We start from the raw sequence: 56,103 nt of genomic DNA, 5'->3' as shown, positions 1-56,103 counted from the left end.
GAGCCGGGCGAGCAGCAGCAGGTCCTCGACGAGGCCGGTCATCCGCGTCGACTGGGCGGAGATCCGGCGCCACACCACGTGCGGTTCGACCTGCGCGGCGCCGCGGCCCATCAGCTCGGCGTACCCGGCGATGGAGGCGAGGGGGGTGCGCAGTTCGTGGCTGGCGTCGGCGAGGAAGCGGCGCATGCGGTCCTCGCTGCGCTGGCGCTCGGACAGGGAGGACTCGACGCGGTCGATGAGGTGGTTGAGCGCGGCACCCACGCGTCCGGCCTCGGTACGGCTGTCGGTGTCCGCGGCGGCGACACGGGTGAGCTGCGTGATCTCGCCGCGGCTGAGCGGGGCGCGGGCGACCTCGACGGCGGTGGCGGCGACCCGGCCGAGCGGGCGCAGCTGGCGGCGTATGCCCACCGCGCAGACGCAGGCCGCGCCGGCCAGTCCGGCGGAGGCGATCACCGCCTCGGTGACGACGAGGGAGTTCAGCGTGTCCTGGACGCCGTCCATGGGGAGTCCGGCCACCAGGGAGGCCGTTTCGCCGCTGACGGCGATCAACCGGTAGGCGCCGAGGCCCGGGATCGTGCGGGTGTGCGGCGAGCCGTCGGCGGTCAGCCCGGCCAGGGCGGCGCGCTGCGCGGCGGTCAGGGCCGTGCGGCGGCCGTCCGGGGTCACCACCTCGGCGGCGGTGACCTCGCCGTCGGCCACCCGGGCCGCCACGGTGCCGGTGCGGTGGCCGCGCTCGTTGAGGAAGCCGAGGTCGGAGGCGTCTCCCCCGCCGTGCTGGACCCAGCCCTGCATGCGCGCCACCGTCTCGTGCACGCGCGCGTCCATGTCCCCGACGAGCCGGTGGCGCTGGACCAGTGCCGTGGCCACCGCCATGGCGGTGCACACGACCACCAGGGTCGAGGTGGTGAACAGCACCAGGCGGGCCCGCAGCGACAGCCCGCGCAGTCCGGCGGCGACGGGCAGGCCACGCTTCCGGCGCAGCCTCACGCGCCGTCCCCCGCCGCCCTGATGACGTAGCCGGCGCCGCGCACGGTGTGGATCATCGGGGCCCGCCCCTTGTCGATCTTCCCGCGCAGACCGTAGACGTAGACCTCGACGAGGTTGCCCTCCTTGTCGAAGGAGCTGTTCCAGACGTGGTCGAGGATCTGGGCCTTGCTGAGGACCTGGCGCGGGTGGCTCATCAGGAAGCGGAGCAGGTCGAACTCCTTGGCGGTCAGCGTCAGGGGTGTCCCGCCGCGCTGCACCTGGCGGGTCTTCTCGGCGAGCACGAGATCGCCGAGCACCCGCACCGGCTCGTCCGCCGCCGTCTCCTCCACACCGGAGCGGCGCAGCAGCCCGCGCAGCCGCAGCATGACCTCCTCCAGGGAGAAGGGTTTGGTCACGTAGTCGTCGGCGCCCGCGGACAGCGCGTCGATACGGTGTTCCAGGGCGTCGCGGGCGGTGAGCATGAGCACGGGCAGCCGCGCGTCCTCGTACCGCAGGCGCCGCAGCACCTGCACGCCGTCGAGGTCGGGCAGCATCCAGTCGAGGACGACGGCGTGCGGGGCGCAGCCGCGCGCGAGGGTCAGTGCGCTGTGTCCGTCCTCCGCGCGGAAGGGCCGCCAGCCCGCTTCGGTGACCGCCCAGGAGAGCAACTCGGTGAGTTCGGGCTCGTCGTCGACGATGAGGACACGGACCGCGTCCTCGCGGGCCCCGCAGACAGCAGACATGTGCCGATCATGGCGGGACCCGCTGGGAGACGCCTGTGCGCGGCCTGGGCCCGGGCCATGAGCGCGGGGCCCGGGCGCGCGCGGCGGCGGACGGCCGGTCAGACGTCGGCCGTGTAGTCCAGGCCGTGTCCGAAGGGGTAGAGGGGGTCGGCGCCGCCCCGGGGCGCGTCCGGGTGTCCGGCCTCGACCTCGGCCATCGACCGGGGCAGGGCGAACGGCAGCCGGCCCTCCGGTGCGGTCCGTCCGAACAGGACGTCGAGCAGGGCGTGGTCGCCGGTGCCGTAGACGCCGAGCAGGGCCGCGCAGCGGTCGGCGATCTCCGGGACGACGGCCGGGCGCTCCAGGTGCACCGCCACGACGGTGGGCACGGTGTCCAGCAGGGTGAGGATCTCCTTGAGCCGGTCGGCCGGGAAGTCGAGGCGCCCGGCGTGGAAGAAGGACTCGAACAGGCCGGGACGCGGCTCGTACGGCGTGCTCAGGCGCAGCACCGCGAGGTCGGCGGCCGCGGGGTCGGTGACGACGTCGGCGTAGGCGGCGGCCGTCGCCGCGTCCACGCCTTCCACGTACAGCCGGGGCCGGCCCGACAGGGGCAGCGGGCCGTTCTTCAGCGGGCCGTTCTTCAGCAGGGTGACCGAGCGGCGCTGGGCGACCTCGCCGGCGGCCCGGAAGTCGGCGCGGCCGACGACCTCCTCGGCGGTGTCCGCGTCGACGTAGCGGCGGTCGTCGAACAGGCCGAGGCGGAACTTCTCGGCGAGGATCCGCGCCACGGAGGCGTCGAGCCGCGACTCCTCCAGGCGGCCGGTGCGCACGAGGTCCACGAGCAGGTCGGTGCAGGACTCGCCGCCGATCTGGTCGGCGCCCGCGTGCAGGGCCTTCAGCAGGCGGTCGGCCGGGGTGAGGTGTTCCACGCCCCAGGCGCGTGCGGGATGCGGCTCGCCCATGACCAGCTGGTCGGTGATCAGGCCCCAGTCGGTGCACACGATGCCGTCGAAGCCGAGCTTCTCGCGCAGCAGCCCGGTGATGATCCCGTGGTTGAAGCCGAAGCCGACCTCCTCGTGCTCGGTCCCGACGGGCATGCCGTAGTAGGGCATGACCTGGGTGGCGCCGGCCGCGAGGGCGGCCTCGAAGGGCTTGAGGTGGTAGTCGAAGAAGCCGCCGGGGTAGACCTGTTCGCGGCCGTAGGCGAAGTGGGGGTCCTCGCCGTCCTTCTGCGGGCCGCCGCCGGGGAAGTGCTTCACCATCGCGGCGACGCTGTCGGGGCCGAGGCCGTCGCCGGGGCCGCGCAGCCCCTCGATGTACGCGGCGACCAGGCGCGAGGTCAGGTCGGCGTCCTCGCCGAAGGTGCCGGGGATCCGGGCCCACCTCGGCTCGGTGGCGAGGTCGATCTGCGGGTGCAGGGCGACGCGCAGTCCGACGGCCACGTACTCGCGGCGGACGGTGTCCGCGAACTCCCGCACCAGGTCCGCGTCGCCGACGGCGGCGAGGCCGAGGGACTCCGGCCACTGGGAGAACGGTCCGGCGAGCATGGCCGTGCCGGGGTTGTCCGTGAAGGCGTGCCGGGGGTCGGTGGACAGGGTGACCGGGATGCCGAGCCGGGTGTCGGCGGCGGCCCGCTGGAGGTCGTTGTGGAGCTGGACCATCTCGCGCGGGCTGCCCGCGCCGAGCAGGTTGAAGTGCGACATCAGGTGGTCGGACATCATCTGCTCGGCGGTCAGTCCGGCGGGCGCGTCGCGCTCGCCGATGCCGATGACGTGGTGGAAGAGGAGTCCCGCCTTCTCCTCGACGGTCATCCGGGGCAGCAGGTCGGCCACGCGCCGCGCGACGGCGTGCCGGGGGTCCTGGTAGGGGAGGGTCACCGCTGCTCCTCGGAGGCGTGCGTCGTGGGGGAAGGGGTGGGGCGGTCCGCTCGCTCCGGCGCGGCCGGCAGGGGGCAGTGGAAGGTGTGCCGGCCGGGCCCGGCCTCGACGGGTTCCGCACCGGGCAGGTCGACCAGGGCGGTGACGGCCGGCGGTACGAGCACGTCCACCAGCAGCCGCCCGCCCTCGACGCGCCAGCTGGTCTCGGCCCGCCCGTGCGGCGTGTCGTACTCGGCGCGGGCCCAGGTGAGGCCGCCGCCGGGGCGGGGCCGCACCAGGAGACGGCGGTAGCCCGGCCCGGCGGGGGCCAGGCCGGCGACGGTGCGGTGCATCCAGTCGGCGACCGCGCCGAGCGCGTAGTGGTTGAAGGAGGTCATCTCGCCGGGGTTGACGCCGCCGTCGGGAAGCATGCTGTCCCAGCGTTCCCAGACGGTGGTGGCGCCCATGTCGACCTGGTACAGCCACGACGGGCACGACCGCTGCGTCAGCAGCCGGTAGGCGGTGTCGACGTGTCCGGTGTCGGTCAGCGCGTCGCACACCAGGGGCGTGCCGAGGAAGCCGGTGCCGACGCGGTGGTCGCGGCCGGCCACCAGGCCGGCGAGGCGGCGTCCGGCCTCGGCGCGCTCGGCGTCGTCCTCCAGGAGGCGGAAGCAGAGCGCGAGGGCGTAGGCGGTCTGCGTCTCCTCGGTCAGGCGTCCGCCGCCGGTGTGGAAGCGGTCGCGGAAGGCGTCGCGGACCGCGTCGGCCAGGGCGTGGTAGTGCTCGGAGGTGTCCTTGTCGTCCAGCACCTCGGCGGTGCGGGCCAGCAGCCGCGCCGAGTGGGCGAAGTACGCCGTGGCGACCAGCTCGGACGAGGTCATCGCCCGGCCGGGGTCGTCGGCGGGCGCGGTCGGGTCCAGCCAGTCGCCGAACTGGAAGCCCTCGCCCCAGACGTGGCCGGGCCCGGCGATGCGGTCGACGGCGTCGACCCACGCCCGCATGGACGGGTACTGGGTGCGCAGCACCTCGGTGTCGGCGTAGCGCTCGTACAGCACCCAGGGGACGATGACGGCCGCGTCGCACCAGCCGGCCATCGGCGGGTTGCCGGGCGGGATCGGCACGGGGGTGATCACCGGGATGTCGGGGCTGAACACCGGGGGGACGCGCCGTTCGTCGGCGCCCTGGTCGGCGGCCAGGTCGCGCAGCCAGGAGCGCAGGAAGTCGCGGACGTCGTAGAGGAAGGACGCGGTGGGGGCGAAGACCTGGACGTCGCCGGTCCAGCCGAGCCGCTCGTCGCGCTGCGGGCAGTCGGTGGGCACGTCGACGAAGTTGCCGCGCATCCCCCACACGACGTTCTCGTGCAGCCGGTTCAGGGAGTCGTCGGAGCAGGAGAACCAGCCCGTGCGGCGCAGGTCGCTGTGGAGGACGACGGCGGTGACGTCGGCGGGGTCGAGATCGCCGGGCCAGCCCTCGACGTCGGCGTAGCGGAAGCCGTGGAAGGTGAAGCGGGGCTCCCACTCCTCGCCGTCCGGGGCGCCGCGCAGGGTGTAGCGGTCGGTGGCGGTGGCGTGCCGCAGCGGACGGACGCACAGGTCGCCGTCCTGGAGCACCTCGGCGTGCCGGAGGGTGATCGTGCGGCCGGCCTCGCCGCGGACGCGGATGCGGAGCCGGCCGACGAGGTTCTGGCCGAAGTCGAGGATCGTGCGGCCGGTCGGCGAGGTGGTGACGGCGACGGGGGTGACGTACTCGGTGCGGCGCACCGGCGGGCTGTCGGCCGGGAAGAGCACGGAGGTGTCGAAGTCGAGGACCTCGACGGGCTCCCAGGCCGGGTCGTCGAAGCCGGGTTCGGCGAATCCAGCCCGCTCGTGGCGGGCGTCGTGCTCCTCGCCCTCGTACAGTCCGGCGGCGAGGACGGGGCCGGGGGCCCAGCTCCAGTCCTCCCCGGTGGTGACGGTCTCGGTGGTGCCGTCGGCGTACTCGATGCGCAGTTCGGCCAGGAGGCCGGTGCGGTCGCCGTAGATGTCCCGGGTGCCGCCGTTGAAGCCGAGCAGGCCCCGGTACCAGCCGTCGGCCAGGTGGGCGCCCCAGGCGTTGCGGCCGTCGCGGAGCAGGGCGGTGACGTCGAAGGACTGGTAGCGGTGGCGGTGGCGGTAGCTCGTCCAGCCGGGGGCGAGGACGTGGTCGCCGACGACGGCTCCGTTGATCTGCATCTCGTACACGCCGAGAGCCGTGACCAGGAGCCGTGCCGACCGTACGGCTGCGCGCGCGGTGAACTCCCCGCGCAGCAGGGCGGCCGGGCGGGCCGCCGTCGCGGAGGGGGTGCCGGTCGGGCGGGGGCTGACGACCCGGGCGGTCCAGTGGTGGTGCATGACGGCCTTTCTCAGCGCCTGGATGAGCAGCCTCGATCATGCGGCCAAAACCTAGTGAAAACTAGGTGTTCACGGCCGTGAGGTGTGTCACACACCCTCCACGCGCGGCAATCATGCCCATGACAAACACGGGGCGGGGGCACGGAGCGGCACGCGCACCCGTGCGGCGGACCACGGGCGCGCGGAGCCCTCTTCTACATCCCCCGCCCGTCGGAGGAGATGGAGCGCATGAGGCGGTCGAGGTGGTCGCGCATGACGGCGATGAGGTCGAAGGAACGCCCGCCGGCCAGCCACTGCTGCTGGAGACCCGCGTCCAGGGCCGCGCACTCGCGGGCGATGCCCTCGTGGTCCAGGTCGGCCCGCAGTTCACCGCTGCGGCTGCCGGCCCGCAGCCGGTCGGCGAGTTCCCTGACCCCCTTCTCCTGCCAGCGGGTGAAGTGCTCGTGGGCCGGATGGTCGGGCGCGGTGGCCTCGGCGCCGATCACGACGGCGAGTTCGACCATGCCGGGCATGGCGAGCGTCTCGGCGGTGTCCTCCAGATGGCAGCGGAACGCGTCGCGGACGGAGTCCGAGACCCGCTCCCACCGCACGTCCGCGCGCTCGTGCCAGTACTCGACGACCGCCAGCAGGAGCTGCTGCTTGTCGCGGAAGTGGTGCAGCAGCCCGGCGTCGGTGATCTCGGCGTCCCGGGCGACGCGCGCGAGGGAGGTCTTGCGGTAGCCGTCCTGCCCGAAGCGCAGCAACGCCGCCTCCAGGATCTGCGTGCGCCGCGCCCGGCCCGTCGTGTAGCCGCCGCGCGGTCCCCTGGGTGTCGCCATGGGAGAACGGTACCGGCGGCGGGAGCGGCGGCGGCCGGCGCCCGACCACCTGTCACGCCCCTATGTGACGTGGGTCATAACCCGGATACCTAGCGAGCACTAGGTGTTCGGGTCATCATCGACGTCACGCGACGACGTATTGCCACGCTGTCACCTCCCTGTAAGCGACGTGTAAACAGCAGGCCACTCTTCCGCGTCACCCCCCACCGCGCCTCCCACTCCCTTCGGCACCTCCGTGAAAGGAGGGCTGGCATGACGCCGACGTCATCAAGCCCGCAACCCGACCTCGCGCCCGGCGCCCCGGCGGACGGGCGGTGGACCCCCCGTCTCGTCCTGCTGCTCATCGCACTCGCCTGGCCGACCCAGTTGCTGGCCGCGGGCGGGATCCTCGGTGCCAACGCCATGGCGGGGGTCGCGCAGACCTTCCACACCACCCAGGTGGCGTGGTTCGGACTGACGCTGACCCTGGTGTCCACCCTGCTCACGCCTTTCGCGATCAAGCTGGGCGACCTGTACGGCAAGCGGCGCGTCATGCTCGCCATGATGGCGCTGGGCGCCCTCGGTGAGGCCCTCGCCGCCCTGGCCGGAAGCTTCTGGCTGGTGCTGGCGGGCCGGGCGATCGCCGGCTTCTACGGGCCCTTCGGCGCGCTGTCGTTCGCCGCGGTGCGGGACGTCTTCCCGCCCCGGCTGGTCAAGTCGGCCAGCGGCATCATGGGAAGCAGCGTCGGCCTGGTGGCCCTCGTCTCGCCGTTCCTGGCGGGCTGGCTGGTCGACAACTGGGGGTACCGCGGTGCCCTGTGGTTCCTCGCGGCCGCCACCGCCGTCGCCTTCGCGCTGGTCGCGCTGCTGGTCCCGGAGACGCCGCGGCACGCCTTCGACTCCGGCTTCGACTGGCTGGGCGGCCTTGTCCTCGGCGGCGGCCTGACCGCGGTGGTCTACGCCACCGGTCAGGGGCAGAGCTGGGGCTGGTCGGACGCGCGGACCCTGGGCTGGCTCGGCGCGGGTGTCGTCGCCCTGGTCGTCTTCCTGTTCATCGAGCGGTCCAGCGCCCACCCCATCCTCGACCTGCGGGTCCTGCGCCGCCGCCCGGTGGCCCTGGCGCTCACCGCGGGCGGCCTCGCCCAGACGGTCGCCTTCACGATGCCCGGCCTCGCCATCCTGCTCGCCCTCTACCCCCACATCCCCGGTGTCTCCGCGGGCCTGGGCTGGACGGCCCAGCACAACGCCGTCGTCAGCGTGAGCTGGAACCTGGTGATGTTCGGCACCGGTCTGCTCGTCAGCCGCTACCTGCGCTTCTTCGACACCCGCAAGGTGTGGTGCGCCGGCCTGGTCGTGATGGCCGTCGGCTACACGCTCGTCGGCTTCTACCACGGCAACGAACTCGAACTCATCCTCACCTCCTGCGTCGCCAACCTCGGCGCCGGCGTGGTCGTCGCGGGGGCACCCGCCCTCGTGGTCGGCGTGGTCTCGCGTGACGAGCAAGGCCTGGGCAGCGGCATGCTCAACATGCTCATCAGCCTCTTCGGCGCCATCGTCACCGCCGGCGCGTACGCCGCCCTCGCCGCCGACAGCACCGTCGTCGACGGCACGGCCTTCTACCACGACACCGGGTACTCCTGGGTGTTCTGGCTCGGCGCCCTGGTCACGGTGGTGGCCCTGCTGCTCTCCCTGTTCATTCCGCCCCTGAAGGAGGCGGCCGAGGGCGACACCGGCCGGGCCGGGACGGAGGCGCCCCAGCCCGCCTGAGCCGGGCGGGCCCCGGCCCCGGCGACCTGACAGCGCCGGGGCCGGGGCAGCCTTGGAGGAACCGGCCCCCACTCCGCCCTCGACGCCCCCTCCCCCGCCCTCCTCCACGCACCGTCGCCGTATCGCCGTGGAGGAGGGCGTACGCGTCCGCGGCCTCCCGGCCGCGGGCCGTCGGGAGACCGGGGTGCGGTCCGTCCGCGTCCCTCCTCCAGGATGACGGACCGTCAGGGGACGACGGTCCGTCATGCCGGGTCGTGCACCCCGCCGGTCGGGCGTGGGCGCGCCGGGCCTCAGTCCTCGAACAGCGCCTTCGGGTCGTCCGCGCCGCTGTAGGTGAACGACCGGAACAGCATGTCGCCCTCGGAGCACACCAGGCCGATCATCCGGCCCGTCATCCCCGCGGCGACCTCGGTCGACAGGTACCGGCCGTCGACCCGGCCGAGTTCGCGGAAGCCGTCCGGGCCGGACACTCCGGCCACGAGTTCGTCGGGCCCCATGGCGACTCCGAAGGGAGAGGGCGCGCTGTGCGGCTCGGCGCGCAGTTCCAGCACCGTCTCCGGCGTGGCGGCGGTCTCGCCCAGGAGGACGCTCGCCCCGCCGATCACGGCGAGCGCGCGCACACGCGAGCCCCGTACCTCGATGCGGACGGCGTGCCGGGAGTCGATGCGCAGTTCCAGTCCGCCGGCCCCTGTCGCCTCCTCCTCCGGTCGCTGCGGGGGCGGGGCGACCACGGCCCGCGCCCGCATGTGGAGGTGCTCCTGGCGGCGGCCCACGAAGGCGGGCCCGTCCGCCGCGGTGAGCCGCCAGCCCCGGTCGGTCCAGCTGAGCAGCGCGTCCGGGAAGGCGCCGGGTGCCACCCACGCCGGCGGCAGCGTCGCCTCCGGCAGGTCCTCGACCGCCTCGGCGGGCGCGTCCGGCTCGATCGGCCCCGCCACGGCGGGCCAGCCGTCGCTCCAGCTCACCTCCGCCGCGAAGGTCTCCCGTCCCAGGACGTGCCACTCGGGGCTGCTGCCTCGCGGCCGCGTGCCGAGGTAGACCATCGCCCAGGTGCCGTCGGGCCGCTGGACGAGATCGGCGTGACCGGTGCTCTGGACGGGAGCGCCGGTCCCGCGCGCGGTGAGGAGGGGGTTGTGCGGGCACGCCTCGAAGGGCCCGGCCGGTGAGGGCGCGCGGGCGATGGTGACGGCGTGTCCGCGTTCGGTGCCTCCCTCGGCGAGCAGCAGGTACCAGTACGCGCCGACGCGGTGGAGGTGGGGGCCCTCGGGGAACTTCCCGCCCGTCCCCTGCCACAGCCGGCGGGGCTCGTCGAGCAGTTCGCCGGTCCGCGGATCGAGTGCGGCCTGCACGATCCCCTCGCCGAAGCGGGTCCAGGTGAGCAGGCAGGTCCCGTCGTCGTCCCAGGCGAGGTCGGGGTCGATGCCCCGGGCCTCGGGGATCCACACCGGTTCCGACCAGGGGCCGGCCGGATCGTCGGCGGTGACCAGGAAGACCCGCGGGCCGCCGGACAGCAGGGTGGTCACCATCCAGTAGCGGCCCGCGTGGTGGCGCAGGGTCGGCGCCAGGATGCCGGCCGAGGGCTCCACCCCCTCCAGCGGCAACTGCGCGGGCCGGGCGAGCGCATGGCCGATCCGGCGCCACGTCCGCAGATCGGTCGAGTGGTGGATCGGGACGCCCGGGGCGTACTCGAAGCTGGAGCAGGCCAGGTAGTAGTCGTCTCCCACACGGCAGACGCTGGGATCCGGATGGAAGCCGGGGACGACCGGCTGCACGGGAAGTTTCACGGGGGTCTCTCGGCTTCTCGACCGGGGCGCCGCACTGGGCGCGCGACGACGGCGGGTGTCGATGATGCCCCCCAATACCTAGTGTTCGCTAGGCATCTACGGTATGGCCCACGTCACAGATGATCACCGACGTTGGGCCGGCCTCGCCCGGCACGAAGCACGGGGGCGATCAGGACCGCGCCGAGGATCGGCAGGCAGCTGCCGGCCATCAGCAGCACGGCGGGCAGCCGGCTCCGGACGGTCGGAGAGTCACCCCGGTCGGGGGCGGGCGGGGCGGCGGATGCGGGCATGGCAGCACTCCAGGGCGCGGTGCGGGAGAGTGGCGCGGCGCGGCGACCGGGGCCGGAGGGAGCGACGCTCCTTCGGACCTCGGCGTACGGGCGCGGTGACGTGCCACGACTATGCGGGCGCGGACGCGGCCTGCCCACCCCTCGCGTGATCCGAGTTGCCGATGCCGTCGATCCAGCGGGTGGATGGGGCCGTGGCGCCGTGACCGGGCGCGCCGACGATGCCCGCCCCGCTCAGCCGTCCCCCTCCCGAGGCAGCCGCGCGCCGACCCGCGCGGCCGTCTCGCGCAGCCAGATGTGGGCCGCGTCGTGCGTGTGGACCGGGTGCCACCACAGGGCCTCCCGCAGCGGGACCGCCTCGTAGGGCGGCTCCACGGCGCGGACGGCGGCGACCGGCGCCAGCAGCCGGGCCAGGCGCGCCTGCACCAGGGCGATCCGCCGGGTGCCGACGACCAGCAGGGGCAGCAGCTGGAAGCTGTCGACGGAGACCTCCACGCGCGGCTCGATGCCGAGCATGCCGAGCTGGCGCACGGCGGGGGCGTCGTAGGTGCGCTGGTAGGTGACCCACGGCAGCCGCGCCAGGTCCTGCCGGGTGAGCCGGTCGTCGACGCTGGGATGGTCGTCCGCGACGAGGAAGACCCAGCGGTCGTCGTAGAGGTCGGTGGCCGGGAAGTCGCTGACGACGCCGTGCGGCATCAGCAGGCCGTCGGAGGCGCTGAGCAGGGTGGCGGTGTCGTCGACGACGGTCGGCGGGGTGTGGGTGAAGCGGAGCCGGATGCCCGGGGCCTCCTCGTGCACGACGCGGGCGAGTTCGGTCCCGAAGACGGCGACGGCGTAGTCCGACGCGAGCAGCTTGAACTCGCGTCGCTCGCTGGCCGGGTCGAACTCGGCCTGGCTGGCGAAGAGGCGTTCCAGCACGTCGTAGGCGGTGGAGGTGCGGTCCAGGAGGACCTGGCCGAGGGCGGTGAGTTCGTAGTGGCCGCCGACGCGGGCGAGCAGGTCGTCGTCGAAGTGACGGCGCAGGCGGGCGAGGGCGGCGCTCATGGCGGGCTGGCTGAGGCCGACGCGCTGTCCGGCACGGGTGACGTTGCGCTCCTCCAACAGGGCGCGCAGGGCGACGACGAGGTTGAGGTCCAGACGGGCCAGGTTCACGGGACTCCCCTTGCGGTACGGCGCCGACCGAGAGGAATAAACGCGGTGAATGCCGATCATCCACACAATCTATTTCCCCGATTGCGGGTGCGGGGTCCAGATTAGTCACACCGCAATCAGGAGGACATGTTCGTGAAACCTGAAGCCGCGTCCGCGCTCTTCGCCGGCCCGTTCGCCCTCGGCACTCTGGCGGCCCCGGACGGGCCCGCCTTCCCCGCCCTCGTCACCCCGGACGGCCGGGCCCTCGATCTCCGCACGCCCTTCGGCGGGGAATCGCTGACCGTCCGGGATCTGCTGGACGACTGGGCGGCGGCCCTGCCGCGACTGCGCGCGCTGGCGGCCGACCCCTCGCTCCCCCGCACGCCGCTCGCCGGGCTGCGGGTGCACGCGCCGGTCGAGCCGCGCCAGGTGTTCCAGTCGGGCGCCAACTACCGGCAGCACGTCATCGACCTGCACGTGGCCCACCGCGCGCCCGGCGACGACCGGCCCGAGGGTGAGCGGCGCGCCGAAGCCGCGGAGATCATGGACCGCCGGGCGGCGGAGGACCTGCCGTACGTGTTCATCGGCCTGCCGAGCGCGATCACGGGTCCGGGCGACGACGTCGTGCTGCCGGCCTGGGCCGAGAAGCCGGACTGGGAGCTGGAGCTGGCGGCCGTGATCGGCCGGCCCGCCCACCGGGTGTCCGTGCAGGAGGCGCTGGAGTACGTCGCCGGGTACACGATCGCCAACGACCTGACCGACCGCGCCACCGTCTTCCGCCGGGACATGCCGCAGATCGGCACCGACTGGCTGCGCAGCAAGAACGCCCCCGGTTTCACCCCGCTCGGCCCCTGGATCGTGCCGGCCGAGTCGATCGCCGAACCGAACGACCTGCGGCTGGTGCTGAAGCTGAACGGCGAGACCATGCAGGACGAGTCCACCAAGGACATGATCTTCGACGTGGCGCGCATGGTGGCGTACGCCTCCCAGACCGCCCGTCTGCTCCCCGGCGACCTGGTGCTCACCGGCTCCCCGGCCGGCAACGGCATGCACTGGGGCCGGCTGCTGCGCGACGGCGACGTCATGGAGGGCTCGATCACCGGGCTCGGCGTCCAGCGCACCCGCTGTGTCGCGGAGGCGACGCCGTGACCCCGGACCGCCGCGACCCGGAGGGCGCGATCGCGCGCGCCGCGAAGGCGTACTCCAACTGGGGCCGCTGGGGCGAGGACGACGTGCTCGGCACCCTCAACTTCCTCGACGAGGCCAAGCGGCGCGAGGGCGCGGCCCTGATCCGGCGCGGTGTGAGCTTCTCCCTCTCCCAGCGGTTCGACATGGACGGCCCGCAGAAGGGCTGGCGCCGGCGCACCAACCCGGTGCACACCATGCTGGACACCGGCACCGACGCCGCCCTCGGCAACCAGGGCTTCCCGCACGGCATCGGCGGCGCCGACGACGTGATCGCGATGCCGTTGCAGTGCTCCACCCAGTGGGACGGGCTCGGGCACATCTTCGACCACGGCAAGGCGTGGAACGGGCGTCCGGCCGAGAAGGTCGTCACCTCCGACGGCGACCTGGTCACCGGCATCGAGCACATGGCCCCGCACGTCGCCGGACGCGGTGTGCTGCTCGACGTGGGCCGGGTGATCGGCGAGGACGGTGAACTGCCCGACGGCTTCCCGGTCACCGAGGAGCACCTGACGGCGACCGCCGAGGCCCACGGGGTGAGCGTCGGCCGGGGCGACATCGTGCTGGTGCGCACCGGGCAGCTCGCCCGCGTCCGCCGCGACGGCTGGGGCGACTACGCGGGCGGGCCCGCGCCCGGCCTGTCCTTCACCACGGCCGGCTGGCTGCACGGCACCGAGATCGCCGCGATCGCCACCGACACCTGGGGCTTCGAGGTGCGGCCCAACGAGTTCGAGCACGCCTTCCAGCCGCTGCACCAGGTCGTCATCCCCAACACCGGCCTGCTCATCGGCGAGATGTGGGACCTGGAAGCGCTGGCCGAGGACTGCGCGGCCGACGGCCGGTACGACTTCTGGCTCACCGCCGCCCCCCTGCCGATCACCGGCGCCGTCGGCTCCCCCGTGAACCCGATCGCCGTCAAGTAACCAGCGGAACAAGGGAGTTCCCCATGAGCAATGCCCGTACGGTCCTGGTGATCGGCGGTGGCGCGGCCGGCAACGCCGTGACGATCCTGCTGCGCCGGGCCGGCCTGACGGTGGACCTCGTCGAGGCGAAGGACGACTGGAACGCCACCGCCGGCTCCGGCATCACCCTCCAGGGCAACGCCCTGCGGGTCCTGCGCGAACTGGGCGTGTGGAAGCAGGTCGAGGCGTCCGGCTTCGGCTTCGGCTCCGTCGGCATCACTGCCCCCGACGGGACCGTCCTGCACGTCCAGGACGACCTGCGCACCGGCGGCGACGACCTGCCCGCCACCATCGGCATGCAGCGCCCGCAGCTCCAGCGGATCCTCATCGACGCCGTCCGGGACAGCGGCGCCCGCGTGCGGCTGGGCACCCGGGCCGAGTCCCTGGACCAGGACGCCGACGGTGTGACCGTGCGCTTCACCGACGGCACCGAGGGCCGCTACGACCTGGTGATCGCGGCCGACGGCCTCGGCTCCGCCACCCGCGCCGCCATCGGCGTCCCGGACCGGCCCGAGCCGACCGGGATGGCCATCTGGCGCATCGCCGCGCCCCGCCCGGCCGGGGTGACCCGCACCGACCTCGCCTACGGCGGCCCCGCCTACATCGCCGGCTACTGCCCCACCAGCGACTCCACGATCTACGCGTACGTCGTCGAGGCCAACCGCGACCGGGCGACCATCCCGCCGGAGTCGTACGCCGACGAGATGCGGGCGCTCGCCAGGAACTACGGCGGTTTCTGGCCGGAGATCACCGCGCACATCACCGATCCCGCGCAGGTCAACTACACCTGGTTCGACCGGATGCTGGTCGAGGGGTCCTGGCACCGCGGCCGGGTCGTGCTGATCGGTGACGCCGCCCACTGCTGCCCGCCCACCCTCGCCCAGGGCGCCGCGCTGTCCCTGGAGGACGCGTGGGTGCTGGCGCGGATGCTGACCGGCGCCGACACCTGGGACGACGCGCTGCTCCAGGCGTTCTACGAGCGGCGGATCGGCCGCGTCCGGCCGGTCGTCGAGGCGTCCGTGCAGATCGGGCAGTGGCAGCTGGACGGAGTGCGCGACGCCGATGTCCCGGGCCTGATGGCGCGCACCATGACGATGCTCCGGGAGCTGCCGTGACGACGCCGACCGTGGACGTGCACGCCCACGTCCTGCTGCCCGAGGTCGAGGCGCTCGTGGCGGGACTGCCCGGCCACGCCGAGGCCAAGGCGCTGGACGCCCGCCGCAACGGTCCCGCCGCCCTCGCCGTCAACGGCCCCATGGTGGGCGCGCGCATCCCCAAGCTGACCGACGTCACCGTGCGCCTGGCCTCGATGGACGCGCAGGGCGTGGACGTGCAGCTGGTCAGCCCCTCCCCGTCGCACTACCACTACTGGGCGGACGAGGACACGGCGGAGAAGGTGTACCGGCTGGCGAACGAGGCCACGGCCGCGCACTGCGCCGCCGCCCCCGACCGGCTGCGCGGGCTCGGACTCGTGCCGCTCCAGCACCCCCACCTCGCGGTCGCGGCCCTGGATCACGCCCTGGAACAGGGGCTGCTGGGTGTGGAGATCTCCAGCCACGCCCCGGGCCGTGAGCTGTCCGACCCCGCCTACGAGCCGTTGTGGACGCGGGCGGAGGAGACCGGGGCGATCCTGTTCCTGCACCCGTTCGGCTGCACGCTCGACGAGCGCCTGGACCGCTGGTACCTGTCCAACACCGTCGGCCAGCCCACCGAGAACGCCGTCGCGCTGTCCCATCTGATCTTCTCGGGCGTCCTGGACCGGCATCCGGGGCTGAAGCTGATCGCCGCGCACGGCGGCGGCTACCTGCCCACCCACATCGGCCGCTCCGACCACGCCTGGTCGGCCCGCTCCGACGCGGGCGCGGGCTGCGCCCACCTGCCGAGCAGCTACCTGAAGCGCCTGTACTTCGACTCCCTGGTCCACGACCCGCACGTGCTGCGGGAGCTGGTCCGCGCCGCCGGGGCCGACCGGGTGCTCCTCGGCTCCGACTTCCCCTTCGACATGGGCAGCGAGGACCCGGTCGGCGCGCTGCGCGCCGCACGGCTGTCCGACGCCGACGTCGAGGCCGTACGGGGCGGCAACGCGGCCGCCCTCCTCCGGAAGGACTGACACCATGCGCCTGCTCACCCACCTGCGGCACGTCGACCTCGCCGTGCCCGACTACGACAAACAGCTGGACTTCTACGCCGGCGTCTGGGGCCTGACCAAGGTCGCCGAGGACTCCGGCGTCTCCTTCCTGGCCGCCGAGGGCTCCCCCGAGCAGTACGTCGTCCGGCTGCGCAAGGCCGACGAGAAGCGCCTCGACCTCGTCTCCTACGGCGCCGCGTCCGCCGCCGACGTCGACACGCTCGCCGAACGGCTGCCGGCCGGAGGTGTGCGGCTGATCTCGCAGCCGGGCAGGCTCGACACCCCCGGCGGCGGCTACGGCTTCCGCTTCTTCGACGTCGACGGACGCACCATCGAGGTCTCCGCCGACGTGGAGGTGCGCCGGCACCGCAAGATCGAGGAGAAGGAGTCGATCCCGGTCAAGCTGTCGCACGTCGTCCTCAACTCGCCCGACCTGAACCGGACCCGCGCGTGGTACGAGCGCCACCTCGGCTTCGCCCTCTCGGACACCCTCAGCTCGCCCCACATGGGCGAGGTCATGCACTTCATGCGGATCAGCAACCAGCACCACTCGATGGCGCTGGCCAAGGGCCCGCACACCTCGCTGCACCACATCTCGTTCGAGATGCGCGGCATCGACGAGTACATGCGCGGCTCCGGCCGCGTCATCCGCGCCGGGTTCCAGAAGATCTGGGGCCCCGGCCGGCACATGGCCGGGGACAACACCTTCACGTACTTCCTCGACCCGCACGGCAACACCGTCGAGTACACCACCGAGCTGGAACTCCTCGACGAGGACACCTGGCACCCCCACGTCTACGACTTCTCCCAGCCCGAGGTCACCGACCAGTGGGGCACGGCGAACCCGATGAACGAGCTCGTCGCCAAGGAGTCCTTCAACGACCCCGACCGCGGCGTGTTCGTCGCCCCGCCGGTCTGATCCTCCCCGCCGACCCCGGGGGCGCGGCACGCCCTGTCATGCCCTGACTGCCCGCCGCGCCCCCGGTCCGGAAGCCTTCCGTCACCCCTCCCATCCCTCCCAGGAGCCGCACCATGCGTTTCGCCGCCTACGAGCACCGGCAGCGCCGCCGCGTGGCCGTCGTCGAGGAGGACGGCACGCTCCTCCCGCTGCCCGGCGTGCAGTCCCTCACCGCGCTGCTCGCGGAGACCGACGGGCTGCCCGGACTGCTCGCCGCCGGCGCGGCGGCCCTCGACGTGTCCCCCGGCCCGCACGTCTCCCAGGTACGGCTGCTGCCGCCCCTCCAGCCCGCCTCGGTCAGGGACTTCGTCACCTTCGAGGAACACGTCGAAGGGGTACGCCGCTCCGTCGACGGCGCGGCCGGAGTGCCCGACCAGTGGTACGCGGCGCCCGCCTTCTACTTCACCAACCCCCACGCCCTCCATGGCCACCTCGACGACATCCCGGTGCCGCCCGGCTCGTCGGTGCTCGACTTCGAGCTCGAGGTGGGCGTCGTCGTCGGCCGCGAGGGCCGCGACCTGACGCCCGCGGCGGCCCGCGACCACATCGTCGGCTACACCGTCTTCAACGACTGGTCCGCCCGCGACCTCCAGTCCGCCGAGATGAAGGTCGGCCTCGGCCCCTGCAAGGGCAAGGACACCGCCACCAGCCTCGGCCCGTACCTGGTCACGGCCGACGAGCTGGAGCCCCACCGGGACGCCGACGGCTTCCTGCGCCTGGCGCTGACCGCCGAGATCAACGGCGAGGTGGTCGGCGAGGACCTGCTGTCCAACATGAGCTGGACCTTCGAGGAGATGGTCGCCTACGCCTCGCGCGGCACCCGCGTCGTGCCGGGTGACGTGCTGGGCTCCGGCACCTGCGGCAACGGCGGCTGCCTCGCCGAGCTGTGGGGGCTGCGCGGCGAGCAGTCCCCGCCGCCGCTGAAGCCCGGCGACACCGTCGCCCTCACCGTCGAGGGCATCGGCACGCTCACCAACACCGTCGTCCCCGGCGTCGAGCCCGTACCGCTGCCGGCCGGCCGGCGCCGCTCGCGGGAGCGGCCGTGACCGCCCCGCGCCCCAAGCGGCTCCTGGGCAAGGTCGTGGTGGTCACCGGCGCGGCCCGCGGCCAGGGCGCAGCCGAGGCGGAGGCGCTCACCCGGGAGGGCGCCCGGGTCATCGCCACCGACGTCGACTCCGGGGACGGCTGCCGCCGGCTCGACGTCACCAGCGAGCGGGACTGGGCCGGCCTCGCCGCCGATCTGCGCGAGGCGTACGGAGAGGTGCACGGCCTGGTGAACAACGCGGGCGTCACCTGGCGCGCCCGCCTCGGCGACGTGCGCCCCGAGGACATGGCGCGCGTCCACGCGGTCAACGTCACCGGCCCCCTGCTGGGCATCCAGCACCTCGCGCCCCTCATGCCCGCCGGCGCCTCCGTGGTGAACGTGGGCTCCTCGGCGGCCCTCACCGCCCACTATCCGGTCGCCTACACGACCAGCAAGTGGGCGCTGCGCGGCCTGTCCAGGACCGCGGCCCTGGAGCTCGGCCCGCGCGGCATCCGCGTCAACACCGTCCACCCCGGCTACATCGAGACCGACATGACCGCTTCCGCCGCCCCGGCCTTCCGCGAGGCCAACGTCCGCGAGACCCCGCTGGGCCGCACCGGCACCGTCGACGAGGTCACCGGCCTGGTCGTCTTCCTGCTGTCCGACGAGGCGTCCTTCGTCACCGGCGCCGAGATCCCCGTGGACGGCGGGCTCACCGCGCACGGCGGCGTCAAGTCCGTCTCCGACGCCCTGCGCGCGGAGGTGACCGGATGAAGCGGCTCGAAGGCAAGGTCGCCCTCGTCTCCGGCACCGCGCGCGGCCAGGGCCGGGCCGCAGCCCTGCGCTTCGCGGCCGAGGGTGCGCTCGTCGTCGGCGGCGACCTGCTGCACGAGGAGGCCGTCGAGACCCAGCGGCTCATCGCCCGCGAGGGCGGCACCGCCCTCACCCCCGGCCCCCTGGACGTCACCGACGAGGACTGCGTCCGCTCCTGGGTGGCCGAGGCCGTCGACGCGTTCGGCGGCGTCGACATCGTCTACGCCAACGCCGGCGCCGTCCGCTTCGGGGCGATCGACAGCCAGCCGTACGAGGACTTCGCGTTCACGATGCGCGCCGAGCTGGACTCGGTGTGGCTGACCGTGCGCGCGGCCTGGCCGCACCTCGTCGCCGCCCGCGGCTGCGTCCTCACCGTCGGCTCGACGGCCGGCCTGACCGGCTCGCTCACCAACGCGCGCACCGCGCACACCGCCTCCAAGGGCGCGGTGATCGCGCTGACCCGCCAGCTCGCCGCCGAGGGCGCCCCGCACGGCGTCCGGGTCAACTGCGTGAGCCCCGGAATGATCGACACCGACGGCTCCCGCACCAACCTGCTCGCCGACGACCACCCGATGCGCTCCATCGCCCGGCACATCCCGCTGGGGCGGCTGGGCATGGCCGACGACGTCGTCAACGCGGCGGTGTTCCTGGCCTCCGACGAGGCCGCGTACATCACGGGCGCCAACCTCGTCGTGGACGGCGGCTGGTCCACCGTGCTGCCCGGCGCCACCACCTGAAAGGACTCCCCCTGTGAACAAGGTCCGCGGCAGCGCCGCCGAGGCCGTCGCCGACATCCCCGACGGCGCGTCACTGGCCGTCGGCGGCTTCGGCCTCAGCGGCGTACCCGAGGCACTGATCCGTGCCCTGCACTCCCAGGGGGCGACCGGTCTGCGGGTCGTCTCCAACAACTGCGGCGTGGACGGCCGCGGCCTCGGCGTCCTGCTCGCCGCCGGCCGCATCGCCCGCGTCACCGGCTCCTACGTCGGCGAGAACAAGGAGTTCGCCCGCCAGTACCTCTCCGGCGAACTGGAGGTCGAGCTCACCCCCCAGGGCACGCTCGCCGAACGCCTGCGCGCCGGCGGCGCCGGCATCCCCGCCTTCTACACCCCGGCGGGCGTCGGCACCCAGGTCGCCAGCGGCGGCCTGCCCTGGCGCTACGCCGCTGGGGGCACCTCCCGGCCGGAGGCTGGGGGAGGGTCCGTCGCCGTGGCCTCCCCGCCCAAGGAGACCCGCGACTTCGCGGGCCGCCCGCACGTGCTGGAGGAGGGCATCACCACCGACTTCGCCCTCGTACGGGCCTGGCGCGGCGACCGCCACGGCAACCTGTGCTTCCGCCGCGCGGCCGCCAACTTCAACCCCCTGGCCGCGATGGCCGGCCGCGTCACCGTCGCCGAGGTCGAGGAGCTCGTCGAGCCGGGCGAGCTGCGCCCCGACGAGGTGCACCTGCCCGGCATCTACGTGCAGAGGGTCGTCCGGCTCAGCGCCGAAGAGGCCGCCGACAAGCGGATCGAGCGCCTCACTGTCTCCGCATCTTCGACCCGAGGGACGGTGCGTTCCTGATGGCCTGGACCCGCGACCGGATGGCGGCCCGCGCCGCCGCCGAGCTCACCGACGGCTCCTACGTCAACCTCGGCATCGGCCTGCCGACCCTGATCCCCGGCCACCTCCCGCCCGGGGTCCACGTGGTGCTGCACTCCGAGAACGGCATCCTGGGCACCGGCCCCTACCCCACCGAGGAGGAGGTCGACCCGGACCTGATCAACGCCGGCAAGGAGACCGTGACCGTCCTGCCCGGGGCGAGCTTCTTCGACTCCGCGCTCTCCTTCGGCATGATCCGCGGCGGCCACATCGACACCGCGGTCCTCGGCGCCATGCAGGTGTCGGCCGCCGGCGACCTGGCCAACTGGATGATCCCGGGGAAGATGGTCAAGGGCATGGGCGGTGCCATGGACCTCGTGCACGGCGCCCGCCGCGTGATCGTCCTGATGGAGCACACCGCCAAGGACGGCAGTCCGAAGATCCTGAAGGACTGCACCCTGCCGCTCACGGGCGAGCGATGCGTGCACCGCGTCATCACCGACCTGGGCGTCCTGGACGTCACCGACGACGGCCTCGCCCTGGTCGAGACGGCTCCGGGCGTCACCGTCGAGGACATCACCTCCCGCACCGACGCCCCGGTCCGGCTGGCCGGCCACACGGCCGCCTGCTGACCGGTCCCGCGGACGCCGACGGGCGCCCCGGCCGGAGCCGGGGCGCCCGAGGTGACGCGGGCGGCGGAGCGACCGTCAGTGGTCGGTCGCCCGGTGGAGCTTGAGCAGGTCCACGCCGTAGTCGTTGCCGTTGGGGGTGCGGATGATGGTGTGGATGTGCTGCTGGGTGGGGGTCCCGCCGGGACCGCCCGGACCGCCGGCTCCGGGGCTCGCCGAGGTGGAGGGGGAGGCGGAGGCGGACGGCGTGGCCGAGGCCGAACTGCCGTCCTCGTCCTCGTGGTACGCGAGCGGGGACTCGGCGTCGTACTCGATCAGCACGACCGGGCTGTGGACGCGGTAGTAGAACGCCGAGTCGTCCTCGTACTCGCCGATCCAGGAGAAGTACGTGTCGTCGAGGTGCTTCTCGATCTCCCGCAGCCGCACCCGCGCGTGGCCCTCGTCCTGGTAGCCGACGTACACCTCGACCAGGTCGAGCAGCAGTTGCTGCTGCCGGCGGTTCAGCTCGGAGCCCTTGAGACCCGCGTACGGGATGACGGCGTTGTCCTGGCCGGCGCCGGCGATCAGGTCGGCGCCGGTCTTCGCGGCGGTGGAGAGCGCGGTGGCGAGCTGAGTGCTGTCCAGCGAGCGCAGGAGCTTGAGGCCGGCGGCGGTCTCCTCGCGGAAGAGGTGGTAGTCCACACCGTCGTACGTGATCTTCGTCGGCTCGGAGCCCATGAAGGTCGGGGTCATCACGACCTGGTCGCCCAGGACGAAGTAGTTGATGACGAGGTGGTGGCCCTCGAACTGGAAGCCCCAGGCGTCCTTCGCCGACGGGGTGCCCATGACGGTGAACCAGTAGGCGTCCTCGTTGAGCGCCTTGGTGGTGTCGCCCGAGTACTCGCCGAGGAAGTGGTTGAGCTTGCGGATGCTGTCGGCCTGCTTCAGACCGCGCGCCGACAGCGAGGCCTTGAGCAGCTTCAGGGCGAGCGCGTACTGCTTCTCGGTGAGGTCGCGCAGGGCGACGCCCTCGCGGTCGTTGGAGTCGACGTTGGTCCAGTCCAGCCACTGGTCGGCGTCGACGTCGAAGAGCGTGGCCGACTTCTGGTCGTCGGTGAGCGAGTCGACGAAGGCCTGCGCGGCGCGGATCACCGGGGTGGTGGAGACGCCGGTGGAGTGGATCGCGTACAGGTCGTCGACGACGGTGCCGTCCGTGGTGACGCCGACGAAGTCGTCGTAGGCGATCGTCTGGCCGAAGCCGCCGCCGGCCGGCGGGCCCGACGGCGACGCGCTCGCCGTCGCGTCGGTCGTCGACGTCGTCTCGGCGCCGGCCGTGGTGGCGGCGTAACCGCCCATGACCGCGACGGCGGAGACGCCGCCGGCGAGCAGGGCCTTGTTCATGAACCACCGGCGTGAGCGGTGGGTTCCGGGTGTGCGCGGCTTGTGTCCGTGGGTGGTGTGATTCACGTAGCCGACAATTTCGTCGACAATTAAAGGGAGCCTGGCAGCAACCTGTGGGTGCCATAAGGATTGTCATGTCGGTGTACATCAACGGCGGTCACGCACTGGCCAGTTGGCGTGACCGGGCGGCGACGGGGTACGCGGACGCGCCGGCGCCCGCCCCGGCTGTCAGCGCGGCCCAGCGGACCTAGGACAACGTGGCCCTGCTGATCGCGAGCGCGTGCGTCACCGGCGCCATCGCCGACCGCCGGGACCGAGTCGCGCCGTACCCGAGGACGGGCCGTCGCGGTGGGCGCCGCACGAGGGCCCCGGTGTCGGTCGTCCACCGGCCGGCGTACGGCCCGCGCAACACGAACAAGACCTGGCGCAGAAAGATCGGATAATTCGGCGACCTGTGGGGTAGGAAGGGTTCTGGGACGCCGCCCATGCTCGTGGAAGGCTCCCACATTCCACTCCAGCCGGGTGACCGGCGAGAACGAAGGACACAACAGCATGGCCAGCGGCACCGTGAAGTGGTTCAACGCCGAGAAGGGCTTCGGATTCATCGCCCAGGACGGCGGCGGGCCGGACGTCTTCGCGCACTACTCCAACATCTCCGGCAACGGCTACCGGGAGCTGGTCGAGGGGGAGACGGTCACCTTCGACGTGACCCAGGGCCAGAAGGGCCCCCAGGCCGAGAACATCGTCCGCGGCTGACACGGATCGCGGGACCCGGGCTCTCACCCTCGAGAGCCCGGGTCCGGGTCCTGTCCCGCGACAGGATGTGAAGGGGTCCGGCAGCAGCCGGGCCCCTTGATCGCGTTCGGCTCCGGTACGGCGTCGGGGCGACATCTTCCAGTTGCTGCGCTTCTTCGAAGAGGAACTCCTGCTGGTGCTGGGCACGTCGACGGCCGAGCCCGCGCTGCCCGGTCTGATGCGCGAGCTGCGGTTCATGGGTGTCGACCGGCCCACGGTGGGGCTCGTGGTGCCGACCGGCTACAGCTTCAACCTGGACGGGCGGCGATCTACCTGTCCCTGGCCACGCCGTACATCGCCCATGCGGGAGCAGGCTCTCGACGACCCGGGACAGCCCGCGTCGTCCGTGGCGTCGCCCCGGTCCGCCTGACGGCACCGGGTCCGACGTCCCTACGGCACAGGGGGCCGGCCGGGCCACATCCGCTGTTCCACCCTGCCGTCCCCTCGACAGGCTGCCCTTGTCGGAGCAGCCGAGGAGGCGGTAGATGATCGACGACGACGGCCTGGAGCGGCTCAAGGACTTCGACGCCATCTACTTCGGCGCCGTCGGCCGGCCAACGGTCCCCGACCACATCAGCCTGTGGGGCCTGCGGCTGAGGATCTGCCAGAACTTCGACCAGTGGGCCAACGTCCGCCCCGTTCACTTCCTGCCCGGCATCACCAGCCCGCTGCGCAAGGCCGACGACGCCGAGCTGGGCGCTCTGGCCGGCAGCCTCGGTCTGGCCGCCAGCGCCAACCTCAACCCCGAGCGGCGCTTCCCCAGCATGTTCGAGCCCGTCCACGGCTCCGCCCCGGACATCGCCGGGCAGGGCCTGGCGAACCCGATCGGCGCGGTGGGCAGTGCGGCGCTGATGCTGGAGCACTTCGGGCTTCCCGAGCAGGCGGCCCGTCTGCACCGGGCGATCGAGGCGACCACGTCCGCGGGCGTGCTCACGCGGGACGTCGGCGGCACCGCCTCCACCGAGGACGTCACCAAGGCCCTCATCGACGCGCTGAACGGCTGAGCCACCGGCCGTCGGTGTCCCACCCGATCGTCCCGGGCCGCCTTCACGTCGCGCCGGCAGCCCGGGCAGCCGCTCCACGGCGGCCGTCACCGTGCCGGGCCCCGATCCACCGGGGCCCGGCACGGTGACGCGTTCCCGGGGCGGGCGGTCAGGAAGGGCCGTTCTCCGGACCGGCGGTGACCGGTCCGGTGAGCAGCGCGCGGGCGCAGGAGCCGAACTCCGCCACCAGGCGGCTGCGTTCGCCCGCCCGGGTGGCCAGCACCACCTCGCTCGGCTCGACCCCCTCCAGGGCGATCGCGGTGAGGTCCGGGCGCAGGCGGGTCACGTTGCGGCCGGCCGAGATGGCCACGGCGTCCCCGGCGGCGACGAGTTCGAACTTGTCCTCCAGCGCCTCGATGTACGGGCCGCCGGGTGCCGGGCGGCCGTCCGGCCGGGGGTCGATGCGCCAGTAGGCGCTCCAGTCCGGGTCGGAGCCCCGCACCTGCGGCAGGGGTTCGTCGGCGATGTCGTCCAGGGTCACCGACTCCTTGCCCGCCAGGCGGTGGTCGTGCGGTACGACGAGCATCCGCGGTTCGGCGTACAGGACTCTCACGTCCAGCCCGCCGGCCGGGAACGGCAGTCTGGCCACCATCGCGTCCACCCGGTGGTCGAGCAGTGCCGCCGGTACGTCGTTCCACTCCAGGTGGACGGTCCGCACGGTCGCCTCCGGGTGCCGGCGCCGCAGCTCGCGCACCGCCGGGGTGACGATCAGGTGCGTGGCGCAGCCGACGGTGATCCGGCTGGGCTCGGCGGCGGCCCGGGTCCGCGCCGCCGCCTGGGCGGCGGAGTCCAGCAGCTCCCGGGCGAGCGGCAGGAAGACCTCCCCGGCCTCGGTCAGCCGGGTGCCGCGCGGGGTGCGGTCCAGCAGCCGGGCGCCCAACCGCTGCTCCAGCCGCCGGACCTGCCGGCTCAGCGAGGGCTGGGTGATGTGCAGCGCCTCGGCGGCGCGGCCGAAGTGCCGGTGCTCGGCGACGGCCGCGAAGTACCGCACCAGCCTCAGGTCGAGGTCCGGGGCGGACGGGGCGGTGGTGGGTTCGGACATGTCCGCAGCGTACGTCCGACGCGGGCGCGGCAGGGCCGGGAAGGCCGGTCCCGTCTGCGGTGATGCCCGAACCGTATGGCGGGTTGCGGAACAGGCCTTGGACCTGCCCCGCCGTCGGCGCGGAGGATGACGGCAACCCCCGCGGGCACACCGGCCGGGAGCGCTCCTCGCGCTCGACGCCGGGGCGCGGAGCGTCCGTGCCGTGTGCCCGCCGGCTGTTCCCTCCCTGTCTCGATGTTGGAGTCACCATGCATGTCTTCGTCACCGGCGCCACCGGGTTCATCGGCTCCGCCGTCGTCCGGGACCTCCTCGACGCCGGGCACCACGTCGTCGGCCTCGCCCGCTCGGAGCAGGGGGCCCTGGCCCTTAAGGCGGCCGGAGCCGGGGTGCACCGCGGTGACCTCGACGACCCGGACGGTCTGCGTGGCCCGGCCGCCGCCGCGGACGGCGTCATCCACCTCGCCTACCGGCACGACCTGCTCGCCGACGGGGACCTCACCGCCGCGGGCGCGGTCGACGTGCGCGCCGTCGAAGCGCTCGGCGCCGCGCTCGGCGGCTCCGGCAAGCCCTTGGTGTACGCCTCCGGCACCGCGATCGCCCAGTCCCCCGGCGGCCCCGCCACCGAGGAGGACGGACCCGCCGCGGACACCCACCGGTCCCCGGCCGAGAACGCGGTGACCGCCCTGGCCGGGCAGGGGGTCCGGGCCGGCGTCGTCCGCCTCCCCCCGACGGTGCACGGCGAGGGCGACCACGGCTTCGTCCCGGCCCTCATCGGCTTCGCCCGCGCCCACGGCGTCTCGGCCTACGTCGGTGACGGCGCCAACCGCTGGCCCGCCGTGCACCGGCTCGACGCCGCTCCCCTGTTCCGGCTGGCCCTGGAGACCGCGCCCGCCGGCAGCCGGTTGCACGCCGTCGCCGACGAGGGCGTCCCCTTCCGCGACATCGCCACCGTCATCGGACGCCGTCTGGACCTCCCGGTGGTCGGCCTGTCCGGCGACGAGGCCGCCGCGCACTTCAGCTGGCTCACCCGCTTCGCCGGCCTCGACGTCCCGGCGTCCAGCGCCCTGACCCGGCAGCGGACAGGCTGGCGGCCGGTCCACCCCGGGCTGGTGGCGGACCTGGAGGAGGGCCACTACTTCACGGCCTGACGTCGCTACTCCACGGCCTGACGGCGCTGCTTCACGGCCTGACGGCGCTGCTTCACGGCCTGACGTCGCTACTCCACGGCCTGACGGCGCTACTCCACGGCCTGACGCCGCCTCCGCCGGTCCGCCGGGAGCGCCCGGCAGGGGGAGCGGCTCACCGCCGCGTCCGGGGCGATCACGTCAGGTGCGGTCCGGCGACCGCGTCCGACGGGTCCTGACCGGTCGGGTCACCTGTTTCGCCACGCACGACGGGATCCCCTCCGTCCCGCTCGCCGCCAGGCGCCGGTAGGCGCTGGGGGACATGCCGACCAGTTCGGTGAAGCGCGTGCTGAAGGTGCCCAGCGACGCGCAGCCGACCGCGAAGCAGACCTCGGTGACGCTGAGCTCGCCCTGGCGCAGCAATGCCATCGCCCGCTCGATCCGACGCGTCATCAGGTAGGCGTACGGCGACTCCCCGTAGGCGAGGCGGAACTCGCGGCTGAGATGACCCGCCGACATGTTCACGCCGCGGGCCAGTGCCTCGACGTCCAGCGGCTGCGCGTACTCCCGGTCGACGCGGTCGCGGACGCGGCGCAGCAGCGCGAGGGTGCGCAGGTGCTGAGCCGGGACGGGTCTGCTGGTCACCCACGAGATCCTGCCATGCCCCGCACGGCGGTGGGCCGACAGGAAGGAGAAGCCCGCTCCCCCACCGCCGCGGGCGCCTGTCCCCACCGCCGCGGGCGCCCCGGTCAAGCGCCCACGTAGGCCGCGAGGTGCTCGCCGGTGAGGGTGGAGCGGGCGGCGACGAGGTCGGCGGGGGTGCCCTCGAAGACGATCCGGCCGCCGTCGTGGCCGGCACCGGGGCCGAGGTCGATGATCCAGTCCGCGTGCGCCATGACCGCCTGGTGGTGTTCGATGACGACGACCGACTTGCCGGAGTCGACCAGCCGGTCCAGCAGGCCGAGCAACTGCTCGACGTCGGCGAGGTGGAGGCCGGTGGTCGGCTCGTCGAGGACGTGGACGCCGCCCTTCTCGCCCATGTGCGTGGCCAGCTTGAGCCGCTGCCGCTCGCCGCCGGACAGCGTGGTGAGCGGCTGACCGAGGGTGAGGTAGCCGAGCCCGACGTCGGCGAGCCGTTCGAGGACGCGGTGCGCGGCCGGAGTGCGCGCCTCGCCGGTGGCGAAGAACTCCTCCGCCTCCGTCACCGGCATCGCCAGCACCTCGCTGATGTCGCGGCCGCCGAGGCGGTACTCCAGCACCGAGGCCTGGAACCGCTGCCCGGCGCACTCCTCGCAGGTGGTGGCGACGCCGGCCATCATCGCCAGGTCGGTGTAGATGACGCCGGCGCCGTTGCAGGTCGGGCAGGCGCCCTCGGAGTTGGCGCTGAACAGCGCCGGCTTCACGCCGTTGGCCTTGGCGAACGCCTTGCGGATCGGGTCGAGGAGCCCGGTGTACGTCGCCGGGTTCGAGCGGCGCGAGCCGCGGATCGGGGCCTGGTCCACATGGACCACCCCCGCCGAGGCCGGGACGGATCCGCGCAGGAGCGAGCTCTTGCCCGAACCGGCCACGCCGGTGACCACGCACAGCACGCCCAGCGGGATGTCGACGTCGACGTCGCGCAGGTTGTGCGTCGACGCGCCGCGGATCTCCAGCGCTCCGGTGGGCTCGCGCACCGTCTTCTTCAGGGCGGCCCGGTCGTCGAGGTGGCGTCCGGTGACCGTGCCGCTCGCCCGCAGCCCTTCGACGGTGCCCTCGAAGCAGACGGTGCCGCCCGCCGTTCCGGCCCCGGGCCCGAGGTCCACCACGTGGTCGGCGATCGCGATCGCCTCCGGCTTGTGCTCCACGACGAGCACCGTGTTGCCCTTGTCCCGCAGGCGCAGCAGCAGGTCGTTCATCCGCTGGATGTCGTGCGGGTGCAGGCCGGTGGTGGGCTCGTCGAAGACGTAGGTGACGTCGGTGAGCGAGGAGCCGAGGTGGCGGATCATCTTCACGCGCTGCGCCTCGCCGCCCGACAGCGTGCCCGACGGCCGGTCCAGCGAGAGGTAGCCGAGGCCGATCTCCGTGAACGAGTCGAGGGTGTGCCGCAACGCCGTGAGCAGCGGCGCCACCGACGGCTCGGACAGGCCGCGGACCCAGTCGGCCAGGTCGCTGATCTGCATCGCGCAGGCGTCGGCGATGCTGACCTCGCCGATCCGCGACGAGCGGGCGAGCTCGCTCAGCCGGGTGCCGTCGCACTCGGGACAGTCGGCGAAGGTGACCGCCCGGTCCACGAACGCCCGGATGTGCGGCTGCATCGCCTCCCGGTCCTTGGAGAGCATCGACTTCTGGAGCTTGGGGATCAGCCCCTCGTAGGTGAGGTTGACGCCGTTGATCTTCACCTTGGTCGGCTCGCGGTGGAGGAAGTCGTGCCGCTCCCTCTGGGTGTACTCGCGGATCGGCTTGCGCGGGTCGAAGAAGCCCGACTCGGTGATGACCCGCACCACCCAGCCGTCGCCGGTGTAGGTGGGGATGGTGAACGGGTCCTCGGAGAGCGACTTGGAGTCGTCGAAGAGCTGGGTGAGGTCGATGTCGGAGACCGTTCCCCGGCCTTCGCAGTGCGTGCACATGCCGCCGGTGCGGCTGAAGGTCACCTTCTCGGTCCGGGTCTTCTCCGATCCGCGGTCGACGGTGAGCCCGCCGCTGGCGGAGACCGAGGCGACGTTGAAGGAGTACGCGCCGGGCGGGCCGATGTGCGGTGTGCCGAGCCGGCTGAAGAGGATGCGCAGCATCGCGTTGGCGTCGGTGACGGTGCCGACCGTGGAGCGGGGATCGGCGCCCAGCCGCTGCTGGTCGACGATGATCGCGGTCGTCAGCCCTTCGAGGACGTCGACCTCGGGCCGCGCCAGCGTGGGCATGAAGCCCTGGACGAAGGCGCTGTAGGTCTCGTTGATCAGCCGCTGGGACTCGGCGGCGATCGTGTCGAACACCAGCGAGCTCTTGCCCGAGCCGGAGACACCGGTGAACACCGTCAGCCGGCGTTTGGGGATCTCGACGTCGACGTCCTTGAGGTTGTTCTCGCGGGCCCCGTGGACCCGGATCAGTTCGTGGCTGTCGGCGGCGTGCGGCGCGGGCGACTGCTGGTTCGCCGTCGTGGCCTTGCTCATCGTGGTCTTCTCCCTCTGCCGGGCGGGGCCGTCGTCGCGGCCTCGCCCCGGCTCACCCGGTTCCGTCCGCGGTCATGCTAGGTGGGGCACGACACCGGGTGCTTCTCGATTCCTGACCGGTGCGTCTCCCCGGTCCGCCCGCCCCGGTCCACGTGGGGCGGCGGCCGCGGCGTGCCCGCGGTCCGCCTCGCGACGGGCGGTGCCGGGCGGCCCCGGGTGTCGGACCGGGGTGCCGCCCGCCGTGCGCAGCCGGTCCAGCAGCGCCGTCTCCGCGACGCTCGTGTCGCCGTCGTTCCACATCCCGGTGAACGGGACGGTCCGCAGCCGCCGCCCCGCCGGGTCGAGGATGTGCCCGGCGTGCTTGAGCTGCCACAGGGTGACCGCCCGGTCGGCGATGGTGAGGTCGGGGAAGCGCTGCACGAGCGCCGCCTCGAACGGCTGGATGTCGCCCACCGACCGCAGCCACACCGTGAACAGCAGATTGTGCGGGCCGGTCAGCGTGGCGCACAGCCGTGTCTCCCGCATGCCGGAGAGCTGCGCCGTGATACGCGCCGTCTCGGCCGCCGGGACCGCGCCCCACAGGGTGGCGCTCACCGGCCAGCCCGAGACCGAGCGCGCCGCCTCGCAGCGGTACGCGATGGCGTTGGCCGCCTCCAGCCGCGCCAGCCGCCGCCGTACGGTGGCGGTGCTCAGGCCGCTGCGCTCGGCGAGGCGGCTGACGCTCTGCCGGCAGTCCTCCCCCAGCAGCAGGACGAGGTCGATGTCGGCCGGACCGAGGGTCGCGGCGGGGGCGGCGGGGCGGGTCCGCGGGCCGTCCGGTCTGCCGCTCTCCTTCAGCCGGTCCAGGCGCCAACGGCTGCCCTCGGTGTGCAGCGCGGTCGCGATCTGGGTGCGGGTCGCGGCGATGCCCGGCAGCGCTCCGAGGCGGAAGCCTACGTAGCGGGCCAGTTCGGTCTGGCTGCGGAACACGGCCGTCAGCAGGAGATCGCGGGAGCCCGTGGCGTGTTCGATGTTGAACAGGGCGGCGTCGTCCACCAGTTGCTCGCAGACCGGGTGCAGCCGGCCGGGCTCGCAGTCGACCTCGATGAACGCCACGATCAGCTCCCCCGTGGCGGCCGGGGACGGATGGCAGCCGAGCCAGGCCAGTCCCGCGTCGGTGAGGCGTGCCCAGCGCCGCGCCGCCGTCGTGGCGTCCACGTCCAGCAGGGCGCCGATCCGCTGCCAGTCGGCCCGGGGCGCGTGCTGGAGCGCGGTGATCAGCAGGTAGTCGATCTCGTCGAGCACACCGTCCCCCTTCTCACGTCGGTCCGGAGCCGCCCACGAGCCGCCACGGCCGATTCCTGCGAATGATCTTGGTGAATTGCCTCATCACTGCGTTGCCGGCCGAGCGTGCGGGCGGTGAGCGCACGATACTCGCCATGTTCCAGCACGCTGACGCCACCGCCCTCGCCGACGAGCTGACCGACCTGCGCCGCCGTCTGCACCGTGATCCCGAACTCGGCCTCATCCTTCCCCGTACGCAGGGCAGGGTCCTCGAGGCCCTGGACGGCCTGCCCCTGGAGGTCACGACCGGCCGCGGGCTGAGTTCCGTCACGGCCGTCCTGCGCGGTGGGCGGCCCGGTCCCGCGGTGCTGCTGCGCGCCGACATGGACGCGCTGCCGGTCACCGAGGACACGGGGCTGCCGTACGCCTCCGAGAACCCGGGTGTCATGCACGCCTGCGGTCACGACCTGCACACCGCCGGGCTCGTCGGTGCGGCCCGTCTGCTGGCCGCGCGCCGCGAGGAGCTGGCGGGCGACGTGGTCCTCATGTTCCAGCCCGGCGAGGAGGGCGACGGCGGGGCCCGGATCATGATCGAGGAGGGGGTTCTGGACGCGGCCGGCTCCCGCGTCGTCGCCGCCTACGGCCTGCACGTGTTCTCCACCCAGGTCCCCAAGGGCATCGTCGCCACGCGGGCCGGCACCCTGCTGGCCGCCAGCGACGCCTTCGACGTGACCGTCACCGGCCGCGGCGGCCACGGATCCATGCCGCACCTGACCCGTGACCCGGTCGTCGCCGCCTGCGACATGGTCACCGCGCTGCAGACCCGGCTCGCCCGCGAGATCGACGTGCACGACCCGGCGGTGATCACCGTGGGTGTCTTCCACGCGGGCACCGCCCGCAACGTCGTGCCCGGCACCGCCGAGTTCAGCGCCACCGTCCGCACCTACTCGGAGGCCGCCCGGGACCAGGTCCAGGCCCTGGTGGAGCGCACGCTGCGGGGTGTGGCCGCCGCCCACGACGTCGACGTGCGCGTCGACTACAGCCGCCAGTACCCGGCCACGGTCAACCCTCCCGCCGAGGCCGCGTTCGCGCTCGAAACGGCGCTCGACCTGTTCGGGCCGAGCCGTGTCTTCGAAGCCCCCCGGCCCGTCTCCGGGTCGGAGGACTTCTCCTTCGTGCTGCAACAGGTCCCCGGCGCCTTCCTCGCCGTCGGCGCCTGCCCGCCCGACCGCGACCCGGCCACCGCGCCCGTCAACCACTCGCCGCAGGCCGTGTACGACGACGGCGTCCTGCCCGACCAGGCGCTGCTGCTGGCCACCCTCGCCGCCCGGCGCCTGGCCCTGCACCGGCCCGGGACAGCTGGCGGCCCGACCGCCCCCGACGCCACCGCGCCCACGCCCGCCCCGCCGGCCACCGGCGCCGCCGCGGCCACGACCACCGCCGGGGAGGGCGCGTGACCGACACCGCCGCCGCACCGGGCGGACCGCCGGCGGCCCCTCCCGCCGGACCCGCGGCCTCCGCCCGGACGGTCGTGGGGCTGCTCGTCCTGTTCGAGCTCATGAGCGGTTTCCTGCAGACCGGCATCGCCCCCCTGCTGCCCGACCTCGGCGACCACCACGGCATCGGCGACTCCGCCATCAACTGGGTGATCTCCGTGCAGCTGCTCTCCGGAGCGGTCCTCGTGCCGGTCTTCGGCCGGCTCGGCGACCTCCACGGCCACCTCCGGATGCTGCGCGTCGCGCTCGTCTCGGTCGCGGCCGGCACCCTGCTGCTCGCCCTGGCTCCGAACTTCGCCACCGTGCTGCTCGCACGCGTCCTCCAGGGGGCGCTCGTCGCGCTGCTCCCGCTGGAGATCGCGCTGGTCAGGAACCGGCTCCCGGTCGAGCAGGCGCGGGCCGCCATCGCCCGTCTGGTCGGCGCCCTCACCCTCGGCAGCCTCGTCGGCGCCGTCGCGATGGGCGCGATCAGCCAGGCCGTGGCCGATTTCCGGCTGGTGCTGCTCGTACCCGCGCTCCTCGCGTCGGCGTGCGTGCCCGTGGCGTTCCTGCGCATCCCCGAGAGCGTGCCGCGCACGGCGGGTGGCGCCGACTGGCCCGGCGCGTGCCTGCTCGGCGCCACGCTGGTCACGCTGCTCGCGGGGGTGTCGCGCGCCGAGCACGGCGGCTGGCTCTCGGCGCAGGTCCTGCTGCCGCTGCTGGCCTGCGCGGTCCTGGCCGGTGTCTGGGTGCGGGTGGAGCTGCGCACCGAGGACCCGCTGGTGGATCTGCGCGCCCTGCGCGGACGCACCGTGGCGCCCTTCTACCTGACCTCCTGCTTCTTCGGTGTCCTGTACTTCGGCAGTCAGTCCCCGAACGCCACCTTCCTCGCCGCCGACGCCGGCACCGACGGCTACGGCTTCGGTCTGCACGCCCTGGCCATCTCCCTGGTCGGCCTGCCCGCCACGCTCGCCGCTCTCGCCACCTCCAGCTGCACCGCCCTGATCGCCCGGCGCCTCGGCTACCGCCCCACCCTGATCGCCGCGTTCTCCCTGATGACCGCCGGGTTCGTGACCCTGGCGGTCCTGCACGACGCGCTCTGGCAGGTCGTGGCCGCCCTGCTCCTGTGCGGTGCGGGCACCGGCGCGGCGCTCGGCGCCATGCCCACGGTCATCGTCGAGGCCACGCCCGCGGACCGCACGGGTGTCGCCTCCGCGCTGTACAACAACGCCAAGACCGTCGGCGGCGCGGTCGCGGGCGGGGCCATCGCCTCCCTGCTGGCCTCGGCGACGCCCCTGGGCGGGGCCGCGCCGAGCGAGGGCGGCTACACCGCGGTCTGGGCGCTGTGCGCCGTCTTCGGCCTGGCGGCGGTGCTCGCGGTGGCCCTCGCCCACCGCTCGGAACACTGACGCCGGACGCACGTCTGCGGTGGCCCCGACGGTGAACGGCCGCGGGGCCACCGCCCACGCGGCCGGAAACCACCTGCGCCGCCCGCGAGGGCGGTGCGTGCCGCGGCGCACCGCGCCTTGGCCGTGCGCACAACCCGCTCCAATCCGTCGACCGATCCGTCGACTGATCCATTGACTGATCCATTGACTGATCCGCCGACTGATCCGCCGACTGATCCAACGTCGCCGAGGGACGGTCGCGGCCGTCCCTCGGTACACGGGTCCGGCAGGTCCGGCCGGGACCGGGCGGGTTCAGACGGGTCCGGGGCCGGGCTCGGTGGGGTCGGTGGGCTCGGTGGGCGGTCGGGAACCGTGGTGTCTGCCCGGCGCGTCAGACACGATCATGAGGGAAGAGAGCAAGGGATGTGTCGCCGTCCTGCTGGCGGCGCTGGGCGCCACGGTCGCGGTGCTGGCCTGGGCGCCGAAGGCGCGGGTCAACATCGACGGCGGGTTCGAGGACATGCACCGTGACCTGAGCGTCCTCTACATCGACCTCCCCCTGATCGCCCTGGGCGGGGCCCTGCTGCCGCTCGCCGGCTGGCTCCTGACCCTGCGGTGGTGCAACCGCCCGTGGTGGGCGGCGGTGGCCGCCGTCGCGGTGCTCGCCCTGGGCGTGTGGGGGCTGACCAGCTGGTGGACGCCCTACGAGAGGCCGGAGGTCATGTACTGACCCCCGGTCAGCCCAGTCCGAGGGCCGCCATCGCCTCCTCGGCCATGCGCTTCTCCCCGAGGGCGTTGGGGTGGACGGGAACGACACCGGTGCCGAAGAGCAGCGGTTCGATCCACCGGGTGCCGGCGGCCGCGCAGGCGTCGTGGCCGTCGGAGGACCGGGCGAAGTCCACGTAGACGGCGCCCGCCTCCTCGGCGGCCCGCTGGACGACCGCGTTGAGGTGGGCCTGGAGGGCGCGCAGATAGGGCACGTCGCCGGAGGCGACCGGCAGCTTGGCGAAGCACGCGGGGTCGGCGGTGGCCGGCATGATCCACGGGTAGCCCAGGACCGCCACGCGCGCGTTCGGCGCCTTGGCGCGCACGCTGCCGAGCGCGGCCTTGAGCGCGGGATAGGTGTTCGCGTCGATCTGGTCGTCGAAGGTGGTGCCGTTGGCGTCCTTGCAGGGGCTGCCCCTGCCTCCGCTGAGGACACCCGCGGTGGCGCAGGCCGTCACGGCGTTGATGAAGGTGCCGTTGTCGTTGCCCCCGATCGTCAGCGTCACCAGGTCGGTGCCCGCGTCGAGGGCGTTCACCTGGGGGGCGACGCCCGGGTACTGGGCCTGGGTGAAGTGCTTGGTCTCGGCGGCGCCGCAGGTCACGTCCTTGAGGTGGGCGCCCGTTCTGGAGGCGATGACGTGGGGGTAGTTGGCCGTGGATCGCAGGCAGAGCAGGTTGGAGGTGTCGAGGGGAAGGACGCCCGAGCCGGCGCTGTAGCTGTCGCCGAGGGCGACGTAGTCGAGGGGCGTGGCGGCGTGTGCCTGGACGCCGGTGAGGGAGAGGGTGACGGCCAGCGCGCCGGCGGTGGCCGCTGACGCGATCAGGACATGACGGGGGGCGTGCTTCGGCATGTGCTCTCGATTCTCGGGAGTGCGGACGCTGGGCGGGCGGGCACACGGCCGGCCATGGGGACGCCTGCGGGCGTACTGGTCACGAGGTTCGGCGGCTCGGAGCAGAGGAGGGTGCCGACGGCCGCGCGTGCGCGGGATCCCACGCGTGCGCGGCCGTGACATGAATGCGGGAAGGGCGTGACGTACGTGAAGTGCCTGAGGGGCGCGATGTTCGGTTACCGCATGGTTCTACCGATAAGTAATGTGCAGTCAGCAGGCAGCGCAGTCAACATGGCTGACCGAAGTGCTCCTGCCAGGCGTGAGCGCGTCCGCTCGGCGTCAGAGCCGGGTGCCGAAGGCCTGGGTCCACCACGGGCCGCCGCCGTCCTCGTGGATGCCCACGCCTATCTCCTCGAACGCGCAGTTGAGGATGTTCGCGCGGTGGCCCTCGCTGTTCATCCAGGAGGTCATCACCGCTTCGGCGGTCTGCTGGCCCATGGCTATGTTCTCCCCGTACGTGGACCATCGGTAGCCCGCGGCCGTGATCCGCTCGCCGGGACCGTCCCCGTCGGGGTTGGTGTGGTCGAAGAAGTCGCGGGCGGCCATGTCGTCGGAGTGACCCTGCGCGGCGGCGCGCAGCTTGGAGTTGTCGCTGACGGGGTCGCAACCGGCGGCCGCCCGCTCCTCGTTGACCAGGGCGATCACCTGGGCCACGGTGCCGGTGGCGGCCGTCTCCGCCTCCGGTGTGCTCGACGCCGGCCGCTGCGTCCGCGTCGGTTCCTTCGCAGCCGTCGTACTGGTGGACGGGCGAGGACTCGGGGAGACACTCGCGCTCGGCGACGCCGACGCGGACGACGTCGGGGACGGGGACGACGAAGCTGACGGGGAAGCGGACGGGGAGCTCTCCGGGACGGCGTCGGGGGTCGGACGCCCCGTGACCCGGGAGTCGTCGGCGATCTGTGCCGCGGCCGTCCCCTCGGCCCCGGATTCCGGCCGCGTGACGACGTGGTACAGGCCGCCGCCGGCCACGCACACCGCCACGACGGCCGCACCGATCACCCGCCGTCTGGTGCGCCGCCGGCGGCGGGCCGCACCGCGCGACAGGCCCTGCCGGTCCGCGGCACGGTGGCCGCCCAGCCGCACCGCCTCGTCGGTGTCGTCCGCACCGGCCTCGCCGTCGGCACCGGACTCGTCGTCACCGAGCCGGGACGCCGAACCCGTCACGGCGAGCGCGACGGATCCGGTGCCGGTGCCGGTGCCGGTGCCGGTGCCGGTGCCGGTGCCGGTGCCGGTGCCGAACCTCGCCAGCAGCGCGGGGGACACCGCCACCAGCGCCAAGCCGGCCAGCAGCCCCTCCGCGGGCATCAAGCCGTTCCACAGGCCGGAGCAGCGGACGCAGCCCCGAGCGTGCCGGGCTGTTCGCTTGCGCCACAGCGAGGAGGGAGCTCCGTCCCAGTCGGCGAGCATGCCGCGCAGTTCCTCGCACGGCGGCTGCGCGTCGAGCGCCCGGACGACCACGCGTGCCGCCTCCAACTGCGCCTTCATCCGCTGCACGCGGACCGCCGTGTGCTGCGGGGACAGCCCCAGGGCCGCGGCGACCTCAGCCCGGCTCAGCTCCCCCGCGCACTCCAGCCACCACAGGGACAGCAGCCCCCGGTCGTCGGGCTCCAGCCAGCGCGTCGCTCGCGCGGTCTCCTGGCGCTGGCCCGACAACTGGAGCTGCACCATGGTCAGGTCCACGAAGTCCGCGCCCGGATCGGCGACGTCGACGGCCTGCTCGACGGGGCCCGGAGCGGACTGCCGGTCCCGCCAGTACACCCGGATCTGGTTCATGCCGATGGCCACCAGCCAGGACCGGAAGCTGGCGGGGTCCCGGAGGTCGTGCAGTGAGCCGAGGGCCCGCAGCATGGTGTCCTGCACGACGTCGTCCACGTCCACCGACCCGTTCAGGGCCCGGCCCACGACGTTGTAGACCAGCGGCAGATGGATCCCGACCAGGGCGTCCTGGGCCTGCGTGTCGCCCGCTCGGGCAGCGGTCACCAGTGCCGCCGTCTGCACCTCGTGCCGTGTACTCATTGCAGCTTCCCTGTCCTCGACGCCGAACGGTGCTGTCCGTCACAGGGGGAGATCCCGCAGGGAGCCCTGGATAACAGTTATTCGGAAAATCGTGCGAGGAGAGGGTCGCCGGGCCGCACCGGTCACCGCAAGGGGCTCGGTCACACGCGTCGGCGAACACAGGGGGAAACGTGAGGAGTTACGGGCCGTCGGGAGTCGTCACGACGGACCGGAGGGCGCCGGGCCGGCCGCCACCGAGCCGGTCACCGGGCTGGTCACCAGGCTGGTCGCCGGGCTGACCGTGGAGCCGGCCGTGGAGCCGGCCGTGGAGCCGCCCTCCGCGTCGTCGCGCGGGAGGGCGGCCCGGGGGCTCAGGCCTCGGACAGCAGCGGGTCGTAGGCCGTCGAGCGCCGTCGGCCGGACATGAAGGAGAGGAAGTCCTGGACGAACGCGCCCCGGGAGTACGTGCCGTCGGCGTCGGTCATCTCGCGCCGGAACCCGGTGCGGAACAGGGTGCGGTACTCGGCGGCGTCGATGGACCGGTTGCCGTCCGCGTCCGTCACGTCGAAGAGGACCTCGGCGACCCTGATCAGGGCGGGACCGGCGAGGGACGGAACGGCGGACGCGTACTCGTGCCGGCTGACGCGGCCGTCGCCGTCGCCGTCGAGGGCCGCCTGGAGCTCCCGCCACCAGTCGGCATACGCGTCGTAGAGCCTGGTCTCCTCCGGTTCGTCCAGGTCGAGGCGGCCGGAGATCTCGCGGGCCATGGCCGCCAGGTCGGGCCAGTCCAGGTAGCCGTCCCCGGTCTGGTCGAGCACCTCGTCGAAGAACTCCGCGGCGGTGCGCTGTGCGGGTCCGCCGTCCTCGTCCTCGGCGGGACCGTCCGGTTCGGTGAGGGGTGTGATCAGCCTGAGCAGGGCGCCGGCCCGTTTCATCCGCTCGCTCAGTGCCGCCAGGGTCCTGGCCCGGGGGTCGTCGCTGTCGGGCGAGAGCGAGAGCAGGTCGGACACGGCTCGGCCCTGGATCCAGCCGTCGGGGAGGAAGCGCGCCAGGCCGATCGCCAGATAGGCGCCCTGGGTCAGGGTCTGGGCGCCGGGGATCTCGGGCAGCCCCGCCCGGCGGCGGAAGGGCTCCGGGAGGGACGCCACGGTGATCGCGCCGATGACGGGGCCGGCGAGCGCGCGGCCGGCCGCCCAGAGCGTGGGCAGGTTGCCCAGCAGGGGCGGCGCCGGGAGGTGGTCGAAGAGCCGGTAGAGGATGATGCGCAGGGCCTCCGTGTTCTCCAGCTCCTCCTCGACGACACGGTCGTAGTACGGCCAGAACTCGCGCACCGTGGGCGGCAGACGGCCGGCCTCGTCGCCGAGGGCCGCGTGGAACGCCCGGAACTCGGTGTAGAGCCGTTCCATGGTGGCCTGTTCGAGGGGCTGACCGCTCAACCGGCACATGGTGACGGTGCTTTCGAAGAGCGTGGCCACCACCCAGGCGCGGGCCTCAGGGTCCAGGGCGTCGTAGGGCCGGTCCTGATCGTCGACGCCGTTCAGCCGGGCGTGCAGCCGGTTGAGCCGTGCCGCCTCCCGCTGCCGGACGTCCTCCTCGGCGCCGAACATGCGCTGGAGGCTGAGCAGTGTGTTGCGCAACCGCCGCCACGGATGCGTGACGAACGTCGAACTGTCCATCAAGGCCGCGCCGACCTGCGGGTGGGCGGCCTCCAGTACCGTCGCCCGCACCACCGCCAGCGCCCAGCGCGGGTCGTCGAAGAACTCGTGGAACTGCGAGCCCGGGCCGAACAGCGGTAACTCGGCGTCGCTGTCGTGGGGGTCGCCGCTCGTCGTGCGGTCGGTCATAACCTCTCCGTTCACGGTCGGGGTTCCTGGTTCGCGTTCGGTGCCACGCCGCCGAAGCGGCGTCGGCGCTGCTGGTAGGTACGCAGACACGCCAGGAAGTCCGTCGCCCGGAAGTCGGGCCAGAGGACCTCCGGGAAGATCCATTCGGCGTAGGCGACGTGCCACAGCATGAAGTTGGAGATGCGCTGTTCACCGGAGGTCCGGATGACGAGGTCGACGTCCGGTGTGTCGGGGAGGGGGAGGTGGGCGGCGAAGCTGTCCTCGGTCACCTCGTCGGCCGGCACTCCGCGCCGGATGAGCGCGCGTGCCGCCTCGACGATGTCGCTGCGTCCCCCGTGATCGAACGCGACGGTCAGGGTCATCCCCCGGTTCCCGCCGGTCAGGGTCGCCAGGTCCGCGAAGTCCCGGGCCAGCGGCGCCGGGATGCGGGGGTCGGCGACGCCCAGGAAACGGCAGCGGATGCCCCGCGCGTGCAGCAGCGCCGCGTGCTTGCGCACCACGCGGCGCACCAGCCGCATCAGGAAGTCGACCTCGTGGCTGGGGCGGCGCCAGTTCTCGGTGGAGAAGGCGTACAGGGTCAGCCACTCCACGCCGGCCGTGCGCGCCGCCTCGATGACGTCGATCACCGTCGCCTCCGCCGCGCGGTGGCCCGACGTCCGGGGCAGCGACCGCTGTGCCGCCCAGCGGCCGTTGCCGTCCATCACGCAGGCGACGTGCCGTGGGGCCTTCGCCCGCCCGCCCCCGCCCTCGCCGCCCTCGCCGTCCACGCCGGGGCGGGGACCGGGGACCGCCGGGCCGGCCGCAGCGCCGCCGGCCCGTTCGTCAGTCACGCGGGCCCCTCATGACCGTCACGGCGCCCTCCGTCCGACTCGCGTTCCCCCACCGCCGGTCAGCAGAGTGCCGGGAGCACGTCACCGGGTCGTGGCGATCAACGCGTATTCACCCGTACGCGATCACCGGCGTACGGCCGCCCGACGAACACACGCGCGAACACACCTGCGCGCGCACCCGTACCCGCACGGTCGCACCCGTCCCCGCTCGGTCGCGTCCGTCCGGGTGGCGTCGGCCCGCCGGCGAACCGACTTCGGCCCGGCCGACGTTGTGCAGGACCCATCCGTCATCATCGGGAAAGGTTTCTCCATGCGACGTACGCTGCTGTTCTCCGTCTGCGCCCTCATCACCGCCGCCGCCACCGGGTTCTTCGCCACCACCGCCATCCGGAGCCGCTGAGGCATCACGGCACCGCGGCGGCACCCCCGGCAACATCACGTCGGCACCCCGGCTGCACCGCGGCAAGGCAGCGGCCGGTCGGCTCCGGGGTCCCTCTTCGGCTCCCTCGTCCACACCGTTCGTCCCCTCCCCGGCCGGCTCCGCCGAGTGGCTCAGCGAACGCGGCCCGGCCCGGCCCGGCTCGGAACACGTCGGAGGGCCCGGCGCGGGCTGCCGTTCCGCCCACCATCGCCGGGCCCTCGTCCACGTCCACGTCCCCGTCCACGTCCACGTAGGGCGGCGGACCTGCCGGCCGCCGTACGCCCCCGCGCCGGGTTCCGGCGGGCGCCGGGTTCCGCGCGCGTCGGGTTCCGGCGGGCGTCGGGTCCGCGCGCGTCGGGTTCCGCGCGTCGGTCAGCCGGCGTTCCGGTCCGGTCCGCCGGCGGCCCGGATCGCCGAGCCGTCCGGTTCGCCGTGCCCCTCCCAGGGCCGGGCGAGACCGGCCAGGGCGGCCGCGGCGGCGGCCACGGCGACCAGCATGACCAGTGCCATCGGGAGGGAGCTGTGCTCCCCGAACAGACCGACCAGGGGGGAGGCCAGCGCACCGAAGAGGAACTGGAGCCCACCCAGGAGCGCGGAGGCGGCCCCCGGGGCCGACCGGCCCACCGCCTGGCCGATGCTCATGCCGGCCGGGAAGACCAGGCCGATGCCGGCGGCGGTCACGAACAGGGTGATCCACGTGCCGACGAGGGTCTCGCCGACGGTCACGGCCAGCAGGACCTGGGCCAGCGCGCCCAGCAGACAGACTCCGACACCGGCCGAGAGGAGGGTGTTGAGCCGCCGCCTTCCGGCCAGGCGGGAGAAGACCGCACCGCTGAGCAGCATGCCCACCGCGTTGGTGGCGAAGATCAGGGAGTACGTCGTGGCGGAGACCCCGTGCAGGCTCTCGAAGACGAAGCTGGAGCCGCTGATGTAGGCGAACAGCGCCGCCGAGACGAAGGCGATGACGAGGACGTAGCCCATGAAGGCGCGGCGGCCGAGCAGCGAGCCCATCGCGCGGAAGGTGCTCGTCAAGCCGCCGCCCTGCCGCCGCTCCGGCGGCAGGGACTCGGGGACCGCGCGCACCACGGCGAACAGCAGCAGGGCGCCCAGCACGGCCAGTACGGCGAACACGGCGCGCCAGGTGGAGAGGCTGAGGATCACCCCGCCGAGGACCGGCGCGGCGACCGGGGCCACGCCCATGACCTGGGAGAGGACCGCGAAGTAGCGCGGCAGTTCCGCACCATGGAAACGGTCCGTGAGCACGGCCCGGGCCAGGACCATCCCGGCCGCTCCGGCCACGCCCTGGAGGAAGCGGGCGCCGGTGAGCACGGTGACGTCCGGCGCGACGGCGCAGACGACGGAGAAGAGGACGAACCCGGCGGCTCCGGACAGCAGCAGCCGGCGCCGCCCCAGCCCGTCGCTCAGCGGGCCGATCAGCAACTGGCCGACGACCAGGCCGGCCAGGAAGGCGGTCATCGTCAGCTGCACCGCCGACGAGCTCGTACCGAGCGCCTCCCCCATGGCGGGGAAGCCGGGGACGTACATGTCGGTCGCGAGCGGGGCGACGGCGGTGAGGGCGCCCAGCACGGCGACCAGGGCGACGGCGGCCCGCCGGGGCAGCGGGGCGGGGACGGTCGAGTCGGCCTCCGTGGAACGGTGCGGGGCGGGCTGTCGGGTCGAGGGCGGCGATACCATGCCCGCAAAGGTATCCGATAGTTCACCCGTTAACAATTCTTGGAAGGCCGAGCCGCATGCCTCCCTCCCCCGCCGAAGTCCGCACGCAGTGGGCCCGGGGCAACCCGGACCTGGACACCTCCCCGATGGAACTGGTGGCGCTCCTCAAACGCGCCACCGGTCTGCTCGACCGAGCCGTCGAGCCCCTCTACGAGGGCGCCCCCCTCACGGCACCCGAGGTCGACATGCTCGTCCCGCTCCGCCACGCCACCGACCCGCTGATCGCCCGCCGCCTCGCCGCCGACCTGGGCCTGTCCCGCGCGGGCGTCAGCAAGACCCTCGCCAAGCTGGAGAGACGCGGCTTCGTCACCCGCACGCCGCACCCGGCAGACCGCCGCGCCGCCCTGGTCACCATCACGGAGGCCGGCGCCCGGGCCGTCGACGACCTCTTCCCCCGCCAGCTCGCCGCCGAGGTCGCCCTGCTGGCGAGCCTCGGGGACGACCGGGAGTGGGTACTCAAGGCACTGGTGCGTCTGGTCGAGGCGATGAGGATCGGTCGGGCCGCGACCGAGTGACCGGCGGGAGCCGCACGGTTAACGTGACTCGTATGTCCGATATGCCACACCCCGGTCACGGTACGTCACCGACACCCGCGCAGCGGCGGGCCCGGCTCAAGGAGTCACCGCTGCTGCCCGCGGCCGTGCTCGTGCTGATCCTGACGGCCGCCGCGGCCCTGTTCGCCGGCTCCTACACCTACTCCATGGCCGACCCGACGCCGCGCTCCATCCCCACCGCGGTCACCCGCGACTACGGGCAGGCCGCTGCGGGCCGTCGGTTCCTCGACGGGCTGGAGGAGTCGCTGAACGCGGCGGTGAAGGTCCACGTCTACGACACGGCGGCCGAGGCCAGGACGGCGGTGGAGGAGCAGCGGGTCTTCGCGATCCTCGACGTGCGGGACGGCGACCGGGTGACGCTCGACCTCTCCTCGGCGTCCGGAGCCTCGGTGGCCGAGGTACTGGCCGAGACGGCCCCCGCCGTGGGCAGGCGGACCGGGATCTCCGTCACCGTTCGGGACATCAACCCCCTCCAGGAGGGCGACCCCCGGGGGCTGGCGATCTTCTACATCTCGCTCGCCGCCGTGATCATCGGGTTCGTCGGCGCGATCCAGTTGAGCGTGCACGCGCGGGCGCTCACCCCGTTCGAGCGCATCGCCTTCACCGCCCTGTACGCGCTGCTGGGCGGGTTCGCCATCGCCGCGACGGTGGACTGGCTGCTGGGCGCGCTGGACCTGCCGTTCGTCGAGTCGTGGCTGATCCTGGCGTTCACGCTGTTCACGAGCGGCATGGTCTTCACCATGTTCAACACGCTGGTGGGCCGCTGGGCGATGCTGCCGACCTGGGGACTGATGGTCCTGCTGGGCAATCCCTCGTCGGGCGGCGCGGTGTCGTGGCCCCTGCTCCCCTCGCCCCTGGGCCTGATCGGCCGCTGGCTGCCGCCCGGCGCCTCGGTCAACGCCCAGCACACGGCGGTGTACTTCGCCGGCCACCAGCACGCCTTCCCGTTCCTGGTGCTGGCCGGATGGGCGCTGGTGTCGTGCGCGGTCTTCTGGACCTGGCGCCACCGCCACCCCGGCGGCCGGGAGACCCGCCCGGCGCACGCCGCGACCTGACGGCACGCACCCGCGCGTCCCGGTGCCGGGCACAGGCCGTGTCCCGGTGCCGGGCACAGGCCGTGTCCCAGTGCCGGGCACACGCCCGTTCCCAGTGCCGGGCACACGCCCGTTCCCAGTGCCGGGCACACGCCCGTTCCCAGTGCCGGGCACACGCCCGTTCCCAGTGCCGGGCACACGCCGCGCCCTCGCATGAGCCGCCCTCCGGCGGGGAACCCGGTGGCCGCTGTCCCGTGTCCGGTCAACGTTTGTCTGGAGAGGACCATGAGTCTGCTGCGTCTGCTGGGTCGCCCCATGCTGGCCTCGATGTTCGTCTCGGGCGGCCTGCACTCCCTGCGCGCGCCCGGGCAACTCGCGCCGGTCGCCGAGTCCGTCGTACGGCCCGTCACCGAACGGGTGGCGGCGCTTCCCAACCGCACCGAGGACGTCGTGCGGCTCAACGGGGCAGCGCAGGTCGCGGCGGGCCTGCTGCTCGCCACCGGTCGCGTCCCGCGGGTGGCCGCGCTCGCCCTCGCCGTCACCCTGGTGCCCACGACCCTCGCGGCCCACCGGTTCTGGGAGATCGAGGATCCCGGCGAGCGCGCCCAGCAGCGCATCCACTTCCTGAAGAACGCCTCGATGCTGGGCGGACTGATGATCGCGGCCGGGGACACCGCCGGCCACCCGTCCCTGGCGTGGCGCGGCCGGCACGCCGCGCGGGACGTCCGGCGCGAGACCCGGCTGGTGCGGCGGTCGGTGCGGGCCACCGCCCGTCCCGCGGCCGCCGCGGGCGCGGTCCGCGCCAAGCTGACCGGCTGACCGGCTGACCGACTGACTGCCCGGTCGGCCCACCGGCCCACCGGGGCGGGGTCGCCCGGGACGCCGGTCACCTCACGGCCGGGCGGCCGCCTCGAGTTCCCGCTTCAGGTTGCGCAGGGTGACATCGATGTTGCGGGTCTGGAATTCGGCGAAGGTGCGGCCGCCGGTCACCGCCCGGTCGAAGGCGTTGGCCACCACGGTCGGCCAGGCCCGCCGGTCGTCCGTCCAGGACTCCGTCACCCGCACCCCCTGCCCCTCCGGCGCGAACAGGTACTCCCAGGTGGCGATCGGCCCCCGCAGTCGGGGGCGGTCCAGCCCGATGGCGTGGACCCGGAACGCGAACCGGCGGCCGGGGTCGGCCGCCGTCACCGTGCACAGCGTGGTCCAGCGGAACGGCCCCCGCTTGTTGCGGCCCTCGAACCTGGTCCCCGCCACCGCCCGCTCCCTGGGCGTCCGCTCCGAGGTGCCGAGGTTCTCCGGGCTCCACCGGCCCATGTCGGCCGGCTGGCTGATCGCCTCGTACGCCGACCGCGGCGGGACGTCGATCAGGATGCTGCGGGTCACGGTGAAGATGCGGGCCGCCACGGGGCTCCTCCGGTGGACGCACGAACTTACTCACGGGTAGCCCAGATGGTACGTGCCGTCACGGACCGGCGGAACGCCCCCGCCCCCGGGTCCCGCGCGGAGGGCGGGCGGCCCTGCCCTCAGCCCTGCAACCGCAGTTGCATGAGCGTGAGGTCGAACCACTTCCCGAACTTCCGGCCCGCCTCGGGCACCCGGCCCACCTCGGTGAACCCGAACCGCTCGTGCAGCCGGACCGACGGCGCGTTGCCGGACTCGATTCCGGCGATCACGCTGTGGTGGCCCGCGTCGCGCGCCGAGTCGATCAGCGCGGACAGCAGCGCGCCGCCGATGCCCAGGCCCTGGCTGCCGTCACGGACGTAGACGGAGTTCTCGACGGTGTCGCGGTATCCGTCGAGCGGGCGCCAGGGGCCGTAGACCGCGAAGCCGACGACCCGGCCGCCGGCCTCGGCCACGAGCGCCGAGCCGCGCGCCAGGTGCGGGGCGAGCCAGGCCCGCGCGTCGGCCGGGGACTGCTGGGTCTGGGTCCACAGCGCCGTGGAGGTCGCCACCGCGTGGTTGCGGATGGCGCGGACGGCCTCACCGTCGGCTTCGGACGCCCGGCGGACCCGTACCGCCTCGCCCTTCTCATATATTGTCGCCATGTCCAACATAGTAGATCCCCTGGTGGAGCGGATCGCCGCCCGTGTCCGCGCCGAGCGGGAGCGGCGGGGCTGGACTCTGACCCAGCTGGCCGAGGCCTCCGGTGTCTCCCGGGCCATGATCAACCGGATCGAGCGGGGCGACAGCAGCCCCACGGCCGTCGTGCTCGGCAAGCTGTCGGCCGCCTTCCGGCTCAGCGTCTCCTCGCTGCTGGCGCTCGCCGAGGGCGAGACGCGACCGGCCGGCGGTGGCCCGGGAGGCGTGCGCCGCCACGAGGACACCGCCGAGTGGCGCGATCCCGGCACCGGCTACCGGCGGCGCCAGATCACCGGACCGGGCTTCCCCGTCGAGACGGCGGAGATCCGGCTGCCCGCCGGGGCACGGGTGGCCTACCCGGCGGCCTCCTTCGCCTTCGCCCGGCAGGTCGTCTGGGTCCTGGAGGGCCGCCTGACCTTCCACGAGGGAGACACCGTGCACGCGCTCGGTCCCGGCGACACCGTGGAGCTCGGCGAGCCCGCGCCGTGCACCTTCGCCAACGACGGCGACGCCGAGTGCCGGTACGTGGTCATCCGCGCGCAGGCCGACCGGCCGTGAGCGGCCAGGCCCTGCCCCGCCACGGCACCGTGCTGCTCGCCGGGACGGCGGCGACGGCGATCGCCAACAACTACGCCCTCCAGCCGGCCCTGACCGACGTGGCGGCCGACCTCGGCCTGTCGGCCACGGTGACGGGACTCGTGCCGACGGCCGCCCTCGTCGGCTGTACGGCCGGGTTCGCGCTGCTGCTGCCGCTCACCGACCGGGTCGCCCCGCACCGGCTGGTCGGCGTCCAGCTGTGCGCCCTCGCCGGGGCCCTCGCCCTCGCCGCCACCGCCCGGCACGCGGCGGTCCTGCTCATCGCCTACCTGCTCGTCGGCGCGACGGCGGGGGTCGCGGCCCAGTGCGGTGCCCTCGCGGGCCGGTACGCCGCGCCCGGCCGGCGCGGCACGGCCATGGCCACCGTCGCCACCGGGCTGTCCGCCGGCATCCTGCTGAGCCGCTGGGCCGGAGGCACCCTCGCCGACCTCCTCGGCTGGCGGCGCATGCTGCTGGTCTTCGCCGGCCTCGTCCTGCTCGGGGCGCTCGCCACCGCCCGGCTCCTGCCCCGCGAGCGACCGCGTGCGCCGGGCGGCTACCTCGCGGCGCTCGCGGGACTCGCTCCCCTGCTGCGCCGGCACCGCTCGCTGCGCCACGCCGTGCTCACCGGCGGACTGTGGTACTTCGCCTTCAACGTCGTCTGGGTGGGCCTCGCCCTCGCGCTGGCCCGCCCGCCCTACGCGCTCGACGCCACCGCCATCGGCCTGTACGGGCTGGCCGGGCTCCTGGGATTCGTCGCGCTGCCGTTCACCGGGCGCCTGGTCGACCGGTACGCCCCGTCCCGGGTCATGGCCGCGTCGATGCTGGTCGCGGTGGTCGGCACGGCCGTGCTGGCCACCGGTCTGCACACCCCCGTGGTCACCGTGCTGGGGCTGGCCCTGTTCGACGCGGGCTGCTTCGCCGCCCAGGCCGCCAACCAGAGCCGGATCGTCGCCGTCGATCCCGACCGCGCCGGCGGCCTCACCGGCGTCTACCTCGTGCTGTACTTCGCCGTCGGCGCACTGGGCACGGCCGCCACCGCCCCGTTGCTCTCCGCGCTCGGCTGGTCGGGCACGGCCCTCGTGGCCGCGGCCGCCCTCCTCGGCGCCGGGGCCCTCGCCGCCCCGGGCGCCCGGCACGCCACGACGGCGGACGCAGGCCCCGAGCCCCGCTGACGGCCGCCCGGGCGGCCCGGTCCGCCACCGCCGGTGGCTGGGTCCGCGCTGGTCCGCAGCCACCGACGGTGAGGCGCTCCCGGCCGGCCACCGACGGTGAGGCGCTCCCGGCCGGCCGGTCCAGCGGCCTGGACGGCGGGCACCGCGGACGGCGTCACGGTGGTGACCGGCCCGCTCCAGGGGGCCACCTCCGTCCGCGGAGCAGACCCAACGGCTCGGCATTACAGTGAACTGATCGAGGGCCTTCCGACCACACTCGAGAGCCGGCGATGACAGGTCACGCGAGCTCCCACCGCCCCGGCCAAGGACCTGACCACGGTCTCGGACCCGGCTCTCTCCTGACCGGGCGGGCGACGGCCGTACTGGACGCCCGATTCCGGTTCGTCGGATGGAGCCCCGAAGCGGAGATCCTTCTGGGGTACCGGCCGGAGGAGGTGCTGGGACGGACCGCTGACGACGTCCTCGGGGAGGAGTTCACCCGAGCGACACCGCGCGCGGCCGACGGCCGGGAGGCACCGGGCCCGACCGGGGCGTACGGGATCCGGTCGATACGCCACCGTGACGGCCGTGCCCTGCCGGTCGCGCTCAGCCTCGGCCCGCTCCCCCGGGACCTGTGGCTGATGGTGGCGATGGACGTGGGGCGGCTGCACCGGCGCACCGTCGACCGGGCCGTGCTGGCCGGGCTCTACCACCAGTCACCGGTGATGCTGGTCGTCTACGACACCGACGCCCGGGTTCAGTGGATCAACGACGCCATCGAGACGGAGTTCGGCATCAGTCTGGAGGAAACCGCAGGCCTGCGCGTGCCGGAGATCCTGCCGGAAGGGGTGCTGCTCTCCCCGGAGGGCCGGGTCCTACGAGATGTCGAACAGCCCATCCGGGACGTCCTGCGTACCGGACAGCCGGTGACGGACATCCGCTTCCAGAGCACCACCCGCCTCGATCCGCACCATCGGCGCTTCTGGTCACTGTCCTACTTCCGTCTGCACGACGACTCCGGACGGACGATCGGGGTGTGCGAGGTCGGCCTCGACATCACCGACCGCTACGCGGCACGGGGGCGTCTGTCCCTGCTGAGCCGGGCGAGCGGAGGCATCGGCACGACCCTGGACATCCGGCGTACGGGCGAGGACCTGGCGGGGCTGGTCGTTCCCGAGTTCGCGGACGCGATCACCGTGGAGGTGCTGGAGCCCGTGCTGAGCGGCCAGGAGCCGCCTTCCGTCGGCCCCGACGCTGCTCCGGAGCTGCGGCGAGTGGCGCATCGCGCGCGCGACGAGGCGGCAGGCGGTGTCGCGGACGCCGTGGACGACACGCGCCTGCGCTGCCTGTCGGACGCCGCGTCGCTCGTCGACCCCGCCACCGGCGCGCTCGTCGTACCGCTGACGGCGCGAGGCGTCGTGCTCGGCGTGGCCGTCCTCGTACGGACCGCGCCGCGCGATCCCTTCGACACCGATGACATGGCGGTCGCCGGGGAGCTGGTCTCCCGCACCGCGGTGTGCCTGGACAACGCGCGCCGCTACGCACGCGAACACGCCACCGCGCTGACGCTGCAACGCGACCTGCTGCCGCACGGTCTGCCCCGGCCGACAGGGGTGGAGATCGCTCACCGTTACCTGCCCGCGGAGGGACCGGCCGGCGTCGGCGGGGACTGGTACGACGTGATTCCGCTCTCCGGCGCCCGGGTGGGACTGGTCGTGGGGGACGTGGCGGGGCACGGCCTGGGGGCCGCGGCCACCATGGGCCGGCTGCGCACCACGGTCGCCGCCCTGGCGGCACTCGACCTCGAGCCCGGCGAACTGCTCGCCCGCCTCGACGACCTCGTGGCCCGCGCCGGGTCACCGCCCTCGGCAGACCTCGCGGACGAGGATCAGGCGCTGGGCGTGACCTGCCTGTACGCCGTCTACGACGCCGTCTCCCGGCACTGCGTCATGGCGCGGGCAGGTCATCCGCCCCCGGCACTCGTCACGGCCGACGGCCGCACAGAACTCGTGAGCCTTCCCTCCGGCCCACCGCTGGGCCTGGGCGGCCTACCCTTCGAGAGCACCGAGTTCGACCTGTCCGAGGGCAGCGTGCTGGCTCTCTTCACCAACGGGCTCGTCGCAAGCCGCCGGCGGGACATCGACACCGGCATCAGCGCCCTGTGCGACACGCTGTCCCAGGTCGGGTCCGGCCCTCTGCAACAAGCCTGCGACGGTGTCGTCGGTGCCTTGCTGTCCCGGTCGCCCGAGGACGACGCGGCCCTGCTGCTCGTGCGCGTTCACGCGCTGCCCGAGGACCGGGTGGCGACGTGGGACATACCCGTCGACTCGGAAGAGGTGGCCCGAGCCCGGTCATTGAGCCGGGACCGGCTCGCCCGGTGGGGTATGCCGGACGAAACGTCGTTCGTCCTCGAACTCGTCGTCAGCGAACTGGTCACCAACGCGATCAGGTACGGCGGCGCCCCCGTCCGCCTGCGGCTGATCAGAGACCGGGGGCTGATCGTCGAGGTGTCGGACGGTGGCCACACCTCCCCGCACCTGCGCAGGGCCGCCACGGAGGACGAAGGGGGCAGGGGCCTGTTCCTCGTGGCGCAGGTGACCGAGCACTGGGGAACGCGCTACACGTCGACCGGTAAGACGATCTGGACGCAGATGCCGTCGGAACCGCGCGGGCTGCCCGCTGCGGCTTACGGCTTCTGACCTGCCCGCGCGGAGGCGTGCGGGCGGCTGCGCGACGGCTCCGCCCGTCTCACGGACGGCGGGGGGCCGGCTGGTCCCGCCATGCCTTGCGGGGGACGGCGGGTGCGTCGTGGCCCCCGTCCACGCCCGGTGCCGGCGGGGCGTGGACGGGGGCGTGGTTCACCCGACGAGCTGCTGGATCCAGCTCAGGGTGCGGGCGAAGACGTCCTCGACCTCGTCGTCGGACAGCCCGTACCAGACGTGGTCCGCGCCCGGGACCGTCCACAGGTCCACCGAGGCCCCGGCCTCGCCGAGGCGGGCGGCGAGCAGACGGCTGTGGTCGCAGTCGACCATGGAGTCCTTCTCGCCGTGCACCAGCAGGAAGGGCGGAGCGCCGGGGCCGACGTGGGCGACGGGACTGGCCTCCCGCGCGCGGTCGGGCACGTCGGCGGGGGCCGCGCCGAGCAGGAGCGCCTCGGGGGTGCGGGGGTCGTCGCCGTACCGGGTGAGGTCGCTCGGCGCGTACCAGGCGACGGCACCCCGCACCGGCGGGGCGTCCGGGGACAGGGCGAGCATCGAGGCGAGGTGCCCGCCGGCCGACTCGCCCCACACCACGGTGCGGCCGGTGTCCGTACCGAGTTCGGGGGAGCGCCGTTCGAGCCAGCGCAGGGCGCCGACCAGGTCGTCCAGCTGGGCGGGGAAGACCGCCTCGCCGGTGAGCCGGTAGTCCACGGAGGCGACCGCCAGACCCGCGGCGGCGAGCCTGGCGAACGGGCCGGGCTCCCACTGGCGCATCCGGTACCCCATGTCCTCGCGCCGGCCCCGGCGCCAGCCGCCGCCGTGCACGAAGAACACCAGGGGGGAGGGCGGCCCGCCGGGGCGTTCCGCCGGCAGCCACAGGTCCAGCTCCGGCGGGCGGACACCCGGCACGTCCGCGTAGGGCACCCCGCGCAGGAGGCGGACGCCGTCGGCGAGGACCGCGGCGGGCGGCAGCGGGGCCTCGTCGGGGTGGGGCGCCGCGATCAGGGACCGCAGGTCCGGCTCACGACTCATGGGTGCGCCACTTGTGGTCGGGGAGGAAGTTCACGTCGTACCGCTGGGGCACGGTGCCGAACTTGTGCGGTTCGGGGACGTACGGCTTCTGGGGCAGGCCCAGCTCCTCGGTGGGCGTGCCGAGGTTCTCGAAGAACCGCTCGAACGTGCCGCCCGGACCGGCGGCCACACCGACGATCCGGCTGTGGTGGCGCTCGATGCGGTAGGCGTGCGGGCAGTTCTTGGGGACGAAACCGAAGTCGCCGGCCGTCAGCAGCTTCTCGTGCTGCTCGCCCTCCAGGTCCTCCACGAACAGCCGCACCGCGCCGTCGGTGATGAAGAAGACCTCGTAGGTGTCCGGGTGGGAGTGGGCGGGGATGATGTCGCCCTTGGGGCCCTCACAGGTGAAGAAGTTGAACGTGTTCTCCGTCTGCTCCCCGCCCGCGTAGACGGTGAACAGGTCCGTGAACAGGTGGGCACGGTCGCCCATGCCCCGCTCGATGAAGTACGGCTTGCCCGGCTCTGGGGGAATCTGCGAGGCACGGCGGTAGGGCGTGGCGTACTCGAAGGTCATGGGTCTCCTTGGTTCGGCTCGAATGTCAGTGAGGCTGACATATGAGTCGGGGGATGTGCAAGACTTCGCTGACGTTTTCCCATCCGATATCCCATCCGATGCCGAGGAGCTCATGAACGCCGGACGCCGCAACCTGCCGCAACTGCTGGGCGAGGGGCGCAGATGGTTCGAGGACGCCCTGCTCACGGCCCTGGAGGCGGCCGGGGCGGAGCAGGTGTCGTCGACCCAGTTGCAGCTGTTCGCCGCCCTCGACGAGCGGGGCACGACGGTGTCGGAGCTGGCGCGGCGCATGGGGGTCACCCGGCAGACCGCGCACAAGACCGCGCACACCCTGATCGCCATGGGCCTGCTGGAGCAGGCACCGCACCCCGCGTCGGCGCGTCAGGTTCTGATCCGCCGCACACCGAAGGGCCGGCGCGCCCACGAGCGGGCGACGGGCGTCCTGGAGGGGCTGGAGCGCGTGCTGGCCGAGCGAATAGGCGAACGGTCCGTCGCGGAGCTGCGCGCCTTGCTGGAGATGCCCTGGGGCGAGCCCCCGGACCCCTCGGTCCCAGACGAGTGACCGACGGACCCCTCGGCTCCCGGGAAGGGATCACTGGCCCCTCGGGTGCCCTGGGAAGCGATCACCGTCACCCGCCCGGCCGTCCGCGACAGCGCCGACGGGGGGACTGCCCGGCCGCGGGAGTGTCGGAGCGCCGCCACCGCGACTCCGTACTTACTGTCAGTCGATATGACTTCACTCAACGCATGCGGCCGGCGTCACGACCGCAGACCGCTGAAGGCAGCCCGCTCGGCACTGGGGCTGACGCTGCCGCTCGCCGCCCTGCTGGTCCTCGCGGCGCCCGGCGCCCGAGCGGCCACGGCCGCACCCGCGGACGCCGACTGGAACGCCATCGCGCGCTGCGAGTCGGGCGGCGACTGGCACGCGAACACCGGCAACGGCCACTACGGCGGCCTCCAGTTCACGCAGTCCAGCTGGGTCGCGGCCGGGGGGCTCAAGTACGCGCCCCGCGCGGACCTGGCGACGAAGCGGGAACAGATCGCCGTGGCCCGGCGCCTCGCGGCCCTTCAGGGCATGAACGCCTGGTCCTGCGCCTGAGGGCGGGGCGTCTCCCGGCCAGGACGCCCCGCCGGGAGACGCCCTGCCGGGAGACGCCCTGCCCCCGGCGGCGGTGTTCACTCGCGTACGGCCGTCACATCACCGTTGACGGTGGTGAGGGTCATGCTGCGTCCCCCGGCGGCGCCGTCGGTCGGGACGGTCACGGACGGACGGCCGTTTGCGGTCCTGGCGGTGACCCGGTAGGCGGGGGCGTCGGCGGGCACCGAGACGCCGACCGAGCCGTTGGTGGTGGACGCGCCGACGGTGTCCGGAGCGTAGGCGCACCCGAGCGTCACGTCGCCGTTCACGGTGTGGGCGTGCACCTCCAAGCCCCGCACGGCCGTGGCCGCGACCGAGCCGTTGCGCGTGGCCAGCCGCAGGCGGGCGTCGTCGCGTCCCGAACCGGACACGGTGACGTCGCCGTTGACCGTGCTCAGATCCAGTTCGGCGTCGACGCCCACCGCCTCGACGCCGGCGTTGCGGGCGAGGACGGTGACGACCGCGCCGGCCGGGACGTCGACCTCCGGCATCCTGGGGCAGGCCTCCCCCTCGGTCTCCCCCTCGGCCTCCCCGTTGCGGTCCCCGTGCGCGCAGGACAGGTCCACGACCCAGGTCCCGTCCCGCTGGGTGACGCGACGGTCGACGCGCCGGTCCACGGCGAGCCGTTCGCCCTCCGCCGGCCGCAGGCGCAGTCCGTTCTCCGTCGTGATGAGGAAGGCCGGCGGTGATCCGTCGACGCCTTCCGCCACGGCGAGCGGGGCGGTTCCGTCCGGGTCGCCGCCTCCGCACGCCGTCATCAGGGCGAGGGCCGACGGGAGCAGGACGAGGCCGCGCAGCCGGGTGCGTGTCTTTGCCTCCATGACGGATCGGCTTCCCCGTCCGCCGCGATGCGTGCCTGCGAGACGGCGGACCCTGCCGCCACGCCCCTTTCCGGGCCCGGCGGCAGGCTTTCCCTACGCGGCCGGCAGCCCGGTCCCCGCACGGGTGATCGCGCGCAGCAGACGGTCGGCGTAGGCGCGGAACCGTTCCGCCATGTCGAAGTCCCGGGGTGCCGACGCCCAGCGGATCTGGAGCCCGTCCATCACCGCGAAGGTCTCGTCGATCACGGCGGGGATGTCGACGTCGGGCTTCAGCTCGCCCTGCTCGACGGCCCGCCGGAGCGTGGCCGACGCCATCGAAGCCAGCTCGGCGTAGCGGCGGTCGAAGTACGCGTGGGCCGGATGTCCGGGGTCGCCCGCCTCGGCGGCGAGGAGGTTGAACATGCGGGTGCGGCCGGGGCGGGCGGCGTTGTGGGCGACCAGGTTCAGCAGGGTCCGGTAGTGGGCGGTGGCCGACTCGGACTCCTGGGCGAAGAACCGCTCCCTGTCGTGCTGCTCGGCGCGCTCCAGGACCTGCACCAGGAGGTCCTCCTTGCTGCGGAAGTGGTGCAGCAGCCCGCCCTGGGTGAGGCCGGCGTCCTTGGCGATCCTGGCGAGGGAGGAGGCGTGGAACCCCCACTGGGCGAAGTGCTCGACGGCGGCGTCCAGGATGCGCAGGCGCCGCTCGTCCCCCACGGTGTACGACCCGCGAGCCGCCCGGTCGGCGCCCCTCCTGCTCTCTGCGTGCATGCCGTCACCCTAGGGCCTGGCGTCCGGGTCCACCCAGCCGGCCCACAGCCGCGTCCCAGCGGGCGGAGCCCGTCTCCCCGGCGGGGCGGAGCCCGTCTCCCCGGCGGGGCGGACCCCGTTCCGGCACCTGTGGGGTGACCGTCGGTTACACGAGCCATCGGGCCGAATGTTTCAAGCCCCGTGCAGGGTGATTCAAGCCACGCACGAGAAACCTACTACCCACTCGGTTTTCCTGTTTCCCTATGGCGGAGCGGCGACGGCGCCGCCCCGTCCCCATGGAGAACCGCCATGACCATGAGCCATGACGCCCCGCTCGGCGCCACACCGGCCCCGGCCGACGGCCCCTCCGTCTCCCCCGCCGATCTCTCCGCGGCTCGACCGGACGACGAGACCCCCGCGCCCGCACGGCTGGTGCTCGCACTGGCACTGGCCCAGTTCGGCGCCTACGTCGCCGTCCTCACCCCGGTCATGGTGACCCTCGCCCTCCGGGTCAGCCAGATCGTCCCCGAGGCCGACCGCGGTACCGCCCTCGGGCAGGTCCTCTCCCTGGGCGCGCTGCTGGCGATGCTCGGCAACCCGGTCTTCGGCGCCCTGTCGGACCGCACCACCAGCCGCTTCGGGCGCCGCCGCCCCTGGCTGGTGGGCGGCATGGCCGCCGGCCTGGTGGGTCTCACGATAGTCGCCGCCGGCGGCAGCGTCCCCCTGCTGATGCTCGGCTGGGCGGTCGCCCAGCTCGGCATCAACGCCTGCCTGGCCGCGCTGACGTCGTGCGTCCCGGACCTGATCCCGCCCCGGCAGCAGGCCCGTGTCTCGGGCGTCATCGGCCTCACCATCTCCCTGGCCATGGTCGCGGGCACGGTCCTCGCGCAGGTCTTCAGCGACTCGCTCGCCCTGGCCTTCCTGGTCCCCGGCGTCATCGGCCTGGCCACCGTCGTCCTGCTCGCCGTGACGATCAAGGACCGGCCCGCCCGCCCCGGCGCCTTCGCGCCGTACACGGTCCGGACCTTCCTGCGCAGCTTCTGGGTCAACCCGCGCCGGCACCCCGACTTCGCCTGGAACTTCGCCGGCCGCTTCCTGGTCTTCACCGGCGCCTCCTGCGTCACCAGCTACCAGGTGTACTTCCTGATGGACCGCCTCGGCTACGACGCCGACGCCGTCACCGACAAGGTGCTCGTCGGCACCGTCGTCATGGTCGCCGCCACCGTCGTGGGCTCCGTCCTCGGCGGCCAGCTCTCCGACCGCTCCGGCCGGCGCAAGCCCTACGTGCTGGGCTCCTCGCTCGTGATGGGCATCAGCCTGGCCCTGCTCGCCACCGCGCAGTCCTTCACCCTGTACGCCGTCTCCCTGGCCGTCTTCGGATTCGGCCAGGGGCTCTACCTCGCCGTCGACATGGCGCTCGCCGCCGCGGTGCTGCCCAACCCCGAGGAGTCCGCGAAGGACATGGGCGTGCTGAACATCGGCAACGCGCTCCCCCAGTCCCTCGTCCCGATCATCGCTCCGGCCTTCCTGGCGATCGGCGGAGGCGGCAACTACGGCGCGCTGTTCCTCTTCGGCGGGATCGCCGCCGCGCTGGGCGCCGGCGCCGTCCAGCTCGTCCGCTCCGTCAAGTAGCGCCTCGCCCCCGACACGGC

At 73.6% G+C, this 56,103-nt stretch carries 51 protein-coding genes (1 of these 51 only partly in view); 27 read left to right on the top strand and 24 right to left on the bottom strand.

Features of this window, described 5'->3' with window-relative positions; all coding sequences use genetic code 11:
* The 5 genes from ACFV9M_RS29825 to ACFV9M_RS29805 form a co-directional block, all read right to left on the bottom strand.
* A protein-coding gene (locus ACFV9M_RS29825) for a sensor histidine kinase (RefSeq protein ID WP_385077184.1) crosses the window boundary here: on the bottom strand, positions 1–873 show its 5' portion. 564 nt of this gene lie to the left of the window's left edge; 873 of the gene's 1,437 nt are visible here — the first part of the coding sequence; it begins with the start codon at positions 871–873; the stop codon falls past the left edge of the window.
* A 110-nt stretch (positions 874–983) separates the two neighbouring features.
* On the bottom strand, positions 984–1,709 hold the full coding sequence (locus ACFV9M_RS29820; RefSeq protein WP_385077178.1) for a response regulator transcription factor: 726 nt from the start codon (positions 1,707–1,709) through the stop codon (positions 984–986).
* A 98-nt stretch (positions 1,710–1,807) separates the two neighbouring features.
* Positions 1,808–3,565 carry a glycoside hydrolase family 3 protein gene (locus tag ACFV9M_RS29815; protein ID WP_385077176.1) on the bottom strand — a complete coding sequence of 586 codons (1,758 nt, stop codon included), beginning with the start codon at positions 3,563–3,565 and terminating at the stop codon, positions 1,808–1,810.
* A complete protein-coding gene (locus tag ACFV9M_RS29810) occupies positions 3,562–5,913 on the bottom strand; it encodes a family 78 glycoside hydrolase catalytic domain (RefSeq protein ID WP_385077174.1) in 2,352 nt (783 codons plus the stop codon). Before ACFV9M_RS29810 ends, ACFV9M_RS29815 begins: the two co-directional genes overlap by 4 nt.
* Positions 5,914–6,107: 194 nt before the next feature.
* A complete protein-coding gene (locus ACFV9M_RS29805; RefSeq protein WP_385077171.1) occupies positions 6,108–6,731 on the bottom strand; it encodes a TetR/AcrR family transcriptional regulator in 624 nt (207 codons plus the stop codon).
* A 252-nt stretch (positions 6,732–6,983) separates the two neighbouring features.
* Here ACFV9M_RS29805 and ACFV9M_RS29800 point away from each other — a divergent pair, with 252 nt between their 5' ends.
* On the top strand, positions 6,984–8,477 hold the full coding sequence (locus tag ACFV9M_RS29800; RefSeq protein WP_385077169.1) for an MFS transporter: 1,494 nt from the start codon (positions 6,984–6,986) through the stop codon (positions 8,475–8,477).
* Positions 8,478–8,767: 290 nt separating this feature from the next.
* Here the strand turns inward: ACFV9M_RS29800 and ACFV9M_RS29795 are convergent, their stop codons facing one another.
* The 3 genes from ACFV9M_RS29795 to ACFV9M_RS29785 form a co-directional block, all read right to left on the bottom strand.
* Positions 8,768–10,258, bottom strand: coding sequence for a family 43 glycosylhydrolase (locus tag ACFV9M_RS29795; RefSeq protein ID WP_385077167.1), 1,491 nt, complete (start codon positions 10,256–10,258; stop codon positions 8,768–8,770).
* Between the two features lie 113 nt (positions 10,259–10,371).
* Entirely contained in the window at positions 10,372–10,548 is a 177-nt protein-coding gene (locus tag ACFV9M_RS29790) for a hypothetical protein (protein ID WP_385077164.1), read from the bottom strand.
* 231 nt (positions 10,549–10,779) lie between these two features.
* Positions 10,780–11,697, bottom strand: coding sequence for a LysR family transcriptional regulator (locus ACFV9M_RS29785; RefSeq protein WP_385077161.1), 918 nt, complete (start codon positions 11,695–11,697; stop codon positions 10,780–10,782).
* Between the two features lie 126 nt (positions 11,698–11,823).
* On the opposite strand from ACFV9M_RS29785, the gene ACFV9M_RS29780 reads away from it, so the two are divergent.
* From ACFV9M_RS29780 to ACFV9M_RS29735, 10 genes are all read left to right on the top strand, one after another.
* A complete protein-coding gene (locus ACFV9M_RS29780; protein ID WP_385077159.1) occupies positions 11,824–12,825 on the top strand; it encodes a fumarylacetoacetate hydrolase family protein in 1,002 nt (333 codons plus the stop codon).
* Positions 12,822–13,784, top strand: a complete 963-nt coding sequence (locus ACFV9M_RS29775) for a cyclase family protein (RefSeq protein ID WP_385077156.1) — start codon at positions 12,822–12,824, stop codon at positions 13,782–13,784. Before ACFV9M_RS29780 ends, ACFV9M_RS29775 begins: the two co-directional genes overlap by 4 nt.
* Before the next feature lie 23 nt (positions 13,785–13,807).
* Positions 13,808–14,938: an FAD-dependent oxidoreductase gene (locus tag ACFV9M_RS29770; protein ID WP_385077153.1), complete on the top strand. Its 1,131-nt coding sequence runs from the start codon at positions 13,808–13,810 to the stop codon at positions 14,936–14,938.
* On the top strand, positions 14,935–15,933 hold the full coding sequence (locus tag ACFV9M_RS29765; protein ID WP_385077151.1) for an amidohydrolase family protein: 999 nt from the start codon (positions 14,935–14,937) through the stop codon (positions 15,931–15,933). Before ACFV9M_RS29770 ends, ACFV9M_RS29765 begins: the two co-directional genes overlap by 4 nt.
* 4 nt (positions 15,934–15,937) lie before the next feature.
* Positions 15,938–16,870 carry a VOC family protein gene (locus ACFV9M_RS29760; RefSeq protein WP_385077148.1) on the top strand — a complete coding sequence of 311 codons (933 nt, stop codon included), beginning with the start codon at positions 15,938–15,940 and terminating at the stop codon, positions 16,868–16,870.
* A gap of 113 nt (positions 16,871–16,983) precedes the next feature.
* A complete protein-coding gene (locus ACFV9M_RS29755) occupies positions 16,984–17,955 on the top strand; it encodes a fumarylacetoacetate hydrolase family protein (RefSeq protein ID WP_385077146.1) in 972 nt (323 codons plus the stop codon).
* Positions 17,952–18,707 carry an SDR family NAD(P)-dependent oxidoreductase gene (locus ACFV9M_RS29750; protein ID WP_385077144.1) on the top strand — a complete coding sequence of 252 codons (756 nt, stop codon included), beginning with the start codon at positions 17,952–17,954 and terminating at the stop codon, positions 18,705–18,707. Before ACFV9M_RS29755 ends, ACFV9M_RS29750 begins: the two co-directional genes overlap by 4 nt.
* Entirely contained in the window at positions 18,704–19,483 is a 780-nt protein-coding gene (locus tag ACFV9M_RS29745; RefSeq protein WP_385077142.1) for an SDR family NAD(P)-dependent oxidoreductase, read from the top strand. The genes ACFV9M_RS29750 and ACFV9M_RS29745 overlap by 4 nt, the downstream gene beginning before the upstream one ends.
* Before the next feature lie 13 nt (positions 19,484–19,496).
* Positions 19,497–20,306, top strand: a complete 810-nt coding sequence (locus ACFV9M_RS29740) for a CoA transferase subunit A (protein ID WP_385077140.1) — start codon at positions 19,497–19,499, stop codon at positions 20,304–20,306.
* Entirely contained in the window at positions 20,306–20,956 is a 651-nt protein-coding gene (locus tag ACFV9M_RS29735; protein WP_385077138.1) for a CoA transferase subunit B, read from the top strand. Before ACFV9M_RS29740 ends, ACFV9M_RS29735 begins: the two co-directional genes overlap by 1 nt.
* Before the next feature lie 75 nt (positions 20,957–21,031).
* Here ACFV9M_RS29735 and ACFV9M_RS29730 read toward each other — a convergent pair whose 3' ends face one another.
* Positions 21,032–22,333 (bottom strand): DUF3500 domain-containing protein, encoded by a 1,302-nt coding sequence (locus ACFV9M_RS29730; protein WP_385077136.1) that lies wholly within the window; start codon positions 22,331–22,333, stop codon positions 21,032–21,034.
* 552 nt (positions 22,334–22,885) lie between these two features.
* Between ACFV9M_RS29730 and ACFV9M_RS29725 the strand changes: the two genes are divergently transcribed.
* The 3 genes from ACFV9M_RS29725 (at position 22,886) to ACFV9M_RS29715 (ending at position 24,132) form a co-directional block, all read left to right on the top strand.
* Positions 22,886–23,089: a cold-shock protein gene (locus ACFV9M_RS29725; protein WP_385077134.1), complete on the top strand. Its 204-nt coding sequence runs from the start codon at positions 22,886–22,888 to the stop codon at positions 23,087–23,089.
* A gap of 142 nt (positions 23,090–23,231) precedes the next feature.
* On the top strand, positions 23,232–23,498 hold the full coding sequence (locus ACFV9M_RS29720) for a cation:dicarboxylate symporter family transporter (RefSeq protein ID WP_385077131.1): 267 nt from the start codon (positions 23,232–23,234) through the stop codon (positions 23,496–23,498).
* 115 nt (positions 23,499–23,613) lie between these two features.
* Positions 23,614–24,132 carry an isocitrate/isopropylmalate family dehydrogenase gene (locus tag ACFV9M_RS29715; RefSeq protein WP_385077130.1) on the top strand — a complete coding sequence of 173 codons (519 nt, stop codon included), beginning with the start codon at positions 23,614–23,616 and terminating at the stop codon, positions 24,130–24,132.
* 148 nt (positions 24,133–24,280) lie between these two features.
* Here ACFV9M_RS29715 and ACFV9M_RS29710 read toward each other — a convergent pair whose 3' ends face one another.
* Entirely contained in the window at positions 24,281–25,213 is a 933-nt protein-coding gene (locus tag ACFV9M_RS29710; protein ID WP_385076409.1) for a LysR substrate-binding domain-containing protein, read from the bottom strand.
* Positions 25,214–25,461: 248 nt separating this feature from the next.
* On the opposite strand from ACFV9M_RS29710, the gene ACFV9M_RS29705 reads away from it, so the two are divergent.
* On the top strand, positions 25,462–26,361 hold the full coding sequence (locus tag ACFV9M_RS29705; RefSeq protein WP_385076406.1) for an SDR family oxidoreductase: 900 nt from the start codon (positions 25,462–25,464) through the stop codon (positions 26,359–26,361).
* A 177-nt stretch (positions 26,362–26,538) separates the two neighbouring features.
* Here the strand turns inward: ACFV9M_RS29705 and ACFV9M_RS29700 are convergent, their stop codons facing one another.
* The 3 genes from ACFV9M_RS29700 to ACFV9M_RS29690 form a co-directional block, all read right to left on the bottom strand.
* On the bottom strand, positions 26,539–26,982 hold the full coding sequence (locus ACFV9M_RS29700) for a helix-turn-helix transcriptional regulator (RefSeq protein ID WP_385076403.1): 444 nt from the start codon (positions 26,980–26,982) through the stop codon (positions 26,539–26,541).
* Positions 26,983–27,086: 104 nt separating this feature from the next.
* Positions 27,087–29,480 (bottom strand): ATP-binding cassette domain-containing protein, encoded by a 2,394-nt coding sequence (locus ACFV9M_RS29695; RefSeq protein ID WP_385076401.1) that lies wholly within the window; start codon positions 29,478–29,480, stop codon positions 27,087–27,089.
* Positions 29,481–29,552: 72 nt separating this feature from the next.
* The gene (locus tag ACFV9M_RS29690) at positions 29,553–30,764 is read right to left on the bottom strand and encodes an Lrp/AsnC family transcriptional regulator (protein WP_385076399.1); all 1,212 of its coding nucleotides are present in this window, start codon (positions 30,762–30,764) and stop codon (positions 29,553–29,555) included.
* A gap of 134 nt (positions 30,765–30,898) precedes the next feature.
* On the opposite strand from ACFV9M_RS29690, the gene ACFV9M_RS29685 reads away from it, so the two are divergent.
* From ACFV9M_RS29685 to ACFV9M_RS29675, 3 genes are all read left to right on the top strand, one after another.
* On the top strand, positions 30,899–32,200 hold the full coding sequence (locus tag ACFV9M_RS29685; RefSeq protein ID WP_385076397.1) for a M20 family metallopeptidase: 1,302 nt from the start codon (positions 30,899–30,901) through the stop codon (positions 32,198–32,200).
* Positions 32,197–33,627, top strand: a complete 1,431-nt coding sequence (locus tag ACFV9M_RS29680) for an MFS transporter (RefSeq protein WP_385076394.1) — start codon at positions 32,197–32,199, stop codon at positions 33,625–33,627. Before ACFV9M_RS29685 ends, ACFV9M_RS29680 begins: the two co-directional genes overlap by 4 nt.
* 382 nt (positions 33,628–34,009) lie before the next feature.
* Positions 34,010–34,336, top strand: coding sequence for a hypothetical protein (locus tag ACFV9M_RS29675; RefSeq protein ID WP_385076391.1), 327 nt, complete (start codon positions 34,010–34,012; stop codon positions 34,334–34,336).
* Between the two features lie 7 nt (positions 34,337–34,343).
* Here the strand turns inward: ACFV9M_RS29675 and ACFV9M_RS29670 are convergent, their stop codons facing one another.
* The 5 genes from ACFV9M_RS29670 to ACFV9M_RS29650 all read right to left on the bottom strand — a co-directional run bounded on the left by ACFV9M_RS29670 (position 34,344) and on the right by ACFV9M_RS29650 (position 42,046).
* The gene (locus ACFV9M_RS29670) at positions 34,344–35,222 is read right to left on the bottom strand and encodes an SGNH/GDSL hydrolase family protein (RefSeq protein WP_385076388.1); all 879 of its coding nucleotides are present in this window, start codon (positions 35,220–35,222) and stop codon (positions 34,344–34,346) included.
* A 318-nt stretch (positions 35,223–35,540) separates the two neighbouring features.
* The gene (locus ACFV9M_RS29665) at positions 35,541–37,277 is read right to left on the bottom strand and encodes a sigma-70 family RNA polymerase sigma factor (RefSeq protein WP_385076385.1); all 1,737 of its coding nucleotides are present in this window, start codon (positions 37,275–37,277) and stop codon (positions 35,541–35,543) included.
* Positions 37,278–37,627: 350 nt separating this feature from the next.
* The gene (locus ACFV9M_RS29660; protein ID WP_385076382.1) at positions 37,628–39,100 is read right to left on the bottom strand and encodes an oxygenase MpaB family protein; all 1,473 of its coding nucleotides are present in this window, start codon (positions 39,098–39,100) and stop codon (positions 37,628–37,630) included.
* 11 nt (positions 39,101–39,111) lie between these two features.
* Entirely contained in the window at positions 39,112–39,867 is a 756-nt protein-coding gene (gene uppS, locus ACFV9M_RS29655) for a polyprenyl diphosphate synthase (protein WP_385076413.1), read from the bottom strand.
* Between the two features lie 856 nt (positions 39,868–40,723).
* Entirely contained in the window at positions 40,724–42,046 is a 1,323-nt protein-coding gene (locus tag ACFV9M_RS29650) for a multidrug effflux MFS transporter (RefSeq protein ID WP_385076379.1), read from the bottom strand.
* Positions 42,047–42,102: 56 nt separating this feature from the next.
* On the opposite strand from ACFV9M_RS29650, the gene ACFV9M_RS29645 reads away from it, so the two are divergent.
* The 3 genes from ACFV9M_RS29645 to ACFV9M_RS29635 all read left to right on the top strand — a co-directional run bounded on the left by ACFV9M_RS29645 (position 42,103) and on the right by ACFV9M_RS29635 (position 44,492).
* Positions 42,103–42,600 (top strand): MarR family winged helix-turn-helix transcriptional regulator, encoded by a 498-nt coding sequence (locus ACFV9M_RS29645; RefSeq protein WP_385076376.1) that lies wholly within the window; start codon positions 42,103–42,105, stop codon positions 42,598–42,600.
* A 32-nt stretch (positions 42,601–42,632) separates the two neighbouring features.
* Complete coding sequence (locus tag ACFV9M_RS29640; RefSeq protein WP_385076373.1) at positions 42,633–43,694, top strand: ABC transporter permease; 1,062 nt, start codon at positions 42,633–42,635, stop codon at positions 43,692–43,694.
* A 264-nt stretch (positions 43,695–43,958) separates the two neighbouring features.
* Positions 43,959–44,492, top strand: a complete 534-nt coding sequence (locus ACFV9M_RS29635; RefSeq protein WP_385076370.1) for a DoxX family protein — start codon at positions 43,959–43,961, stop codon at positions 44,490–44,492.
* 72 nt (positions 44,493–44,564) lie between these two features.
* On the opposite strand, the gene ACFV9M_RS29630 is transcribed toward ACFV9M_RS29635, so the two are convergent.
* The gene (locus ACFV9M_RS29630; RefSeq protein WP_385076368.1) at positions 44,565–45,077 is read right to left on the bottom strand and encodes an SRPBCC family protein; all 513 of its coding nucleotides are present in this window, start codon (positions 45,075–45,077) and stop codon (positions 44,565–44,567) included.
* Between the two features lie 119 nt (positions 45,078–45,196).
* On the bottom strand, positions 45,197–45,718 hold the full coding sequence (locus tag ACFV9M_RS29625) for a GNAT family N-acetyltransferase (RefSeq protein WP_385076366.1): 522 nt from the start codon (positions 45,716–45,718) through the stop codon (positions 45,197–45,199).
* Between ACFV9M_RS29625 and ACFV9M_RS29620 the strand changes: the two genes are divergently transcribed.
* From ACFV9M_RS29620 to ACFV9M_RS29610, 3 genes are all read left to right on the top strand, one after another.
* The gene (locus tag ACFV9M_RS29620; RefSeq protein ID WP_385076363.1) at positions 45,717–46,310 is read left to right on the top strand and encodes a helix-turn-helix domain-containing protein; all 594 of its coding nucleotides are present in this window, start codon (positions 45,717–45,719) and stop codon (positions 46,308–46,310) included. The two genes, ACFV9M_RS29625 and ACFV9M_RS29620, sit on opposite strands and share 2 nt — an antisense overlap.
* Entirely contained in the window at positions 46,307–47,503 is a 1,197-nt protein-coding gene (locus ACFV9M_RS29615) for an MFS transporter (RefSeq protein WP_385076360.1), read from the top strand. Before ACFV9M_RS29620 ends, ACFV9M_RS29615 begins: the two co-directional genes overlap by 4 nt.
* Positions 47,504–47,841: 338 nt before the next feature.
* On the top strand, positions 47,842–50,181 hold the full coding sequence (locus tag ACFV9M_RS29610; RefSeq protein WP_385076410.1) for a SpoIIE family protein phosphatase: 2,340 nt from the start codon (positions 47,842–47,844) through the stop codon (positions 50,179–50,181).
* Between the two features lie 159 nt (positions 50,182–50,340).
* Here ACFV9M_RS29610 and ACFV9M_RS29605 read toward each other — a convergent pair whose 3' ends face one another.
* On the bottom strand, positions 50,341–51,213 hold the full coding sequence (locus tag ACFV9M_RS29605; RefSeq protein ID WP_385076358.1) for an alpha/beta hydrolase fold domain-containing protein: 873 nt from the start codon (positions 51,211–51,213) through the stop codon (positions 50,341–50,343).
* Positions 51,203–51,766, bottom strand: a complete 564-nt coding sequence (locus tag ACFV9M_RS29600) for a quercetin 2,3-dioxygenase (protein WP_385076355.1) — start codon at positions 51,764–51,766, stop codon at positions 51,203–51,205. The genes ACFV9M_RS29605 and ACFV9M_RS29600 overlap by 11 nt, the downstream gene beginning before the upstream one ends.
* A gap of 112 nt (positions 51,767–51,878) precedes the next feature.
* Here ACFV9M_RS29600 and ACFV9M_RS29595 point away from each other — a divergent pair, with 112 nt between their 5' ends.
* Complete coding sequence (locus ACFV9M_RS29595) at positions 51,879–52,328, top strand: MarR family winged helix-turn-helix transcriptional regulator (protein WP_385076353.1); 450 nt, start codon at positions 51,879–51,881, stop codon at positions 52,326–52,328.
* Positions 52,329–52,496: 168 nt separating this feature from the next.
* Complete coding sequence (locus ACFV9M_RS29590) at positions 52,497–52,865, top strand: transglycosylase family protein (protein ID WP_385076351.1); 369 nt, start codon at positions 52,497–52,499, stop codon at positions 52,863–52,865.
* A gap of 77 nt (positions 52,866–52,942) precedes the next feature.
* On the opposite strand, the gene ACFV9M_RS29585 is transcribed toward ACFV9M_RS29590, so the two are convergent.
* Together ACFV9M_RS29585 and ACFV9M_RS29580 are read right to left on the bottom strand one after the other, a co-directional pair.
* Complete coding sequence (locus ACFV9M_RS29585; protein ID WP_385076348.1) at positions 52,943–53,725, bottom strand: DUF4097 family beta strand repeat-containing protein; 783 nt, start codon at positions 53,723–53,725, stop codon at positions 52,943–52,945.
* A 93-nt stretch (positions 53,726–53,818) separates the two neighbouring features.
* Complete coding sequence (locus ACFV9M_RS29580; protein ID WP_385076345.1) at positions 53,819–54,472, bottom strand: TetR family transcriptional regulator; 654 nt, start codon at positions 54,470–54,472, stop codon at positions 53,819–53,821.
* A 288-nt stretch (positions 54,473–54,760) separates the two neighbouring features.
* Here ACFV9M_RS29580 and ACFV9M_RS29575 point away from each other — a divergent pair, with 288 nt between their 5' ends.
* Positions 54,761–56,083 carry an MFS transporter gene (locus tag ACFV9M_RS29575; protein ID WP_385076344.1) on the top strand — a complete coding sequence of 441 codons (1,323 nt, stop codon included), beginning with the start codon at positions 54,761–54,763 and terminating at the stop codon, positions 56,081–56,083.
* Positions 56,084–56,103 lie beyond the last annotated feature (20 nt).

Origin of the sequence: Streptomyces sp. NPDC059895, from assembly GCF_042731035.1 — a bacterium.
Classification (GTDB): domain Bacteria; phylum Actinomycetota; class Actinomycetes; order Streptomycetales; family Streptomycetaceae; genus Streptomyces.
Note: the sequence above shows the minus strand (reverse complement) of the source record. Positions and strands in the feature narration are given on the sequence as shown.

Excerpts from the sequence above, each read along its gene's own strand:
- ACFV9M_RS29695 (WP_385076401.1), bottom strand. The coding sequence starts at position 29,480 with ATGAGCAAGGCCACGACGGCGAACCAGCAGTCGCCCGCGCCGCACGCC.
- ACFV9M_RS29625 (WP_385076366.1), bottom strand. The coding sequence starts at position 45,718 with ATGGCGACAATATATGAGAAGGGCGAGGCGGTACGGGTCCGCCGGGCG.
- ACFV9M_RS29675 (WP_385076391.1), top strand. The coding sequence starts at position 34,010 with ATGAGGGAAGAGAGCAAGGGATGTGTCGCCGTCCTGCTGGCGGCGCTG.
- ACFV9M_RS29620 (WP_385076363.1), top strand. The coding sequence starts at position 45,717 with ATGTCCAACATAGTAGATCCCCTGGTGGAGCGGATCGCCGCCCGTGTC.
- ACFV9M_RS29710 (WP_385076409.1), bottom strand. The coding sequence starts at position 25,213 with ATGTCCGAACCCACCACCGCCCCGTCCGCCCCGGACCTCGACCTGAGG.
- ACFV9M_RS29790 (WP_385077164.1), bottom strand. The coding sequence starts at position 10,548 with ATGCCCGCATCCGCCGCCCCGCCCGCCCCCGACCGGGGTGACTCTCCG.
- ACFV9M_RS29745 (WP_385077142.1), top strand. The coding sequence starts at position 18,704 with ATGAAGCGGCTCGAAGGCAAGGTCGCCCTCGTCTCCGGCACCGCGCGC.
- ACFV9M_RS29660 (WP_385076382.1), bottom strand. The coding sequence starts at position 39,100 with ATGACCGACCGCACGACGAGCGGCGACCCCCACGACAGCGACGCCGAG.
- ACFV9M_RS29575 (WP_385076344.1), top strand. The coding sequence starts at position 54,761 with ATGACCATGAGCCATGACGCCCCGCTCGGCGCCACACCGGCCCCGGCC.
- ACFV9M_RS29595 (WP_385076353.1), top strand. The coding sequence starts at position 51,879 with ATGAACGCCGGACGCCGCAACCTGCCGCAACTGCTGGGCGAGGGGCGC.
- ACFV9M_RS29605 (WP_385076358.1), bottom strand. The coding sequence starts at position 51,213 with ATGAGTCGTGAGCCGGACCTGCGGTCCCTGATCGCGGCGCCCCACCCC.
- ACFV9M_RS29640 (WP_385076373.1), top strand. The coding sequence starts at position 42,633 with ATGTCCGATATGCCACACCCCGGTCACGGTACGTCACCGACACCCGCG.
- ACFV9M_RS29770 (WP_385077153.1), top strand. The coding sequence starts at position 13,808 with ATGAGCAATGCCCGTACGGTCCTGGTGATCGGCGGTGGCGCGGCCGGC.
- ACFV9M_RS29755 (WP_385077146.1), top strand. The coding sequence starts at position 16,984 with ATGCGTTTCGCCGCCTACGAGCACCGGCAGCGCCGCCGCGTGGCCGTC.
- ACFV9M_RS29645 (WP_385076376.1), top strand. The coding sequence starts at position 42,103 with ATGCCTCCCTCCCCCGCCGAAGTCCGCACGCAGTGGGCCCGGGGCAAC.
- ACFV9M_RS29725 (WP_385077134.1), top strand. The coding sequence starts at position 22,886 with ATGGCCAGCGGCACCGTGAAGTGGTTCAACGCCGAGAAGGGCTTCGGA.
- ACFV9M_RS29670 (WP_385076388.1), bottom strand. The coding sequence starts at position 35,222 with ATGCCGAAGCACGCCCCCCGTCATGTCCTGATCGCGTCAGCGGCCACC.
- ACFV9M_RS29760 (WP_385077148.1), top strand. The coding sequence starts at position 15,938 with ATGCGCCTGCTCACCCACCTGCGGCACGTCGACCTCGCCGTGCCCGAC.
- ACFV9M_RS29735 (WP_385077138.1), top strand. The coding sequence starts at position 20,306 with ATGGCCTGGACCCGCGACCGGATGGCGGCCCGCGCCGCCGCCGAGCTC.
- ACFV9M_RS29715 (WP_385077130.1), top strand. The coding sequence starts at position 23,614 with ATGATCGACGACGACGGCCTGGAGCGGCTCAAGGACTTCGACGCCATC.
- ACFV9M_RS29650 (WP_385076379.1), bottom strand. The coding sequence starts at position 42,046 with ATGGTATCGCCGCCCTCGACCCGACAGCCCGCCCCGCACCGTTCCACG.
- ACFV9M_RS29665 (WP_385076385.1), bottom strand. The coding sequence starts at position 37,277 with ATGAGTACACGGCACGAGGTGCAGACGGCGGCACTGGTGACCGCTGCC.
- ACFV9M_RS29780 (WP_385077159.1), top strand. The coding sequence starts at position 11,824 with ATGTTCGTGAAACCTGAAGCCGCGTCCGCGCTCTTCGCCGGCCCGTTC.
- ACFV9M_RS29810 (WP_385077174.1), bottom strand. The coding sequence starts at position 5,913 with ATGCACCACCACTGGACCGCCCGGGTCGTCAGCCCCCGCCCGACCGGC.
- ACFV9M_RS29590 (WP_385076351.1), top strand. The coding sequence starts at position 52,497 with ATGACTTCACTCAACGCATGCGGCCGGCGTCACGACCGCAGACCGCTG.
- ACFV9M_RS29580 (WP_385076345.1), bottom strand. The coding sequence starts at position 54,472 with ATGCACGCAGAGAGCAGGAGGGGCGCCGACCGGGCGGCTCGCGGGTCG.
- ACFV9M_RS29600 (WP_385076355.1), bottom strand. The coding sequence starts at position 51,766 with ATGACCTTCGAGTACGCCACGCCCTACCGCCGTGCCTCGCAGATTCCC.
- ACFV9M_RS29820 (WP_385077178.1), bottom strand. The coding sequence starts at position 1,709 with ATGTCTGCTGTCTGCGGGGCCCGCGAGGACGCGGTCCGTGTCCTCATC.
- ACFV9M_RS29635 (WP_385076370.1), top strand. The coding sequence starts at position 43,959 with ATGAGTCTGCTGCGTCTGCTGGGTCGCCCCATGCTGGCCTCGATGTTC.
- ACFV9M_RS29585 (WP_385076348.1), bottom strand. The coding sequence starts at position 53,725 with ATGGAGGCAAAGACACGCACCCGGCTGCGCGGCCTCGTCCTGCTCCCG.
- ACFV9M_RS29730 (WP_385077136.1), bottom strand. The coding sequence starts at position 22,333 with ATGAACAAGGCCCTGCTCGCCGGCGGCGTCTCCGCCGTCGCGGTCATG.
- ACFV9M_RS29805 (WP_385077171.1), bottom strand. The coding sequence starts at position 6,731 with ATGGCGACACCCAGGGGACCGCGCGGCGGCTACACGACGGGCCGGGCG.
- ACFV9M_RS29685 (WP_385076397.1), top strand. The coding sequence starts at position 30,899 with ATGTTCCAGCACGCTGACGCCACCGCCCTCGCCGACGAGCTGACCGAC.
- ACFV9M_RS29705 (WP_385076406.1), top strand. The coding sequence starts at position 25,462 with ATGCATGTCTTCGTCACCGGCGCCACCGGGTTCATCGGCTCCGCCGTC.
- ACFV9M_RS29800 (WP_385077169.1), top strand. The coding sequence starts at position 6,984 with ATGACGCCGACGTCATCAAGCCCGCAACCCGACCTCGCGCCCGGCGCC.